This is a genomic window from Arachidicoccus rhizosphaerae, assembly GCF_900107765.1.
In the GTDB taxonomy this organism is placed as follows: domain Bacteria; phylum Bacteroidota; class Bacteroidia; order Chitinophagales; family Chitinophagaceae; genus Arachidicoccus; species Arachidicoccus rhizosphaerae.
The window spans coordinates 1-57,671 of record NZ_FNQY01000008.1 but is presented as its reverse complement, the minus strand read 5'-3'; the positions used below and the strand labels follow the sequence as shown (position 1 = coordinate 57,671).

Below are 57,671 nucleotides of genomic sequence, written 5' to 3'. Positions count from 1 at the left end.
CTGCATGTCCGGGCCCTAAGGGACAGTCAACAGCCTAAGGGATACAGCAGTGTTCGTATGGTACAGAAAAAAGGGTTTTTATATGGGAGGCTGGAGGTCCGGGCAAAACTGCCGCCAGGACGAGGCCTCTGGCCAGCCATCTGGCTACTACCCGACCAATTTAAATACGGCGGCTGGCCAGCCAGCGGAGAAATTGATTTAATGGAAAACGTAGGTTACAATCCGGACTCCGTATTTTTCACCATCCATACCGAAAAATACAACCATGTGAAACACACCCAGAAATCTATGGGCATATACAGCAGCAGTCTTTATGATCAGTTCCATACGTATAGTCTGGAATGGTCACCGGACAAACTGCTCTTTTTTATGGATGACCGTAAAGTATTTGAGTTTAAAAATGAAAAAATCACGGGTAAGGACGGCTTTAAAAGCTGGCCCTATGACCAGCCCTTTCACCTGCTCCTAAATATTGCCGTAGGTGGCGACTGGGGCGGCGCCAAGGGTATTGACAACAGCGTTTTTCCAGCTACGATGTTAATAGATTATGTCAGGATTTTCCAGTAGAAAAATATCCAGGCAGGTCCATGTCGCAAAATCTGGTGGAAGCAGGCGGCAAACGGCCATCCGGCAAGCGGTTCTTTTTGGTGCCAAATTTGCAGTAATAATCCTGTTATATACGGGTATTCTACCGGTATAATAACCTTAAGAATGCAATTTCTTCACTAATAAATGCCGGCATATGTCAATCGTATTCAAGAAAATGTTGATCGCAGTGGATGGCAGCCCTTGTTCAGAAAATGCGGCGAAAAAAGGGCTTGAGCTGGCCGTTGCCTTGCAGATCCCGGTGGCTTTATTTTCCGTCATTGACCGCAGCCAGGAAATCATACCCACCGACCTGGAAGTAAAACCAATCCAGACAGGCGCGTTTTTACAGGAGCAGGCGCGTAAAAATATCCGGCAGATCATGGAAAAATATATCCCTAAATCCATGGAAGGGCATGTCCATGAAGTGTTCACCGAAGGACTGCCCAGAGAGGAGATCCTGCTCAAACTAAAAGAATGGGACGCGGAAGTACTGGTGGTCGGAACACACGGCAGAAAAGGGCTCGCACATCTGCTGTTAGGCAGTACTGCCGAATACCTGGTGCGCCATGCAAAAGTGCCTGTGCTGGTCGTGCCCTATGAAGGCAAAGATCTGTAAAGAGCTGAGTTGCTTGTAAAGGTAAACGGCCTTTTGCGTTTAATCTTTAATCCGTTATACCCAAAAACGACGCTAACTATCCCAGTAATTCATCAATGGCTGTGGCCAGGGCTCTATCCTTATCCGTGACGATATCACCGGCGTCATGGGTATTCAGGCTGATTTCTACCGTATTCCAAACATTACGCCAATTGGGGTGGTGATTCATTTTTTCGGCGGCCAGTGCCACCCGGGTCATAAAGGCAAAAGCTGCTGAAAAATCCTTGAATACAAACTTTCTATATAATTGATTGTCTTTTTGTTCCCACATAATCTCTGCTTTTTAATGTATTACTATGACTACTTTATCATGGAACAGGCACAATATATATGCCATTTGCCTCCAAAATAAGTATACCTGTTAATCGTAAACGGGCCAGCAGTAATTGCTGACCCGTTACCTTGTTATCTAATCCCCGTTTTTTAAATTTTAGATGGGTATGGCAGGCTGGTAAGGCTTAAAATCCACCTCTTCCACCGCCGCCGCCGAAGCCGCCGCCACGGCCACCGCCGAATCCACCACCCGGAGGACCTCCGAAATCACCTCTTGGCGGACGACCGCCATCCGGGCCCTGCCGCATCTTTTTACCCCCGAATTTGCGCAGATTGTAGGTAAATGTCAACATAAAATAACGTTTCAACACATTGCTTTGTGACCAACCAATAATATTATCAGTTCTGGTAAAATCAATTCCTTTATTCTGGTTCAGGATATCATTGACAGAGAGTTTTAACTCACCGGCCTGATCTTTAAACAGGTGCTTGGTAATGCCCGCATTCCAGATGGGAATGGCGGTGTTTTGTCCGGCAGGCAGCCCTGCATAGAAAGTATAGTTAAAGTCCGAACCGATTTCCCAGCCGGATTTGGAATACCAGGTACCGTCAAAACTGATGGATTGAGAATAGTAATTACCATCCTGGTTGCTGCTCACAGAATAGTTCGCAAAATTATAGGCCGGATTGGTCGCAAAATTAATATCAAACAACTCTGCCAGGTTCGTCGTCCAGCTGATTCGCTGGCTCAGGGTCGTTGTATACGTATAACTGTGCACATCATTGATCAGACTAGCCTTGCGCTGATTGGAAATACGGGTGGACAAGTCCAGATTGGACTTTGGTTTATTCAGCGGGAATCCCCAGTTCAGGTAACCGCTGACATTATAAAAGCCGTTCATATTGATGGGCACCGTAGAGTCTCCCCCGTTGGAAAGCCTGTAAATGGCATTGACAATATTGTTTTGTGTTACATCGGCACTGATGGTTGCAAAGAAAGTCTTGTTGTTCTCCCTGTCAAAATTGGTGTAACGCAACATAAAATTATGTCCGAACTCCTGCTTCAGATCAGGGTTACCACTGGTGATGTGCAACTGATTGGAATTGTCCACAACCGGCTGTAACTGTGTTACGCTGGGCTGACTGGTTCTTCCGCGGTAATTAAAGCGCAGACGCCTGGTCTTAGAGAACTTATAGGACAACGAAGCGGTCGGATACATATTGACATAATTCTGGCTCAGGTGAATATCCTTGGACAGATTATCGCTTTTCATGTGTCCGAGCTGCACACCCGTTCCGGCACTAAAATTCAGATCACCGTTGTTATACATGTAACTCAGGGTTGCCCGGTTGGACTGATAAGTATTTTCGTAGATATTGGTCAGATTCTCGTTGGCATCCGAATAACTGCCTGTCGTACTATCGTAATTATAGGTCTTTCTGTCAGAATTCGTTTTACTATAAGCGTTATTAATTTCCAGTTGCAACATCTGATGCGTGGCTATAGGCTCCGTATAGGAAAGCGTGGTACTAATGGATTTATTATCATTGACAGAAGAATAATGCTGATTGGTAATACTATCCAGATCATTCTGATAGGTATAGATATCCGCATAATTGGTCCCCTCGTTTTCATTACGACTGGATGATAATTGTACATCCAAAGAGATCGAGCGGCCTGCTTTTTTAAAGGCATGGCTATAAGTCGTTCCCAGTGATGCATTATAGCTATTGGAATTACTGGTATTTTTAGAATTGGAGGTGCTGACATTGGCCGTATCCCCATCAATTAACTGGTCAATATCATTGGTGGCCGTCGTATTGCTGGAGCCTCTGGTAATGTTCAGATTGGGTCGAACCCTTAACCTGTTACTGGAATCAAAATTCGTTTCAATATTCAGGTCAAAACGGTGGTTCTGGTTATTGGTAATTCCCAGACTGTTTTTATTCGTGAGCTGAGAGGTATCTTCACTGAATAAATTCTGATTAAAGGATTTACTGTCTTTTACCTGATGGATATTGTTGTAAAAATAACTACCTGAGAAGTCTGTTTTCTTACTGATCTGGTTTCTGTAATTAATACCTGCAGAGATGGTTTTATTCAGTCCGTTATTATCTCCTCCATCCCCTCTGGTAAACATTTGCTGATTCACATTATTGAAATTACCCAAAAAGCCAATACGCTTATCCCCATCCATACGAAACAGACGGGCATTAATATTATATAACCCGTTTTTAAATTCAGCGTCGTCATTACCGATGCCGGCAGAAGATCTGCCAAAACTTCCTTTTCGTTTATCTTTCTTGGTGACAATATTGATGGTTTTGATCGTATTGCCATCATCAAAACCTGTAAATTCCGCCTGATCGCTCTTACCGTCAAAAACCTGTATTTTATCCACTACATCTTTAGGCAGGTTCTGCGTGGCCAGTTTAGGGTCATTGCCAAAAAATCTTTTCCCATCCACAAATACCCTGGAAACGGCTTCACCCTGACTTTGTATGGAACCATCTTTGGAGACCTCTACGCCGGGGAGTTTCTTCAGTAAATCCTCTACCGTTGCATTGGGTTTGGTGCCAAAAGCATCTGCATTAAATTCGGTCGTATCACCATTGAGCACCACCGGTACAATTGCCGTCACCACAACGGTTCCTAATTCATTGAGCGTCTGCTGCAAAGTTATTTCTCCAACATTCAGTTCCGGATCCTGCTGGCTGATAGTGACATAGCGATTGACCACGTCGTATCCCTGGAAGGAAATACGCATAATATAAGTAGTCAGGTCCAGATTCTTAAAGTTGAAATGGCCGGTACTATCTGATAAAGTCCTGTTTACACTCGCCGTATCGGCTGCTTTAAGCAAGGAAATCGTGGCTCTATTGACGTTATTGGAGATCGTATCCACAATCTGACCATAAATTCTGCCACTTTTAGCTCCGGACTGTGCCTTTAGCTGGCCTATAAGCAAAAATCCAATTATGATACTGACGACAATTCTGAGACGCATAATAAATTTGGGATATATTTTAAATATTTTTCGACTTAAGCAGTTGACTTAAGTTTAAGCAAAGTTCAATGTAAATAGGCTAAAACAAGGCTCTTTCGGTAGAAACAATAAAAGATTAGGTCAAATCAAATGGGCTCCCTGTTTTAAGCAGCCAGCAGCCGGGTCGAGGCCTGTTGGAGTCCTGTAAAAGCTGCTGTTTATACCAGGTGGATACCAGAGAGTTAAGCTTTTGGGTAGTCATAAGACACCCGGCATAAAAATGCCTCCATTCGGAGGCCTGAAAAATTACTAAAAAGGATTTTTCCACATCATGCTTTCTACCGGTTTATTGGGTTGGCCACTGTATTTGGCATTTTTTTTCTGATTGTATTTAACCTCAATCTCCCCCTCTACCGGAAAATAGATCAATTGGCCGATGGGCATGAACTTATAAACGCGGACAGGCTGCTTGCAGGAGATCTCCAGGGTCCAGTTACCGCAAAATCCGACATCGCCTTTTCCCGCTGTTGCATGAATATCAATCCCTAAACGTCCGGTGGAGGATTTGCCTTCCAAAAAAGGGACATGCACATGGGTCTCTGTATATTCCTGGGTTACGCCCAGATAAAACTGATCAGGCTGCAGCACAAACCCTTCTTCCGGAATTTCAAAAAACTCAATTTCATTGTGTTTTTTGGCATCCAGCACCCGCTGTTTATATACGGCCAGGGTACTGCCTAAATGGACGTCATAGCTATTACTGCCAAGCTGTTCTCTTACAAAGGGAGTAATCTTGATGGTTCCTTTATCCATTTCCTCCAAAATCCGTTTATCCGATAATATCATGAATGCCTTGTTGTTTAAGATTATATTTGCAAATATATAGTTTATCCTACATTTTAAAGAAACACGCAGCTCAATATGCCTTTGTTTTATCAAGACCGTCCAATAGAAGATATCAGCCTCGCTATCTGGCATATCCAGGAAGAAGAAGCATTTTTTCTAAAAAAGGTGCCCTTAAGTAAAGAAATCCAGCACCCTCACAAACGCAAACAACATCTGGCAGGCAGATATTTACTGAGCTTTCTGGCACCGGATTTTCCACTCTCTGAGATTGCGATCGCCGACAGCAGAAAACCGTACCTTACCGGTGACAAGTATCATTTTTCCATCTCCCACTGCGGAGATTACGCTGCGGCCATTATCAGTACATCCAAAAGAGTCGGCATCGACATTGAAATCTTTGACAAAAAAGTCATCCGGATTCAGCATAAGTTTTTAAATAATGAAGAGCTGGAATTTACCCTGCAAAACTATCCGGGAAATTTATCCTTGTATACAACGCTTTGGTGTGCTAAAGAAGCTATCTATAAATGGTTCAGTTTCGGAAAGGTTAATTTTAAAGAAAACATCCGTCTGAGCACGTTTTCCTTGAAAAATAAAGGAAGTTTTCCTGCGCGTTTTTTAAACGAGCAATTGGCGGCAAAACTTCTTGTCAGATATCAGCTCTTCCAGGACCTAAGTATGACGTGGGTTTCAGCGTAAAAAAATATCCCGCACTGGGCGGGATATAGATAAAAATGTGTTAGTAAGCACGGAAAAATAATTTCCGTACACAATATTAAAACTAGTTTTGACCAATGCAAAATAATTTCCCTACTTTTTTATGCACAATTATATTTTAAATTGTGCATTACTTTGATTTGCGGCTAAATTTCAGCCTTACTTCCGAGCATTTTTTTCAATGCGTCTGCCCTTATATTCACCCTTATTTTTAGCCCCGTTTCTGTTCCTATAAACAATTCTTCCCCCAGTCGAAAAACGCAGTCTGTCCTGCTTGCAGCCTTATACAAGAAATAACAAACTAAAAGGCGATTAATAACCCATCTGTCGTAATTTTGAGACCAAATTATTTATAGCACTTAATCTAAATACCATCATGGAATTTCCGCAACCTGTAACAGCCAAATGGATTGCCGAACTAATAGAGGCAGACATTATTGGTGATTCTGCCCGTGAAGCCACCGGCATTAATGAATTACATAAAGTTAAATCAGGAGATATCGTTTTTGTCGACCATCCCAAATATTATGATAACTGCCTCAAAAGCGCAGCAACTTTTGTCATCATCAATGACAATACCGTTACAAAACCTGAGGACAAAGTGTTATTGTATTGCGACAAACCCTTTGACGCCTACCTGAAGATTGTTCAGCATTTCAGGCCGTTTACGGCAGCGAGTTCCATGATTGACCCCAGTGCAGTTATCGGCAAGGACACCATTATCAGCCCGGGGGTGTTTATCGGTAAAGACGTGGTGATCGGCGAGGGATGCATCATTTACCCGAATACCACCATCAGCGATTATACCAGGATTGGCAATCATGTCATTATCCAATCAGGCACTGTTATCGGCAGCGATGCTTTTTATTATAATACCCGTAAGACCGAGCCTGTCTGGTACCGCAAAATGCAAAGTTGCGGAGCGGTGATTATTGAAGACTACGTAGAGATTGGTGCCAATTGTACCATTGACCGGGGAGTAACGGACGCCACCAGAATCGGACAGGGAACGAAAATGGACAACCTGGTCCATGTCGGTCATGATACAGAGATTGGTAAGAATTGCTTATTTGCCGCACAGGTCGGCATTGCAGGGGCGACCAAAATTGAAGACGGCGTCACCCTTTGGGGCCAGGTAGGCGTCAGCAAAACGCTGACGATCGGTGAAAATGCCACTGTTCTGGCGCAAAGCGGCGTACCCTCTTCGTTGAAAGGCGGCAAGACTTATTTCGGTTATCCTGCAGAGGAAGCCGGTTATAAAAGAAGAGAACTGGTCTGGGTAAAGCGTATTCCTGAACTATGGAAAAAGGTGTTCCAGGAAGATTAGCATAAAAAAAACGTTGATGATTTAAAATTAAACCGCAGATTACGGATTGATTTTGGCCTGATTTTAGTCCGGTTATACGGTAATTATTCATAATCAGATTAAAAAATTACGGATACTTATAACGGCATATCCTGAAATAAAGCAGAAGGCTCCATTATAAGTATCCTATTGAACCATTAAAAACATTGATTTTGAGCCAACAAGCACCCGCCCTCAAAAAGCCCGGTCTGGTACAGTTTATTCCATTTATTATCTGGCTGATATTAATTTTCATACTGCTTACCCTTCCGGGAAAAGATTTTGAAAAGGTAGATATGCTGATCCCCTATGAAGATAAAATGGTACATATGGGCCTGTTCGGAGGCCTGGTTTTCTTTTTTGGTCTAGCCTACCGGAAAATCCCTTTTGCCTTTTCCAAAAGCAAATTGATTTTTATGGTTCTTTTTGCGACCGCCTATGGCATCCTCATGGAATTTATTCAAAAATATTGCACAAACCACTCCCGTTCATTTTCTTATGATGATATGCTGGCTGATGGCGTGGGCGCCGTTATCGGTTATTTTTTCATCCGTTATATCATCATAAAAACCAACATAAAACGCTTAAAATAAATCAATAACCTCTTTAGATGCATACGCGTCCCGGGTCCCAGTCCCGCCACAGGGGGCGAACTTTTCAGATAATCGACCTGCCTTTGTTAAGCGCAGGTCGATGCAATAGGTATTTTTTAACGTCTGGGGGTTGATTTTTTTGTAAATTCACACTGAAAACTGTGGCTAAGCCTAATCACCAGAAGGACTTATACAAAAACAAAGGCCCTCAGGGCTGCTACATCTGAATTTATTTTAACTTTGCAGCAATTTAAGCGCATCTAAAAAGATTAACATTGAAATCGTCTACCATAAAGGGAAAACATATTGCAGGGCTTATTATATTGTTACTACTTATTGACCAGGCCTTTAAGATATATATAAAGACCAATTATTACCTGGGGGAAGAGCATAAAATCCTGGGGGATTGGTTCAGACTCCATTTTGTGGAAAATGAAGGCATGGCCTGGGGACTGCAGTTTGGCGGCTCCTTTGGGAAAATAGCGCTGACGCTTTTCAGACTGGTGGCTGTTATCTGGGGAACCTTCTATATCCGCAATCTGATCCGCAAAAAAGCCCATAAGGGCTTTATTATCTGTGTCAGCCTGATTTATGCCGGTGCGGCCGGCAATCTGATTGACAGCATGTTCTATGGACTGATATTCAACGCCAGCCACCTGGGCAGCCATCATGTAGCGCATCTGTTTCCGGCCCACGGAGGTTATGCGGCCTTCCTGCACGGCAGAGTCGTTGATATGCTGTATTTTCCGATGATTGATACCGTGCTTCCCAATTGGGTGCCTTTCTGGGGCGGCAAGGAGTTTACTTTCTTTGATCCGGTATTTAATCTGGCGGATTTCTACATTTCATTCAGCTTTTTCATGTTACTGATCTTTCAACGCAGATTCTTTCCGGACAGTTCCAAAAAAGACAAAACGGCTGAACAAAAGGAAGCGCCCGTTGCGCACGATTCTGAACCCCTTCAACCTTCATTAAATATGGAACAGGAACAGGATAATCCCTCAGAAAATCCTGGTGCTATAAAAATAAACTCTCTGGGTTAAGGAACCGGCCGCTCTATGACCGGAGCGTCTCCCCAAAAAAAGCGTGCAATAAAATTATTGCACGCTTTTTTTAAGGGAAATGCTTTTTGCAGCCTTCCCTATTTTAAATCAAGGTCTCCGCACATATTAACAGGCACCACCCACTGATCAAACTCTTCCGGGGTTAAATACCCTAAGGCGACAGCGGTTTCTTTAAGCGTTGATCCGTTTTTATGGGCTGTCTGGGCGATTTCAGCCGCTTTATAATAGCCGATTTTTGTATTTAAGGCGGTTACCAGCATCAGGGAATTATCTACATGCTTCTTAATATTGGCTTCTATAGGTTCTATACCGGTCGCACATTTATCATTAAAGCTCTTACAGCCATCCCCTATCAGTCGTGCACTGTGCAGGAAGTTATAAATCATCATCGGCTTGAAAACATTCAGCTCAAAATGACCGGTGGCGCCGCCCACATTAATAGCCACATCATTACCCAGTACCTGGGCAGCAATCATCGTAATCGCTTCACACTGTGTCGGATTCACTTTACCCGGCATAATGGAAGAACCGGGTTCATTATCCGGAATATGGATTTCTCCGATACCACTTCTGGGTCCGCTGGATAACATGCGGATATCGTTCCCTATTTTCATCAGGGAAACAGCCACTGTTTTTAAAGCACCATGCGCCTCCACAATTGCGTCATGCGCTGCCAGTGCCTCAAATTTATTATTAGCCGTTACAAAAGGCAGCCCTGTCAGTTCGGCGATCTTCTCGGCTACCAGACTGGCATAACCTTTTGGCGTATTGATACCGGTACCCACCGCGGTACCTCCCAGTGCCAGTTCTGAAAGATGTGACAGCGAATTTTGAATAGCTTTAAGCCCGTGGGTCAGCTGTGCAGCATAACCGCTGAATTCCTGTCCCAGGGTCAAGGGCGTGGCATCCATAAAATGGGTCCTTCCGATTTTCACCACTGTTTTAAAATCCTCGGCTTTTTTCCTAAGCGTATCTCTAAGCGATGTAATATGCGGGATGGTATTTTCTACCAGAATCTTATAAGCCGCAATATGCATCGCTGTCGGAAAGGTATCATTGGAGGATTGACTTTTATTGACGTCATCATTCGGATGCAGAAATTTGTCCTTATCCGACAGGCTGCCTCCGTTAAGAACATGTGCCCTATAAGCAATTACCTCATTGGCGTTCATATTACTCTGTGTACCGCTTCCTGTCTGCCAGACTACCAGTGGAAATTGATCTAAAAGCTCACCGGCCAGAATTTCATCGGCTACTTTACCGATCAGCTCCGACTTTTCTTTTGGCAATACGCCCAACTGTTCATTGGCCAGTGCAGCCGCCTTTTTTAGATAAGCAAAGGCCGTGATAATTTCTTTGGGCATTTTATTGATGTCCTGCGCAATTTTGAAATTTTCTATGCTGCGCTGTGTCTGAGCACCCCAGTATGCCTGAGCAGGCACTTCGACCTCTCCCATCGTGTCTTTCTCAATCCTGTAATCCATATTATACTATAATTTTAAATGTTGAAATTAGTTGTGCAAATATACTGGGTAATTTGCAACCGGCCCCGATAATCTACCGGTCGTTAGCTATTAAAAACCTAAAAATACGGGTACACGGCTGATTATACCGTAAAGGCCTTAACGGTGGATATCACGATGAGTGAATCTCCATCATTAAGGCCCCCTCCCGGTAAAGCCGGTTAAAAAAGCAACAACATTTACTGTTAGAGATTTTCCTCCAGCGCCAGCAGGCTGTCAAATATGATCTGTGCCCCCAGTTTAGCTGTTCTGTTGTCCAGATCATAGACAGGATTAAGTTCAGCGATATCCATGGAAACCACCTTACCGCTGGCAAAGCAGGCCTCCAGCATACGCCGGAAATTTCCATCATAGAAAATACCGGTAGCGCTGGGCGCACTTACGCCAGGCGCAATAGCGCTGAAAAACACATCCAGATCAAAACTCAGGTAAAGCGCATCTACGCTGCCGGCAAAATCACGTATTGTCTGCTGAACGGAAGCGATGTCCAGGGAGTTTATTTTTTCTACGGGAATAAACTGTGAACCGGTATTTTTAGCTGCTTCAAATAGTCCTTTGCTATTAGCGGAACGCTGAATGCCGACCGCTAAATAATGAAAATCCTCCCCTGCCTCTTTGCACTGCTGAGCGATTTCATAAAAAGAAGTCCCTGAGTTCGGGCCACGTTCATTGGGCTTACGCAAATCAAAATGGGCATCAAAATTAATGATACCGATCTTTTTATCCTTTAATACGGCTTTGAGCCCCGCATAATGTCCGGCGGCAATGGCATGACCACCTCCCAGCAAAATCGGAAACCCTTCATTTTCAATGATCAGAGAAACTGCCTGGGAGAGATATTTACGGGCTTCTTCCAATCTGCCGTTAATGGTAGCAATATTACCGGTATCCAGTAAATGTAGTTCATCACTGTAATGTACCGGCAGGTTGCTACAGGCTTTCCTGAGTAAATAAGGTCCCGTGGCGGCTCCTGGCCGGCCCTGGTTTCTGATCACACCTTCATCTGAAGCAAAGCCCAGAAAAATCACCTTGCGGACGCCGGGTGAAGGCTTAAGCGCATTAATTTCAATAATCTGTACGTTCTGATGCATGCGGATCAGACTGGGGTCTTCCCCGTCGATACGCCCCTGCCACCAGCTTTTCTGGGGCAGTTCATAAAAGATATTACTGATCATAAGGTTTCGATTTTTTCCAGATAATAGCGGGTCTTAACTGACCCTGATGATATAATATTTCTCTATAGTCTTTTACGTTATAGGCCTGCATGTCCGCAAAAAGGCCTGCTTTAAGCCGCCCGCGGTCCGTGAGCCCCAGTGCCGCCGCCGCCCTGAATGTTATTGCGGCCAGGGTCTCCGCCATATTTAACTGCTGATAAGCCCCCATCAGGCTTGCCTGGGTCAGTAAATCACCCATGGGCGCACTGCCCGGGTTCCAGTCGCTGGCAAGGGCCAGTATGCAACCGGCATCCAGCAGCTTTCTTGCTGGTGCCATGGGTATACCCAGTCCGAGGCTTGCGCCTGGAAGAACCGTAGCGACCGTCTTGCTATCTGCCAGGGCTTCTATACCCTTTTGGGTCACCGCTTCCAGGTGATCAGCAGAAACCGCTTTCATTTCTACGGCCAGTTGGGCTGCTCCTGGTGTAAACTGGTCCGCATGCACCGTTAAATCAAAACCAAGTGCCTTTGCGCATCCAAGATAAGTCCTTGCTTCCCGGAGGGTGAAAGCCGTATCCTCAACAAAGATATCAACTCTTTTAGCAAGTCCCTCCGCTTTTATCTGTGGCAATAAATCCAGCGATAACTCCTTCAGATAATCGCTGTTTTTTACAAGGCCGCTGTCAGGCGGGTTGATATGAGCTGCCAGACAGGTTGGTACGACCTCCATAAAATCCAGTTCCGGCATATGTGATAAGGTCTTCAATAATCGCAGCATGCGTAACTCCTGGCTGACACTTAACCCATAACCGGATTTCACTTCAACGGTTGTCACCCCTGCCCCTTGCAATTTAATCAGCCGTTGTTGCAACGCATTCAGCAGTGCTGTATCAGCAGCCTGCCTGGTGGCCCTTACCGTCTCCATAATTCCGCCACCCGACTGCGCTATTTGCAGATAAGATTTTCCGGCTAACCGCAGACTATAATCTCTGGCCCTGGAGCCGGCAAACAAAATATGGGTATGCGCATCAATAAAACCGGGTAGTAATACCTGATCTGCGGTTGTTGGACAATATTTACAGTCACTGCGCCCCTTATACATCTCCTGTAAGGCGGTAAATAAGCCTGTTGCTACTATAACCCCACTACTATCCACAACAATGCCCCCTTCTTTGATGATTCCCAAATCGTTTTCCGACAGCGGGCCTGCAAGCGGCGCCTCCTTAAAAGTCACTACTTCTCTAAAAGGGCCGATCAGCAGAAGGGCCTGGGATAAAGCGGACGCAGAGAGGTGCCCTGATGCGTCTTTTTTATGATTGAGTTGATCCATAATGGCTGATTACAACGGGTGATCAATTCTTGCTACTTTATCTTTAAATTTTAATGCCAAAGTTTTCTGCCACTTCTGTCGCGGTAGTGTAACCTGCGTCATGATGGCGGAATATGCCGAGTGCCGGATCATTAAAGAGTACCCTTTGAATACAGCTGGCAGCACGCTTGGTGCCATCAGCTACAATGACCATGCCTGCATGTTGGGAATACCCCATACCAACCCCGCCCCCATGATGAAAGGATACCCAGGTAGCACCACCGGCTGTATTACTCATTAAGTTCAAAAGCGGCCAATCAGAAACAGCATCACTGCCATCCAGCATGGCCTCAGTCTCCCTGTTGGGAGAAGCCACGGATCCGCAATCCAAATGGTCTCTACCAATTACAATAGGTGCTTTTACTTTTCCTGATTTCACCAGATCATTAAATATCAGTCCGGCCTTTTCTCTCTCTCCCAGACCCAGCCAGCAGATTCTGGCCGGTAGTCCCTGAAAAGCTACTTTCTCCCGGGCCATTTTAAGCCAGTCTATTAAATGTTTATTGTCCGGGAATGCTTCTATTAATGCCTGGTCAGTCGTATAGATGTCTTCAGGATCGCCAGAGAGTGCCACCCATCTGAAAGGCCCTTTACCTTCACAAAAAAGCGGTCGGATAAATGCTGGTGTAAATCCGGGGAAATCAAAGGCATGGCTTTCTCCTCCCATTTGGGCAAAGGCGCGCAGATTATTACCGTAATCAAAAGTTACCGCGCCGTTATGCATATGCTCCAGCATAAAATGTACATGTCGGGCCATGCTTTTTATTGCCTTTTGCTGGTAGCTTACCGGGTCTTTCTGTCTGAGGGCTGCTGCCTGCTCAAGGGTTAGCTCGTTAGGAATATAGCCGTTAACAGGATCATGGGCCGAGGTCTGATCCGTTAAGATATCCGGGGTAATGCCGCTCTCCAATAACTTTTTCAATAAATCACCGGCGTCCATTACAATACCGATGGAGACGGCTTTTTTCTCCTGCCGCGCTTCTTTTACCCATTCAATCGCCTGGTCAAAGTCACCTGTCATTTTATCGATATAACGCGTTTCCAGTCTTTTAGCAATCCTTGACGCATCCACGTCGGCCCCTAAAAAGACAGCCCCCGCCATGGTAGCAGCCAGTGGCTGAGCTCCGCCCATACCGCCTAGTCCGGCAGATACGACTAACTTACCGGATAAATCACCATTAAAATATTTTTTACCGCAGGCCACAAAAGTTTCATAGGTTCCCTGTAAAATACCCTGAGTACCAATATAAATCCAACTGCCGGCCGTCATCTGGCCAAACATCATAAGCCCCTTGCTTCTGAGCAGATTAAAATGATCCCAGGTAGCCCAGTGAGGCACAAGATTACTATTAGCCAGTAATACCCTGGGAGCCTGAGCATGCGACCGTATAACACCTACAGGCTTACCGGATTGAATCAATAAAGAATGATCTTCATCCAGCTCCAACAATAAGGTAATTATTTTTTGAAGGGCCTCAACATTTCTGGCCGCCTGTCCTGTCCCCCCATACACCACCAGTTCATCCGGATTCTCGGCAACAGCTGCATTTAAATTATTAAGCAGCATCCTTAAAGGGGCTTCCGTCTGCCAGCTTTTTGCATGCAGATTACTACCTGTCGGAGCCTGATAATGGGGATGGCTGGCATACTTACTGATAAATTCCGAAACTTGCATCATCGTGATTTTTTATAGGATTTTCAAATGAGGTGACAGCACCAGACAACTGATTCAGACCCGGGGCTATTTCCCCCACACAGCTCAAAAGACTGCGGTTGTCGATTAAATGATAAAGGGTCTGGATGTCTTTGCCAAAGACCCTGTCTTTGTCTGCAAAAGGCACCTTTTCTCTGACCAGATCATGCACGGCTTCCAGTGCAGCCGAACTTTTAAGCGGTCTTCTGCAATCAATGGCCTGAGCCGCATATAATAATTCTACTGATAAAATATTTTTAAGATTTCCTAATACCGTGTTTAATTTTCTGGAACCGATAGATCCCATGGAAACGTGATCCTCCTGCCCCAAGGAAGTAGGAATACTGTCTGCACTGGCAGGGAAACAAAGGGATTTGTTTTCAGATACCAGGGCGGCTGCCGTATATTGAGGTATCATAAAACCGGAGTTTAAACCGGCGTCCTGAATCAAAAGTTTAGGCAACCCGTACCTGCCTTCTATGATTAAATAACTTCTTCTTTCAGAAATACTTCCCAGTTCATGGGCAGCAACCGTTGCGTAATCCAAAGCGATGGCCAGCGGTTCCCCATGGAAATTTCCGCCACTGATCGTGTCTAGGGCACCCAAGATGATCGGATTATCAGTAACTGAATTTATTTCAATATGCGTAAGTTCTTTAAGGTGCCTAAAAGCTGTTCTGCTGGCTCCATGTACCTGTGGCATACATCTGAGAGAATAAGGATCCTGCACCCGGTTACAGTTTAAATGCGCACTGTGAATGGCAGAATCCTGCAGTAAGATTTGTAAACGTGCAGCCACTAACTGATTACCCGCAAAAGGCCGGATGGCATGCAGCCTGGCATCAAAAGGTTTAACAGAGCCCATCAGGCCATCCAGAGAAAGGGCACCGATAATATCGGCGCTCTCCAAAAGATTATACCATTCGTATAAAGCCCATACACTGTGAGCCGCTATAAACTGCGTCCCGTTGATCAGGGCCAAGCCCTCTTTGGCGCTTAGTGTCAGCGGCTCCAGCCCGCATTGCTTTAATGCGGCTGTAGCCGGCCACCACCGACCTTCAAAAAAAAGTTCACCTTCTCCTATTAATGGTAAGAATAAATGTGCAAGGGGAGCCAGATCTCCTGAAGCCCCGACAGATCCCTGCTCCGGGACTTGAGGAATTAAATCTTTATCAATCATAAGCGCAATGCGCTCTACCGTCTTAGTTTGAATACCTGAATACCCCTGACAAAGTGCATGGAGTTTTAAAATCAGCATCAGCTTGGCAATGACATTTTTTATCGGCTGACCCACACCCACACTGTGACTTTTCAGCAAATTATGCTGCAAGGTCCTGGTTTGATCCGCAGAGATTAAAGTATCACATAAGGGTCCGAATCCGGTATTGATCCCATAGACCACATTTTTCTCATCCACAATCTGCTGCACCCAACCGGAACTCTGATCTACTTTTTGTAAAACCTCTGCCGTCAGTTTTCCTCTCACCTGGCCCCGGGCAATACCAATGGCCAGTCCGACTGTCAGAAAATCTTTTCCGTAATTAAATGTTTGGTTCATAAATCGCTTACTGATTAAAATAGTATTTTTTAATTTTCATTACCCACGAGCCTGTTTTTTTACTTTCGGTTTAGCCACTTTTTCCAGGATAATCTCCGAGAGTGGTTGCGCTTCAAAATGCGCTTCCAGGTTCGCGACAGCAGGTAAAAAATGGGCGACATCCGGATAGGATTTTTCCATTAAGGCCATACTCTCAGAAATCCCGTCCCATACAGGCAATAACTTTTTTTTCAGCGCCTGCCCCTTTTTGGTCAGCCCGATTACCTGTACTCTTTTATCCTGCGCTAAAGCATCCGTTGTAATGAGATTTTTTTCCTTTAGCTTAGTGACCAGCTGGCTGACGGCCGAATGTGAGGTCATCAGTTCATCGGCCACCTGGCGGATACTTACCTGCTTTTGGTTGGAAAGCATATAAAACAAGGGAAACCAGCTGGCTTCAAAAGGAATCCCCAAATCCTGATAGACTTTATTTACTTCAGAAAGAAAATATTCACTCATCCTGCGCAGCCTGCTACCCAGTATTAAAAATCCTAAATCCTGATAAATTGTTGCCATAAATTATATAAGTACTTATACAATATTATAACGACTAAAACTAACACCAAAATTTTAAGGGATATTTAAACAATATTTTCAACTGCGCGTAAAGCATCCAGGGCAGACTATCCAGCTTACTTTTGAGTAAAAAGTAAGCTCCGTTAGCGCATTCGCCCATGTCCGGAGTCATAAAAATTAAAGGATTCTTTTTACATTCGTACAACATCTTAGCAAATAACAACCTGATCATGCAGACAGAAAAATTAGGATTTATAGGGCTCGGCAATATGGGACTGCCCATGGCCAAGCATTTGGAAAAAGCAGCATACCCGTTGAGTGTCTATAACAGAACAAAAGAAAAAGCAGAAGAATTTAAAGGAAAAGCGGTTATAGCAGATTCCATAAAGGAGCTTGTAGGGACCGCAGACGTGATCTTTACCATGCTCACCAATGACCAGGCAGTAAGGGCCGTATACGACGAAATAGCCGCAGAAAATATTCAAGGAAAACTCTTTGTGGATATGAGTACGATTTCTAGGGCGATTTCCTTAGAGGTCAACCAGGCGCTGAAGGCAAAAGGCGGAGCCTTTCTGGATGCACCGGTTGCCGGAAGTACCGGCCCCGCCAGGGACGGTACTTTAATTATCATGGTTGGCGGTGAAGACAAAGACCTTCAAAGAGCCTTGCCTTATCTGGAAAAAATGGGAAAAAGCATTCAGCATCTGGGAGAAAATGGCAAAGGGCTTGCCGCCAAAATAGCCGTCAATTATTTTTTATCGACACTTTACGCGTCTCTGGCTGAAACTATTTTGCTAGCGGACCAACTTGGCGTCAACAGAAAAGAAATGCTGGAAATCATTAATATGAGCGCCAGCGGCAGTGGGGCTACAAAGGCAAAAACACCGCTGCTCATCGATGATCATTATCCGCCTGCCTTTGCCCTGGACCTGATGTTAAAGGATATCCTGCTGGCCAAAGAAGCCGGCGCCGGCTTTCCCATAGGAAAAGCAACACTTGAAACATACAACAAAGCCCAGCAGGCAGGTCTGGGTAAGGAAGATGTCATTGGAGTGATCCAATATCTGAGGAAGTTAAAAAAATAGTCTGGTTATTGGCCCTACTGATTTAACCGGTCACTTCCAGGATGTTGCCAACCCCGATGGTACTGTCATCCATGTGAATAGAAAATCTTATCCCTCGTGCTAACTGTACATTTAGTTGCGCAGCATCAAAATGTACAGTTAGCACCTTTTGTTCTCCGGGTTCCAATTTTTCAAGACCTGCAGGCAGGATTATTTCTCCTGACACCAGTGTTTCCTGGTGTTCTAATTTAAAGGTCGTTTTTTGCCGGGTATAAACGGGGGCAGACTCCCCGCCTGACTTATTAAACAGCTTTACATCTGCAAGTACGGATGTACACTCCATAATTTATTTCTAAGCGTTGTTGATGATTATTCCATAACCTATCAGAACTTCCGCGTTGGTATTACCAGAAAAGACCTGCTTTGAGCAGCGGTATGATGAACCCTCCTTACTGTAAATAATCACAAATTCTAATAGTTTCTCCAGAAAACTAACCTTTCTTAGTTAACACCCCTATAGCAGATAAGTGTTAGTTCTGATGCTGATGAGCGTCCAATCGCAGCATCAGGCGGCAAAGATAATCATTTTTATGCAACGCCTAGACTGTTAACATTTTACATAAAATGCAATAAAAACATAAGAGACAGGGACCCGATAAAACACCATAAAAGCACGCCAAGCACAAGGGGCCTGACCCCTACTTTTTTTATGGCAGCCCCGGTAAACCCGGTACCGATAAAAAACAGCGTTAAGGACAGTAATTTCTGAGATACAGGCAGTATGAAATGCCCCATCTTACGCATAACGGGCAGGTATGAACTCAATACCATTACCAATAAGAATAAAAATATAAACCAGGGAATCCGGATTTTAGCCCCCTGTGCCTGTTTTTTAGATTCCTGTACAAATTCTGTGACCGGAAGACGGCTGTTTTTACCCGCAGTTTTTGTATCCCCCTTTTGATCTTCCCTTTTTAAAAAAAGCAGACAGATTAGAGATACCGGAATAATCCATAAGGCTCTTTCCAGTTTTACGGTCGTCGCTATTTTCAGGGCGGTACTACCATAAGTCTCCGCCGCGGCCACGACGGAACTGGTATCCTGAATGGCGATGGCAGACCAGAGGCCGAACTGATGCTGGCTCAGATGTAAAAGACCGCCCATCCAGGGAAAAATAAAAAGCGCCAGCGCATTCAGCAGAAATATGATACCTAAAGAAACAGAAATATCTTCCTTTTTAGCGGACAGCAGTGGCGCCAGTGCTGCTATGGCACTCCCGCCACAAATGGCGGTCCCTGCCGCAATCAAAAGCGTCGTATGGGTAGAGAGTTTAAATTTTCTTCCCAAAAATATGCCCAGGCTAAGGGTAATAAAAATAGAGCATAGGGTTAAAAGGAATCCTTCTTTGCCGGCCTTTACCGCCTGCTGCAGATCCATACCAAATCCGAGGCCCACAACGGCCACCTGTAAACTATATCTTATAATGGTGCCACTATATTTTTCCAGCGGTGAAATGCCAAGGGCAGCCATTATAATTCCTAAAAATAAAGCGACAGCTGCACTGACCCAGGGGGTCACACAAAGAAGCATCGCTACCAGGAACAACACAAAATTCAGATAATTGGGGGCATTTTCTTTGGGGTTATATTCCTTCATCATTGTACTTTTTAGGGCACAAAGATGTAGCGCAATGCCGGTTATTGTGTATGACAATTAGGGATGCGCTATAACCTTTGGTTATAGGAGTGCTTTGCAAAATGCATAAACGAGGCACTTAATCCAGCAGGTACGCCGGCAGCGTGCACAAAATAAAAGGAGCGTAGAATCTCCATTTCCGGAATCTCTATGATCTTAAAGTCTCCTCTGCTGACCGGACCGGAGACCGCCGTAATGGAAACAAAACCGATACAGTCATAATTTTCCAGAAAGCTTTTAATGGCTTCCGTACTTCCCAGCATCATTTCTACCTGCAGACCGGACAGCTCCAGGTCATGTTCCCCAAGCGCTGCTTCCAGTACCTCCAGACTACCTGATCCTTTTTCCCTGCAAACAATCGGGATCTTGACCAGTTCCTCCAGGGATATTTGTCCGAGTTTGCCATACTTACTGTCCTTATGCGTAATGGCTACGATCTCATCCTGAATAAAAGCAGTATAGCTAAGCAACGGGTGATGCTTTTTACCTTCTACCACACCCAGCATAATTTCTTGTTGTAATATGGCCTGTTCAATTGTTTCCGTATTGGCATTTTGCATGGTCAGCTGCACACCAGGGAAAGCCCGGTGAAAACGGGCTAAAATCTCAGGCAGTACATACTGACCGGCCGTTGTGCTGGCGCCCAGTTTTAACTGACCGCCAAACTGATTTTTCAAAACGTTCAGATCAAACTCTAATTGATTATACAGCAGCTGAATCCGGTCTGCTGTCTGGAGCACGGTCTGACCCGCTTCCGTTAACACGACTTTACCTGCTTTTCTGTCAAATAGCCGGATTCCCAGCTGGGATTCCAGTTCTTTGATGTTTTTGGTAACTGCAGGCTGGCTAATGGATAATCTTTCTGCGGCCTTGGTAAAATTCAGCAGGTGCGCCACCACATGAAACACGTGTAGTCTAAAATCCAGCATAATCAACTCCTCTATTTTGAAAGGGTGCCCTTTTGACTATCCATCAGGGCACCCTTTGCATGTATGGGTAAATCTTAAGCCTTGGCAGGCTGTTAGAAAATCTTCCAGCGGCTTTTTTGCTTGCTGGGCGGTGTAGCCGCCACTTCAGGCACCGGTGCTTTTAATAAATCCGGATGCTCTCTGTACATCTTCCAGACAAATTCTCCAAAAAGCGTATTTGACCAGGCAAACCATTTTCTGGTAAATTTAATCGGCGCACTCGGATCAAAAGACTCGTGCATAAACCCGGTACCTGCATGTGTGGATCTGAGCATTTCCAGGCATTCTGCCATTTCTTTGACATCCGTTGAGGTTAATCCGCGCATGGAAATACCAATATGCCAGATCATATCCAGTCCTGTGTGCGGGCTACCAACACCTTCGGCTACCGTCCCTTTAAAGAAAAACGGATTATCTTCTGAAAGGACAAATCTGCGGGTATTTAAATAAGTAGCATCACTAGGGAAAACCGCCTCTAAATAAGGCAGTGCTAACAACGAAGGAACATTGGCATCATCCATTAAATTGATGCTGCCATATCCATTGGTTTCAAATGGATAGATCTTGCCATATTTAGGATGCATGACCGTCACCTGTTGCAGCGCCACAAAAACTTCCTTGGCCAGATCCCTGGCTTCTTTGGCTTTCTCGGCGTCTTTCCCGATGGTTTCCCACATTTCTGCCAGCTGCCCTAAGGCTTTCACGGCAAAAAAGTTACTGGGAATCAAATAAGGGAAAATCGTAGCATCATCACTTGGACGGAACATGGAACAAATCAGGCCATTGGGTTTACCCGGGTAACCGTACCCGCCCAACGGAAGACTATCGGTCGCAAAAGAGGTTTCTCTGGTAAAGCTATAAGGACCTTTACCATTCACACGCTGTTGCTCTTTAAATGTTTTTACCACCAGTGCCATGGCCTCTTTCCAGTGTTCATCAAAGGGAGCGGTGTCTCCGGTTTCTTTCCAGAAATGATAGGCCAGACGAATAGGATAACAAAGACTGTCTATTTCCCATTTTCTTTCATGCACCCCCGGCTTCATGTCCGTACGGTCTGTCTTTATCCATTCGCTCTTCTTGGAACCATCCTTATAAAAAGCATTGGCATAGGGATCAATAATAATACATTTATTTTGTCTACGGATGACCCCTTCGATCATCTGTTGTAATTTCTTATCTTTTTTACAAAGTGGTAAATAAGGCGTTACCTGGGCAGTACTATCACGCAGCCACATGGCATCAATATCACCTGTTATCACAAAGGTATCCGGCTTACCTGCAATCAGGGAGTAATCTACCGTTGTATCTAAAGTATTTGGGAAACAATTATTGAACAACCAGGCAATTTCTTTATTGCCTATTTTTTGATTGACTTCGGTAATGAGTGCCTCAACGGCATCACTTTTAAATTTCCGTTGACCAACCGGAATCCGCACAACTGGAAAATCGTCAAATTTAGTCAGTCGGGAAAATCCAGATTTGGCGACCATCACTCCAGCTCCCGCCATAGCAGTTTGTTGCAAAAATTTCCTACGATGCATTGCATGAAAAATTTAATGAAAAAATAGTTGGCTAAAAATAAGTCAATTCTTTTGAAGCTCGACGGGATTTAACCAAAACTAAAATCTAATAACAGTTTTTACAAATCATTTAAGATTAAAGGAAAAAACAAAAAGAGTCCAATTTACATATTTATTATTTTACTATTTATATAATAAAATAATATGATAAACAAAGAGCAGGCAAGCGCGATAAATTAATAATTTTAATAATTTTTAAATTTAGTAAATACTTAAATGAAACTAACCATATTTAATATAGTAACTATAATAATTATTATTCTAATGATTCAAATCATTTAATTCGTTCAATCATTAAATTTAAATAATATTACATATCGTATTATTATACAAATATTTATCTCATTTACTTAATAAATGTTTAGCTTCCGGTCCCTCCATAAAAAGTAAGTCCATAATACTAAGATTTGGGTTAAATCCGAATCTGTCGCTAAACATCTGGTGATAGGTAACGGGATGCGGATCCTGTTGAAACAGTTTGGGGGTTAAAAAGTGGTCTGTCGCATCCAGGTGCGGATATTTATGCTCATCATCCATTATAACTTCCTTATTTACATCCAAATATTTAAAACAAAGTAAAACTAATTCCAGATTGAGATCCACCAATAGTTCATGCTTTTTGAATAAAATTTTCTCAAAATCGTCCTTATAATACTCGAAAAAGGGTGCCCTGTTGTAGCAAGAAATTATGGTTCTCCAAAATTTTAATTGCCAGTTATCCAAATAAGATATTTTAATACCCCGCAATAAGGCTTTTTGATCCCTTCCTTTTTCTATGGGAACGGAGAGATTTACCAGGCCATTTCCCCCGAGGAGGGTACAGCGATTGCCAAAACTCATTTTTTTCCACTTCTCAAATGAATTAAATATTATATATTTACCTTTAATTGAAATTTTAAACCAATTAACAGGCGGAATAAATTGTAAATCAATCGAATATAATTCATTTTCATTCATTTCATTGATCATATTTATCAGGTCTTTTTAAAGGTGTTTTTTAACAGTTTTTGCTATCAATATAATTAATATTTTAATTAAACTAGTCATTATAAAATAGTAATAATCAATAAATTATTAAAAATATAATTAACTAAATAAATTAGATAATAATCCATTACTATACACAAATCAAAATGCTAATATCTATAGTTATCAAAGATACAACAAAAAAATTAATATATGTTCGATTACGGGCTTATTTTGTATTTTGCAGGATAACTCTTCAAACATGAAAAAAACAGCCTCTATCCTACTCTTTGGCCTCCTTTTGTGGGGGTGTAAAAAACCGGCTAGCATAGAATTTCGGGGGATAAAAAACATAAAAATGGTAGATATGTCTGGCGACTCCGCCACCGTTTTTGGCACCCTGAGTTTCTTCAATCCAAATAATTATTCCATTCAACTAAGGAAAATCGATGCCGATGTTTTTGCGAATAGCCAGCTGGTAACACATTATAATTTAGATACATTTATAACGATTCCCGCTGATACCACATTTTTGTTCAGCACCTATTTAAAATTCAATCGTAGTGTAATATTTAATAATGTGTTGGATGCCTTTATCAAAAAAGAGGTTTTATTACAGATTAAGGGTAAAACCAGGATCGGGCGTTCCGGCATATTCGTTCAGGTCCCTTTTGATGTTTCTACAAAGCAGGCCATTAAACTTTAAAATTTCGGATCATTCCGGATTTTCTCCCCTGCAGTTTACTCATTTTTAAATCGCCTCCATTTTGCTATTGAGGCGATTTTTGGCACTCCTTAATGGATTAAGGTGGTCCCGCCTGGTCATTTTTTTGCAAACCGCTCCTCTTTTTACCGCTCAAAAACATCGGCAGCTTTGTATAATTTCTTCCAATTTGGTGGCGGAGCGGCTTGTAGTTTTCTCCTGTTTGTCATAGAAAAACGGATAGTTTTGCCCGAAGCAAAGATTCTATTAAGGTTTTCCAGTTGGGGACTTGGCGGCATTTTGCCAAATTTTTTGGTCTGATTTTACCAATTGGCAACTCCTTTTTACTGCTTTTCAGGATCGTTTTACCGTATTTAAGCATAGCGCTGTTTGAAACATTTGCCACCACGTATCTGGCTTAACAGCCTTATTTGTATCCTTTTTAAGGCGGCCTTTGTAATTTTGCGGCCGTCTTTTTTATTTTTTTATAGAGAACAGGTGCAAGATTTCTCGGCTGTTTCCGACTGCACGCTTCATCCTCTGCTGCTTTAACGGGTTGGATTCAAGGGCATATTCATCCACTTTTTTTAATCTCCTGGCAGCATTTAATCCGGCAATTATTCCAGGTTAAAACGAGTGTTCAATGGCCCAGTAATTTCACTCAACATGCTTGCTTAATATATAAGCCTTACTTATTTTATCCCAAAACAGCATCTGTCTGAAGTAACCGTACAGGTATCTTTTAGTCATTATCTTATTTAAACCCGTTACAATAATATAAAGCGACAGATTTGGGGGGAATTTAGCAGTTGATTACTCAAAATCAGCTAACTTAGACTTGGGTTTAACAAAAACAAGAGACTCTTAAAACGAAAAGCAGCTTTACGCATGGATATTTTACATATCAGGACCTTAGGGCAGCTTAAAAAAGCTGGCTACCAATCAATTACAATCAAAGAAGAAATCAGGAAAAACCTGATTTACCGGATAGAAAATGGGCTTCCCCGTTTTGAAGGAATCCTGGGCTATGACACAACGGTATTAAAAGATATAGAAACGGCCATTTTAAGCCGTCACAATATATTATTACTGGGGCTCCGCGGTCAGGCTAAGACCAGAATCGCCCGGCAGATGGTAGATTTGCTGGACGATTATATACCTATTATTGAAGGCAGCGAAATCAATGACGACCCCTTCCATCCTGTCAGCAAATACGGAAGACAACTCATTGAAACACATGGAGATAACACTCCTATTGCCTGGCTCTCCAAAGCGGAACGTTTCGGGGAGAAACTGGCTACGCCTGATGTAAGCGTAGCTGATTTGATCGGCGATATAGACCCGATCAAGGCGGCCAATCTCCGACTCAGTTTCTCGGACGAGGAAGTAATCCATTACGGGATTATCCCAAGATGCAACCGTAGCATATTTGTAATCAATGAGTTACCTGATTTACAAGCGCGTATTCAGGTGGCATTATTTAATATTTTACAGGAAGGGGATATTCAGATCCGCGGCTTTAAACTGCGTTTAAATCTGGATATTTTATTTGTATTTACCGCCAACCCGGAAGATTATACCAGTAGAGGCAGTATTGTGACACCTCTGAAAGATAGAATTGAGAGTCAGATACTGACGCATTATCCTAAGGATTTAAATACCGCCTTATTAATTACGCAGCAGGAAGCCTCCGTTCTGGAGGAACAAAAGTCCAGGATTCATATACCCGATCTGGTCAAAAAGATAGTGGAACAGATCGCTTTTGAAGCCAGAAAAAGTGAATATGTAGACCGGAAAAGCGGCGTTAGTGCAAGGCTTACCATCGCAGCCCTGGAAAATCTGGTCAGTACAGCTGAAAGAAGGCTGCTGGTCAATCAGGAAGAACATACCAGTATCTGGATCAGTGATCTCATGGGTATCGTCCCTGCCATCACCGGTAAAATAGAACTGGTTTATGAAGGTGAACAGGAAGGGCCTTATCAGGTCGCGCTTCATTTACTGGAAAAAGCTATTCGCAGTCAGTTCGTATTATATTTTCCAGCCCCCGCCAAAAGAACGCCTACCGGCAAACCTTCCATGGAAGGCAGAGAGTTGAACCCCTACCGGCAAATCATCAGCTGGTTTGATCAGGGCGGCAACCTGGATATTATGGTGGACATGAAGGATAAAGACCGAAAAAAATTACTCGACAAAGTGACCGGTCTCTCCAAAATTGTGACTGAACATTATCCCGAGGTCCCCAAAAATGAGCATATGCTACTCATGGAATTTGTGCTTCACGGGCTGGCGGCCTACTCACTAATCAGTAAAAAAACAATTGAAGGGCAGATTCATTTTAACGATCTGATTGGCTCTATGATGGATTTTGACCAGGAAGATGAATAAAACGGTCCATCTCCCTTCTCAAGCGCCTAAGCAGCAGAAATAACCAAAAGTTATACAAAGGGCTGATTTTCTAAAATGCAAACGGCAGGCAGGCAGGTTGAATCCTTAATGAATTAGTGGGCAAATGCTGAAAACTGACTTTTGTTTCTCTGCTGGTCATTCGGCCATTTATCCATTCCAATTATCTGACTGCACCTTTTTTCTGAATAATAATTACCCTAAACAAACAACACTATATTGTTTATTTTTAATATATGAGTACCCGATTTAAATGTGTAGACTGGCTCAGTGGGGCCAGTATATATGAAGTCAATATCCGGCAATATACCCCTGAAGGCACTTTACAGGCCTTTGAAAAGCACCTGCCAAGGATCCGGAAAATGGGCATTGACATCCTTTGGTTTATGCCCCTTACGCCGATAAGCACCAAGGGCAGAAAAGGCACCTTAGGCAGCTACTATGCTTGTAGTAGCTATATGGATATTAATCCCGAATTTGGGAGCCTGGAGGACTTTAAGCACCTGGTGGATCAGGCCCATAGTCTCGGATTTAAAGTAATCATTGACTGGGTAGCCAATCATACGGGGCTTGATCACAACTGGACCCAGCACCCGGACTGGTATCTGAGAGACAATGATGGTAATTTTCTGGAAACCCATGGCTGGGACGATGTGATTGACCTGAATTACCAGAACCCGGATATGCAGACAGCCATGATCCATGCCATGAAATACTGGATTGGCATGTTTGACATCGATGGATTCAGGTGTGATATGGCCCACTTAGTCCCCTTGTCTTTCTGGCAAAAAGCCCGAACAGACTGCGAACAGCTAAAGCATTTGCTCTTTCTGGGCGAATGTGATGAAGATGCTTATAGCAGCGTCTTTGATATTACATATGCCTGGCGGTGGATGCATGACACTGAAAAACTAAGGGACAATGCAGGTATTTGGGCAGGCACCGGGCAGGTAAAAGCTACCCTGGAACATTACAGAAGCCTGCCTGAAGGGTCCAATAAATTGTTATTTACTGCTAATCATGACGAAAATAGCTGGAATGGAACTGAATTTGAAAAATACGGTACTTTGGCGCCTGTTTTAGCAGCCTTTATATTTTTATACCCTGCCGTTCCTTTAATATATAGCGGACAGGAAATCCCCAGTCATAAACGGCTCAAATTCTTCGATAAGGTTCAACTGGACTGGCCTACCCCTCCTAAAAGGCCTGAGCTGGAGTCTTTTTATCAGACTTTAATATCCTTGCACCGTTTGCCGGCCTTTGCAACGGCGTCCCATCTTCAATGGTTAAATGATGGTCCTAGTGGCCAGGAGACAGACGCTGGATTAGCCTATTTACTTACCAGCAGTCAAAAGCCAGCTCATACTGAGCCAAAAGACAAAGCAGGTACGATCGCCCTGGTTTTATTTAATTTTTCCGCCGAAAACAGCCAGGTATTTAATCTGAACGGGCAACTGCCGGCCGCGATCTTCCAAGGCAGTTTTATCCATCTGGACCAAAGAATGCAGCCTGAAACCGGCCATAATTTGTCTAATGATCATAGCTGGGTACTTCCTCCTGCCAGTTTTGCTGTTTATTACAATGAGGCGGGTCTACAGTTCTGGTAGCATAGCTTTATATTACGGGCTCCCCTTTTAAAGTATTCCATAAAAAACGGCTACCATTTGGTAGCCGTTTTTTATGGAATAAAGATAAGACCAGTCATTACTTGCCTGTATCCATTGTGTTTAAAGAATCACTTTTTTCCAGGTTTTTTAAAGGTGAACCCGGATGTGCATCCTTAGACAATTCATCCATCATAATCAGATACTGCGGATAGCTGGTCACTTCCCAATAGTAATTGCCCACCTTATCCTGACCAATGGAATTGAAATAAGTAATCTCCTGCTGGATATCTGTTCTGAGTGATTTGTCCACTTTCTGAGCCAGGGCATCATCCCCTGCCATATATGCAGCCATTAAGAATTTAAGGCTGGTCTGGTTATGCATACCCATTCTGGAAGGCATTCCATAAGGGAAATTCTGTTCCAGCATCATTTTATCAGCTCTTTCCAAGAGTTTTTTCGCTTCCTCCTGTTTACCGTCTTTCACCATGGCGATGGCTGCATCGGCAAAGGCTTCTCTGATGGTGATCAGATGACGTCTGTTTTCTTCATCAAAGTATACGCCCGGCAGATCTGCATTGCCAAAGACAAACTTTTTCATGAGTTTCTCATACATCCAGTCTGCATTGACATTTTCTTTGAGCATGCCCATTACAGAACCATATTTAGCGCTGTAACGGTTATAGGTAGAATCTGTACTCGTATTATTAGGCGCTACCGGCACCAGGCGGTAGCTTAAGCCGTCTTTTCTTAAATACTGATCAAATCCTAAACCGACACCCTGATTCATGGTAAAATAGATCGGACGTTTCCATTTATTAGAAGCGATGATATTCAAGATAGCCAGATCATTTTTAAACAGATTGTCTTTCGGAATGGTAAACTGAAGGGTGCTGAGCACGCTGTCTGTCGGATTCGCCGTACCATTTTTCTCTACAACAGCCTTATCAACCGGAACAAAGACATTTTTCACCGGGAAAGTACTGTAGAAATTACCGTCATTCATCTGAACCTTTTTAGAACGGTCCTCACTACCCACGTAGTTTTTCATCATGTCATACAGGTCATAATAACGGTCCTGCGGGAAATTCTTAGGTACAAAGATGACCCGATCGCGGTTATCTCCCTCAATTTGATTTTTGGTCAGAATGACATCGACCGAATCACTCTGGTTGACTTTAACACGCAGGTCATTGATATACCAGTCAATTCCCAGAAGGCTGGTATTGACCACTCTTACATCCGGCCGTATGCCCTCCACCTCCTGGGCGAACCAGAGCGGGTAGGTATCATTATCCCCGAATGTAAATAAAATGGCATTGGGCGCGCAGCTTTCCAGATAATCCTTAGCCAGGTCAGGAGCCAGCGCTTTATTGCTTCTGTCATGATCATCCCATTCCTGTTGAGCCATCAGGGCAGGAACGGCCAGCAGACATACGACACCTGCCAGTGTGGTGGCTACCTTTTGGTTGGATATTTTCTGGAACCAGTCCCTCACCTTAAAGACGCCGATACCGATCCAGATCGCGAAGGCATAAGTAGACCCTGCATAGGCATAGTCACGTTCTCTGGGTTCATTACCTGCCTGATTGAGGTACATGACAATAGCGAAACCGGTCATGAAGAACAAAAGGAAGGTAATCAGTCCGTCATCCCCCTTACGTTTGAACTGATAGAACATCCCGATCAGTCCTAGAATCAGCGGTAAAGCGAACATCACATTATGAGCCTTATTGTCTTTCAGGGTCTGTGGCATTAGCGACTGATCCCCATACATGAAATTATCAATAAAGGAAATACCAGTTATCCAGTTCCCGTCTCTTACGTCAGAGACAGAATTGCCCTGCATATCGTTTTGACGGCCGCTATAGTTCCACAGGAAATAACGCAGGTACATATAATAGACCTGATACCCCAGGAAGAACTTAATATTATCTATAAAATTCGGATCTCTCTCGTAATGCCCCTGCTGATCTTTACCGATTCCAAGGAAGGCCGCATAATAATCAGTCTGCCTTCTGTCCTGTCCGGTATTCCATACACGGGGGAAGATCATCTCATCATCCGGGCTATAAATAAAGGAGAATTTCTTGCCGGTCGGGATATATTTGACTTTACCGTCAGAATCGATTCCTTTTTGATACTGCTGGGCTCCATAGTATGGCGCAATAGGGGAAGCGGTAAACTTCTGGCCATATAATAATGGAAAATCACCGTACTGGTCACGGCCTAAATAGCCTTCCAGACTCATGGGATTGTCTACATTATACATATCAATGGATGGATTGGCAGTGCTTCTGATCATGGTCGTCAGATAGGAACTGAAGCCAATCAGTAAGAAAACAACACTCCAGACCGCCAGTTTAAGAAACTGCCAGCCTTTTTTCGTTGCAATTCTAAGGGCAAAAAACAAAATAACGGCAACAATGACAAAGAAGCCGATAAATCCGGAGAAAATAGGCAGGTTTAAGGAGTTCACAAAGAAGATATCCATATGCCCTGCTAACTTAATAGAGGCCTGAATAACCCCGATCTGGACAAAGCCTAGGATAGCGACACTAATGACAAAGAACATATAAGCCCCGCCATACAACTCTTTTTTGTCCTGATTGAGCTTTTCTATACCGGGAACCAGTAAGGCAGCGATAATAGCCCCAAAAAGCAGTACCATGGCGACCGTAGGATCCATGGACACATTTGCTGAGCTGGCTACGGAACTGGCACTGATAAGTGCTGCAATAAATCCAAGGCCACCGCCTATCAGTATAATGCGGATAAAGTATTTTCTAAGTAATTTATAATTGAACAGGTGTCTTTTTCTGAAATAGAACACCATTACCACCGCCGGGATGGTCAGTAAGTTCAACAGGTGAACACCTACGGCAAGCCCCATCATAAAGAAGATAAAAATAATCCATTTATCTGCCCCTGGTTCATCAGCCTTATGTTCCCATTTAAGCATGGCCCAGAACACCAGCGCCGTAAAGAAGGCAGACAAGGCATATACCTCCCCTTCTACCGCGCTGTACCAGTATGAATCCGTGAACGTATAACCCAGCGCTCCGACAGCACCGGCCAGCATAATCATAATGATTTCATTTTGGGTCAGCTCAGCCACCTGCCGGGTACCCTGAACGATCCTGCGGGCAAAATGGGTAATCGTCCAGAATAAAAATAAGATGGCAAAACCACTGGCCAGCGCACTCATTACATTGACCGCCTTGGCTGCATTTTCCGGATGGTCTCCAAATAATACAATAAAGAAACGACCAATCAGCACGAACAAAGGTGCTCCCGGCGGGTGGGGAATCTGTACTTTATAGCAACTGCTGACAAACTCACCGCAGTCCCAGAAGCTACCGCCTAATTCCGTGGTCAAAATATAGGTTGCACAGGCAATCAGGCACACTGCCCAACCCACAATGTTGTTCCATTTCTTAAAATTCATCTGAAATTAATTATACTGCTAATAATAAATTATAAATGTTATAAAAATAACTGATTTTGGATTGACAGCAAACCTAAGGGAAAGTATTGATATTACAAGATAGCCCGATTAATATTTTTGTTAGAATTTCAGCGGAAAATCGCTGATTTTCTGCTAAGTGGAATCCATATTCTATAAAATAACAGGGTTTTGACTTCCACATTTTACAGCCCCCGTATGGAACTATTCCTTTTCCCGACTATCGACGGTTGTCAATTTCTCCCGGTACCTGTCCGGTTCCTCGCCACCGCTAAAAACTGGCATCTACACCAAAACTGACATCTGATTACAACTGAATTTCAATTCAAAAAAAATAACACATTCATTTTCAATAAAATAAAATACCCGATTCATATAAAACCAACCTTTATTCTAACATATAGTCCGATGCATTCCCCCAGAATTATTGTAACCCTGCCATACAACCCATTGCAGGCCATTGAGCTTTTAGCCAGTCAGGGCTGCCAAAAAATAATTTTGGAGAATATTTTTAAAATGATTTATCTTTAATATCATTTTAATATCAAATTAAAAAAATATGGAAAAACTAATCAAACCCATGTCCGGCTTTCTGGCGCTTTTTCTGGCCCTTGTTTGCTTTGCCGCCGGTATTATATTTTTCGTTTATGGTACTGACCAGGTACTGTTGATTCTCTGTGGCTTCATCTGTATGATTGCTTTCATCTTTCTGACCAAGGGTCTGATGGTCATCAGTCCCAACCACAGCAGGGTGCTGAACTTCTTTGGCAAGTACGTGGCCTCTGTCAAGGACAATGGTCTTTTCTTTGTCAATCCGCTGTATTCTACCCAAAAGATCAGCCTCAGGCTTAATAACCTGCAGGGACAGATTTTAAAAGTCAACGACAAAATGGGCAATCCCATTGAAATCGGAGCGGTCATTGTCTGGCAGGTAGGTGACACCTATAAAGCCGCCTATGAGGTTCAGGATTATGAAGGATATGTAAAGATTCAAAGTGAGGCGGCTGTAAGAATGCTTACCGGTAGCTTTGCTTATGATAATTTAGAGGACGAACATGCCAGTATCACCCTCAGAGAGGGCGGCCATCAGGTCAATGAGATTCTGGAAAAAGAGCTCTCCGAACGGTTGGCCCCTGCAGGCATCAAGATCATAGAGGCAAGGATCAGCCATCTGGCCTACGCCTCAGAAATAGCAGGAGCCATGCTGCAACGCCAGCAGGCCACGGCCATCGTAGCCGCCAGAGCCAAAATCGTGGAGGGTGCCGTAGGCATGGTTGAAATGGCCCTGCAGCGCCTCTCCGAAAGAAACGTAGTGGAACTCGATGATGAGAGAAAGGCGGCCATGGTCAGCAACCTGATGGTCGTTCTTTGCGGGGAAAAAGCAGCCTCGCCTGTAGTCAATGCCGGAACCCTATATCAATAATTACCAAAAGACCTGAAGACAGTTCTCCTGTTAAACAACAGTCAGGTCCCCGGTCATTAAAAATATTTAACTCCTAAAAACATCATTGTGCCCGAAAAGAAGAATTTTGTATTAAGGCTGGACCAGGGCGCCTATAAGGCCCTTGAAAAATGGGCAGCGGATGAATTTCGTAGTGTCAATGGGCAAATAGAGTATATCTTAAACCAGGCCTTAAAAGAGCAGTTTGGCCCTCATTTTCAGGAAAAATTTACCAAAAACAGTAAGGATGCGGTCCGGCCACGCTCACCCGGGGATACGGATCCTCCCGCTAATCAGTAGACTTGCTACCGGCGTAATGCAGGGATAGTAGCTAAGCGGACAGACCAGCCCTTCATAAAGAGCTGGTCTTTTTTTTTAAGAGGTACCCGATTATACGCCATCCAAAGTATGGGAATACTAATCAGGATTTGCCTTCACGGCTTTTTTTTGGCCGCCTGGCAATAGCCATTGCATGACATAAGCCAAAATCATGGTTAACAGACAACCAATGGCATTTAACCATAAAAAGGAAACGACATCCAGATTATAAATAAGGATGATAATCAATTCTGTCAGGACCGCCGACCAGAAAGCAGCCGCCCCGCGAATGCTTTTTTGAAAAAAGGCCACCATAAATATCCCTAAGATCGTCCCATAAAACAAGGAACCCAGCACATTGACTGCTTCAATCAGGCTCCCTAGTTTCCCGGCAAACTGAGCCACTGCAATACAAAAGACACCCCAAAAAAGCGTAAACCATCTGGAGACATTTAAATAGTGGCGTTCGGGGGCCTCCGGCCTGATCGACCTTTTGTATATATCTATTACGGTAGTAGAGGCCAAAGAGTTCAAGGCGGCGGCTATGGAGCCCCAGGCTGCCAGAAAAATGATGGCAAATAACAGCCCTATTAATCCTTTTGGCAAATAGTGAATAACAAAATTTAAAAAGATATAATTGGTATCATTGGTATCGGCTGCGGGATCTGCGGTCTTTATAATTTCTTTGGCTTCCCCTCTTAAAAGATCTGCTTGATTCTGTAACTGGCTGAGTTTTTCTCTTGAAGCAGCTATATTTTGCACCCCTTTCCCTTTTGACGCTTCCTTTTGATGTAAGGCGTCCACCAGATGCATAGTAAGGGCCTGTTTTTGGGCACTCACCTGATTAAAGCGCTCCTGGACTCCTTCAAGCCGGCCGGCTAAAACCGGATCCGTCACTTTTTGCAGTTGCATTTCATTAAAGGACAACGGTGCCGGCTGAAACTGATAAAAAGCAAACAGCAGTGCACCGATCAACAGTATTAAAAACTGCATCGGGACCTTTACCAGCCCGTTGAGCAGTAGCCCCATCCTGCTCTCCTTTATAGATTTTGCGGTTAGATACCGTCCCACCTGGCTCTGATCTGTTCCAAAATAGGAGAGCGCCAGAAAAAAGCCCCCAATCAGACCGCTCCATAGTGTATACTTATCCTGCCAGAAGCTGTGCTCCGTTATATTAGTGGGCGTGGTAATCACATTTAGTTTGCCTGATTTACCGGCAATATGCAATGCATCGGAAAAACTCACCCCTTCCGGCAGCAGATGAACAACCATATAACCCGCCAGAAACATACCGGCAATAATGATAAATAGTTGTAATTTTTGTGTATGTGCGACCGCTTTGGTTCCGCCAAGAACGGTATAGATTATTAAAAAACCGCCCATAAAGATATTGGTCCAGTAGATATTCCAGCCCAGGATGGAAGAAACGATAATCGCTGGAGCATAGATGCTGATTCCGGTGGACATCCCTCTTTGCAGTAAAAATAAAAAAGCGGTTAGAGACCGGGTCTTCAAATCAAAGCGGTCTTCCAAAAACTGATAAGCCGTATACACTTTTAAGCGGTGAAACAAAGGAACGAACGCAATACAAATAACAATCATAGCAATCGGCAGCCCGAAATAATATTGCACAAAACGCATTCCATCCGTATATGCCTGGCCAGGTGCGGATAAAAAAGTAACCGCACTGGCCTGCGTTCCGATGATAGAAAAAAGAATCAGATACCAGGGCATAGACTTGTTATCCAAAAAATAACTGTCCACATCACGCTGGCCCCTGCTCTTATACACGCCATATAAGATGATGACCAAAAAGGTCAGACACATCACCCACCAGTCCAGACTACCCATTAATCGTAATGCTTTGTGAATAAATAAAACAACACTATCAGAACAGCCAGTATAACCAGAACAAATTGATACCAGCCGCGCCACCTGTTAAAAAATGGCGGACGTTCATTATTACCACACGGCTCCTGCTCCGGCAAGGGAGAGATACGGGAAGTATTTTCCTGATTTAGGTCCTCCGCTGTCCTACTTTTATTTTCTGCCATATTACATTGTTCTTCTTTTAAAAAAGGGCAGTATTAATCAGTCAGCTACATCCGCTGCCACCTGCTTACTGATCCGCAGCGGGCTTAGCCAACAGATTTACAAATAACCTGAAGGCGCCGGGAACACCCGCCGGCAGTTCCCTGAAAAAGTCCAGCGCCGTGTATACATATTTTCCTTTGCCATAGTTGCAAAGTATAGTTGATCCATCCAGTTCAGGGCTCCCTGTATCGTGCATTTCAAAGAGTTTACGGTATTTTTCATCCACATTACCCGTAAAATAAAGACCTCTTTCCTGTATCCAGCCATCAAAATCTGCTTTTTCCAGCTGATTGGGATATTGCATGGCGGGATCCTGAGGTAATAAAAATTTAACGGAGGCATCTTCCTCTGTCACCCGGTCACCGGTAACAGTAAAGGGATAAGGTCCCAGCTGATCGGTTACCATCTTTGCATTTTTATTATATTGTACAACCAGCACACCCCCTTCCTTTACATAGTTCAGCAATTTGGGTTGCAGGCTATGCAGTAAGGGATTGATATTATAGGCCCGGATCCCGGTAATAATGGCATCAAATTTAGCCAGTTCAGCTTCCGAGCTGCCGGCAGTAATAGGGGAAACCTGATAACCTAATTGTGCCAGCGACGCCGGCACCATATCTCCCGCCCCTTCAATATACCCAATTTGTTTACCCGTCGTTTTAATATCCAATCCGACCAGGTGCGTAATGGCCAGTGGAAATAAGGTAATGGTCGGAATATGGCTATGTTCTATCACCTGAATACCTCTGTCATAACTTTGATTACCGGAAATGGCAGAGACGCTGGCATCCGCATTTACCGAATTTTTAAATCCGGGCTTTAGCGTTAGCGTAAAAACCATATCCTTGCTATCTCCCTTTTTTTCCAGGTTAAAAGGAAGATCATTTTGAGCTACCTCAAATCCATCAGGAAGTTCAATGTGCAGTTTCCCGGATTGCCCCTCCTTAAATGCCTTTAGCGCTACCTTTAAGTTTTTTGAGGACAACTGACTACTTAACACAATAACAGGATCACTGATATTGACCGTTACCGGCGGCGTAATCACCAGTGGCTGATACAGTTCGCCTTTTACCTCATCCGTATGTCTGTATAATACAGGGATATTCAGCGTCATTTCATTTCCCGCTACCAGCAGTTGCAGGTTCACCTCATAAGCGGGCGGATTCAGGGGCCTGCCTATGAGCTGCAGGCTATCTGGACGGTCGACATTATAATACCCGGTGGGATGGGGCTGCTTTAACCAATAAGGTTCCGTAATGGGTTGACTTTCCGATATATCTAAAGCAATAGTGTGGCTGAAATCCTCATCTTCGTTCAGGGGCTGCTGAAGGCGCTGCTGCTGCCCGTTTAAAGAAAGACCGGTTATTGTCACAGCAACGGGGCTATGATTAACCGCTCTTAGCAAAGCAGAAGTTGAAGTGCCTTTAACCAAAACAGGTTCACTGGTCGTCACATCCACAAACAAGCCCAGGCAGGCCACGATCAACGCTTTTGTTTCCTTTAGTTTTTCCTGCTGAATAACGCTTTCTGGAAGGCCTTTAATCTGTTTATAAATATGTAATAACAAAGAAATACTGCCTGCAGGATCCGATGGATTAAATTGTTGATTTAGCTGGCTGATGAGTTCACTCGTGGTATGACCACCAGCGATACGGTCCCAGGATGTTAGCACGCCATCCATTAAAGACTTCTTAGGTGCCTCCCCTTCAATCGTCTTAAAATACTCCGTACGTTTACCCATATAAGGAGCGACGCCGAACCCCTGGCTTTTATGCATGCTTCTGCTGGCAGCCGCAATGGCGCCATAGCTCTTACCCAGCAATGCATTATAGCCTCCCGTCTGAATATGAAACTGATCAGCAGCCGTAGTATTACTATGGCCGAAATTAAAGGTATTCCACAGCAGGCGTTTGGCCTGCCAGGGTTTAACATATTTTAATTGTTGTGGGAAACGGCCCGGATCTGCTGCGGCTTTATATGCTTCTCTGGCTAAAATCGCTGACGTCCAGTGATGACCGTGGCCGGCTCTGGCGTCCGCCGGAAAGCGGGTAATAATGATATCCGGCTGAAATTTACGGATGACCCATACGGCGTTAGCGAGAATTCGGTCATGACCCCAAAAATCCAAGGTCTCCGACGCACTTTTTGAAAAGCCGAAATCATTGGCTGTCGTAAAAAACTGCCTGCCCCCGTCAATACTTCTGGCACCTAAAAGTTCTTCCGTCCGGATAAGTCCCAGTTCACTCCCCTGCTCACTGCCAATCAGGTTCTGTCCTCCATCCCCTCTGGTACAGGAGAGATAGGCCGTCTCATACATCTTCCCTTTAGACAGATAGGCAATAAGCGTGGTATTTTCATCATCAGGATGGGCAGCCAAATATAACACGCGGCCCAGCACGCCCAGCTTCTCCATCTGAAATTTTATCTGCGCCGCATCCGGTTGCTGCGGGCCATACACCTGTGCCTTAGCCTCGAACTGACAGGCAAAGCCTATCATCAATAATAAAAGGACAATACGTCTCATAAATCTTTTGCTACTTATCAATATTAATAGAAAATAATGGCCGGGTTTTACTACTTCAGGCCTGCGCTGTGAGCGCGGAGCAGAAGCGATCATTTCACCAGCCCCTCCAAATTAATCAAAAAATAGTTTTAAGGGCTGATTTTAGCACTTATATAACCTATTGATTATGCGCTAAAATGCATCAATTAATATTAATTAATGGATGCACCTCTGTTTGAATTCAACCCTAAAAGAACCCACACCCTTTAAAACACAGTACTTTACTTAATCCATCCTTTAAACCGAAGCCAGTCGGCGGCGTAACCAAACCAGTGACTTTTAGCAGGTTCCAAAGGGAACCCGTGTCCTCCCTTATCAAAAATATGCATGGCGGCAGAAACATGGTGTTTCAGGAGCGCCTGGTAAAATAGCAAACTGTTCTGAACAGGGACCAGGCCGTCATCCGTTGCCTGCAATAATAAGGTAGGCGGGGTATTATCCGTCACCCTTTGATCATTTGAAAAATAGTCAACCATCTGCGAGGTAGGCGCTTTTCCAAGCAGCGCATTACGGGAACCCATATGTGTAACCCCTTTTTGCATACTGATGACCGGATATACCAGGATCATAAAATCAGGCCGCAGATTGGTGTGCCCTGGATTTACGATAACGGCTGAATCAAAATGGGTACCCAGTGAAGACGCTAAATGGCCGCCTGCTGAAAAGCCGATTATTCCGATTTTATCGGGTTTTATTTTCCATTTTTCAGCATTTTGCCGAACCAACTCAATAGCACGCTGCGCGTCAGCAAGTGGCCCGAAACTTTTGTTCACCATGGTTCTGTCATCCGGCATTCTGTATTTAAGGATAAAGGCAGTAATACCCAGCGCATTTAAACGCTCTGCCACCGAACTGCCTTCATGCACCATCCAGAGGCCTTCATATCCGCCACCGGGACAAATGATCACCCCTGTTCCGTTAGCCTTATCTGCCGGCGCGGGGTAAACAATCAGTTTGGGTTCACTTACCTTATGATGGACCTCATTATTTTCCACATATTCCAGGTTTTCCGCCTGTTTGCTGCCCGGAACCCTGCCCTCGTATAGGGCAAGGGAATCCTGTCCATAGACAACACAGGCTCCCAGGAGCATGCCTATAAAAACCAAAAAGTAGTTTTTCATATAATAAATTATTGCCCGCCAAAGCGCCGGATTCAATATCGAAGATACAATTTGAAAGGCAAATAATCAGCCTCCTGATCGCATTCAATAGCAAAAGGGCCCGCAAGCTCCAATCAGACTTGCAGGCCCCGTGCTCCATTATTGCAAAACACCAAAATCAAAAACGATTTATTTTATATGATTCTTTTTAAATATTATCATCAGATGCCTGGCTATCAGATTATTGAATCTTACTGCCTTTTAAAGCCTGTACACTTAAATCTGACCCTACTATCATTAAATGCTCCGTACTTAAATTCAGCTTCACCGCACGCTTTGCTTTTAACCGGATGGTAAACAACGTTTCACTACCGTTTAAGGTCGGCTTTTCTCCTACATTAATAAAGGTCGGATACAGTACTTTGCTGCCATCCGTATGCAGGCGGTCATAGGTCAGATTTTCCATGGACGCCATATGCAAAGGTTGAACACCAATATAGTCAAAATCCTCTGCATTATACGGAATGGCAAAACTCAGTGCATTCACATTTTTCAGATCAACACCTTTAACCTGAATATTAACCACGTCGCCTTTTTGCAGGCTTTGCTTATCTGCCGTGATGGCAAGAGTGCCGTTTAAATCCTTAGGCTGATCAGAAGCCTTTATACCTCCTTCCAGCTGCGTTGCCACCACCGAGATATCATAAGCATCAATTAAATCATTTTTATTGATATCTCCTTTACTGATATAGCCTTCAAAATCCCCATCCCCTTTTCTTAAGCCCGTGTAATTCATATAGGATGTCAGGTCATTATGATCAATTTTATGATCATTATTGATGTCACCTGGCAGATAACTTTCTGAACCCGGCACTTTAAAGATATATAGCTCACGTCCGGAACCGAAATCACCCACGGCAGCCTCTACTGATAATTTGATATAACGGGCGGCAGGATGACTGCCAAAGCTATATTCCTTGGTCTTGTTATCTCTGTTCCAGCTCACTTCACCCGCTTCAGTCCAGTTATTTTTATCCTGACTGTAATAAATCCTGACTTTGGTAATAATCCCGTTCCTGCCGGAAATCCTGGGCAGGTATTGCAGTTTATCCAGTTCATTTACGCTGTTTAAATCGATGATCACATCAAAAGGAACGGCTTTCGCTTCATAATCCGTATGCCAGTCATCCCCCTCAGCAAAGTCAAACATTTTATCCACGCCCATACCTTCCTGCGGTGCAGCTGAAGCAACCGCACTGATGTTATGAATGGCAAACTCCAATGGATTCTTACCTGTTTTTTCGGTAAGGCTGGCCCAGCTGGACGCACCTGTTTTATTGACGCCTCTTACTTTAAAGTTGTAATTCGTTTCAGGGATCAACTGATCAAACAGAAACTGAGTGGTCTTTATATGCGTATACAACATCTGATTAAACTCGATTTCATAATAATCCGCATTACTCAAAGCGTCCCAGCTCAGCCCCAGACTGTAGGCCGTTTTATTACTATCCAGCACTTTCAGGCCAGTTGGCGGCTCAAGGCTACCCGTTTTTTGCAAGGCTTTATTGACACTTTCAAATTGATACCCGGTAATTTCCAGCAAAAGGGTCGTAGTCGTAATATCCGATTTGGCCGTTTTGACCAGCAGCTCAGGGTTTTTAATCATTTTCACCTGTTCAAAACTACTACCCTTGGTTGCAAACTGATTTAAATCGGGAGCGCTATTATAAAAATAAACATTGCTTCCTTTATTGAAATCAGACAAAGTCTTGACTTCAGTGAGTTTAACTTTTGATTTACCTTCTTTTAGCACCACTGATTTCGGTGCCCGGGTCAGGTTCACCCTAAACAGTGTGGCTTTATCCTTTACAAATCCATCGAAATCACCCCGGGTCGGAAGTACGCTGATCATAGCCCGATCTGCTGACTGTTCGGATTTGATAACAGTCGTTGCTCCCTGGCCTGCTTTATAGGCCTCTGTCGTACCATCGTCTTCATAGGCGGTGAATGAACTATTGCCATACGGATACACATCAAATATTCTGAGCGCTGTATTGATCTCATGCACGTTATTATTAGGATTAGCCATGGGGATAATAGCCCCTCTTTTTACAAATACAGGCAGTTTCCAGATCGGTGCATCAAAGCTGTTTAAAACAACATCTCCCGTATAAATGTCCCCGGTAAAATAATCCACCCACTGCCCTTTGGGCAAATAAATGTTATTGCGAATATCATTACCTAAGGCATCTGATTTGGTATCCTGGTAAATGGGCGCTACCAGAAAATTAGGCCCATACATAAACTGATACTGCGTTCTGCTGCCTTTTGTATAATCATTTGGATATTCCAGGAACATGGCTCTGACCATAGGCAGTTCTGATACCGCCTGATGAGCGATCGAGTAGGTATAAGGGATTAACTCAGATTTCAGTTTCAGGTAGGTACGATTAATGGAAGTTGTCGGCTCTCCCATGGCCTGCGGGTACTTTTCATTGGAACCCCAGCCATCCATATTCAGTTGCATGGGAGTAAAAGTCTTCCATTCAAAACCTCTGGCATTGACCACCGGGTTTTTACCCCCGAAAATACCATCCATATCGGAGGTTATATTAGGTTGCCCGGAAAGACCGGCACCTATAAAAGTAGGGATATGAAAACGAATATATTCCCAGTTGCCACCGGTCTGATCACCGGACCAGACTCCTGCGTAACGCTGCGTTCCTGCCCAGCCATCCAGTGAAATAATAAAAGGCCTGGCATCATGACCATAATAAGGTACAATATGTCCTACGTCTGCCACACCGTGCAACCCAAAGGAATATCCGGCGCCCACCCAGGCGACATCGGTTTTTAACACCCGTACACCGGCATCTCTTACTTCTTTTACAATATCCCTTTGCAAAAGCGCACTGATGCCTGCTTTTGGATGCAGATCAGACTGTGTCCAAAGTCCAATCTCGACTCCTTTTTTCCTGGCATAATCACCCAGAGACTTCAAATTGGCTATATTGCTATCCAGCGTGCTGGTCTGTCCATAGCCGGCACCATAACCGTCATTAGGCAATAACCAGCCCAGTGGCAGATCATTTTTTTGGTAACGGTCAATGACCGCTCTGGCGGAGAACTGGTAGTTTCCTTTTTCTCCATTTAAAGATTCTTTAATGCCGCCATTATCCTTTTGACTTTCTTTATATCGTTTACCGTCTTCAAATAAAATCCCTTTAGGATCTTCTTTCCAAAAATCTCTGTTATACGCGTTCAGATGACCTTCATAAAAGGCAAATTTCGGTAACAACACAGGATTTCCAGTCAGCTGGTAAAAGTCCTGCAATAATTTTGTAGCACCGTCATCTATCATAAAAAAGGCATCAAAATAATCGCTGTTGTGACTTAAGTGGACAATGCCCGGCGTTTTGGCCCCAAAATCATACACCCCCTGTGCAAACGTATAGAATAGCACGCCATAACCTTCTGTTGACCAGTAAAAAGGTGTCGGAGAGGCGACGCCGCCATCCGTCCAGCTATTTTGATTCTCAATGGAGATGCGACGGCCTTTATGAGAAAAACGGCCATTTTGCACACCGCCTCCATAATAATATTCATCCGGATTTTCTTTGACATCCAGACTTACTTTTCCCTTTGTAAATTCAATAGGATGCAAGGTCTGCAATACCGTCTTACCGGTCTTTTTACTGGTCACGGTAAATATGCTATTGCTTTTATTAAAGGTGAGACTTATTAATTCGGTGCTTAACTCAATAGAACTCCCCAGGTCCTTTACCATCAGTTTACCCGGATCTTTTCTGGGTTGATCCACCAAAATCTGGGCAGCCGGCTTTGCCTCCGGGTCATGAATAATACCACCTTCCATATCTTCAAATACCCTGAAAATATTTTGTCCGTAAAAGTCAACGGTTAACCGGCGATTATCTGTAAAAATCAATTGCACAGTCGTTGGGTTGATCTGTTCTACGGTCTTTATCTGATTGGCAATGCTATCCGCCTTTTCATAGATGGAGGGAACGTTTACCGTTGCTGTTGCAATCTGCCAGCTTCCGCCAGTGATTAAACAGGATAATAATAGTTTAGACAAAAATAAATGCTGAGGTCGCCTCTTCATGAGTATGGAATATGATAAATGTTTAATTATTAAAATGCAGTTCCTCTTAATATACTGGTCATCCCTTTCATAAAAAACAAGGACCGCACCTTGGTAAAAATAAAAAAGACAAAACAAAAAATAACAGATATTAGCAAAATACTACACATTCGTTTGCGTAATAACATCTGATAATCAATTATTTAAGTATAAATACAATCTATTTTACCTGTCCTGGAAGCCTGAACCCCCCTTCAATCAAGCTCATTTGTTCACTTAAGATGGAGCTGCTTCATTTAATTTTCGCATTATTTGCAAAAAATAATATGTAAAATTTATTACAAAGCGAGTCAAAGCCGTAGGTCGCAACCAAATGTTTTCGGTATTTTTACGATAGCAGGGTTGAGGGGCGGCCAGGTAAAAGCAGGCGCTGGCCAACAGTAAAACAGCTATTTAGTACAGGTTGGTTTAAAAGTATCGGTTATGGCTGGCCTGAGGACGACTAAACCCTTCAGAATATCTATTAAAAACCTATCTATGCGCTATTTGGGCCACATATCAATAAAGAGAGTAATAGCCCTGCTGTTTGTTTGCGTCATATGGCCATTATTATCCATCCTGTCCCTGAACATCGATAACATACCAGGTATAACCTCAAAAGTTACCCTTTGCAGCCTGCAGGCCCAAAGCCAGCCAAAACAAATCTCCTTACGGCAATATCTGCTGACAAGTAACCATCAACTGCAGGAAGATTCACTGTATTATTTTCAGAACCCTGAGGATTCCTCATTATACGGAGTCAAAAACAGGCAAGGGGAAATAATTATTCCGGCTAAGTCCCGCTTGTTTTTAAACTCCAAACTTGATGCTGCGATTATGGAGGGGTATATTGAACTTCCTGTCAGAAAATCACTTAGAAATTATAACGCTGAGGCAATTGCCATACCTATTCGCGAGGTTTATAACAGACAGGGAGCATTCCTATATCTGGCACAGTTCTTTGATAATGGCAGTGATTATTTTGAGCAGGGACTTCGAAGGTACGTAGATCATCAAAAAATGGGATTTGTTGACCGCGCAGGAAATATACAAATTGTTGCCCAGTGGGATTTTGTCACCCCTTTTCATTATGGTTATGCCAAGGTTTACACGGGTGGATGGAAAAGAAAAGTAGTTGACAAATCGGACGAACATTGGACCGTTCAGCCAACCAGCCAAGCGTCCACCAGCTATATTATTAACAAGGAAGGCAAACGGGTGTTTCCTGTAAAAACAGCGAATGGGCAGACGCATAATGATGCGCCCACATCAATAGCATCTGATAAAAACTACAAAAAAAAGTTCAACACGCCCAGGCCGGGCTGCATCATTGACGGACAGTTATACCCCTACCCTTTTCATTATAGCGAAAAAGAGCAACGCATCTACCATCAGATAAATCAAAATAAACAACTTAAACGTTATGTCAGTAAACATCTCTATAGTCATCCGTCGGATATACATTTTGAAATAGTTGAATCGCCCAGCCGGTATTTTCCATTTTATATACTGCAACCCTATAATGAAAGTACGTTATATGGTGATATGACTATATATGTAAATGTAAAGGGAGATACATTTTATCATTACGAATCATTTGATGAGTTACTGACCCCTTTACAGCAATGGCTACAAAAACCTTCCGCTTTCTAAATTTATTATTTGGCTAGCCTGAATCCGATCAAAGCCGGATTACCATTCAATATTTACGGCTTGGTTCAAGCATCAGGGATAGTGTTCGACAAAAGAAATAGGAAAACAAATAAGGCTTTCAACAGCTTGCTGAAAATATGAAAATTAGTTATAACTTGGCTTTAACCTTTACTTCATCCATCAGCAACTAAAAAAAAATGACAATCATATCCGTCAAACACACGCTTCCCCTTTTATCCATTTTGTCCTATTTGTCATTTTTGACCCTTACGTTTACTGGCTGTAAAAATAAAAAACCACCTGAATTTAATTATCAGTTGAGCCTTCAGATGCAGGAATCCATCACCCGCAATAACCGAACCTTATCCTTTTATTTTTACTCAGATAGTTTTAAAGAAAAAGCAGGCTTTAAGCTGGAAGCAAAATTGGTAAAAAATAAAAAACGTATTTCCATAAAACTCTTTAACCTGCCTAAGTCCCCGCCTTCCATTACTCCACTAGAGACTACGGTCCGTCTGGATAACCTGACAAAAGGTTAATATCAGGTATGCATCCTGTTCCACCATGCGACCATAAAAGGAAATTTAGCAGTAAGTGACTCCAGCTATCAATTATTATTAGGCAAAAATCAGGCAATCACCGTTACCTACCCCCAATTAAATAAAATCCCTTTAAACTCCATTTTTGGCAATATCCACTACTATTCCACATCCGATATAAAATTAGTCAATGAATTTATAGCCGCTTTAAAAACAATAGGAGCTCAACCCCAATTATATAAGCCGGGATATTACAGGTTTTTTACAATTGCCGATAAAGGGACAATCGAACAAAAAAATGATCCCGGTTATTTTTATACAAAAAATTTCATTTATCAATATGCCGGCGACAAAGAGCGATTAAAAGAACTGATTAAAAGATATGCATTCAATTATACGACGAAGATGCTGATTACGCTCCGGACATTTGATGGTACCACCTATAATTTATGGAATTTTGAATAACAAATTCCTGTAAAATTAGTCATAACGCTTCAACAGACCAGCCATATATCCTTTATGAAAAAATTGGATTCCAATAAAACTTGAAATCCAATTCTATCCTATTACAGTCTATTTATCCGGGCAATAAGAAAGCCTATTGTCAACTAATCTATGCCTGCACCGTTTTAACCCATTTTTCAAAAGCCTCCACAAACGAAACAAGCGTATCTTTCAGGCTGTCTGAGGTTATCTCAGCCTGCTCATTAATGGATGAATTTATTTTAGCTAAATAGCTTTCCGGTTGCTGCATGGGAAACACATTTAAAAAAACCAGAGATTGACGCAGATGGTGGTTCGCTCCAAAGCCACCGTAAATACCCGGGGAATCACTGATGATCGCACCTGGCTTAGAGGACCATACGCTATGCCCGTAGGGCCTGCTTCCCACATCCAGCGCATTTTTCAGCACCGCAGGAACAGACCGGTTATATTCTGGTGTTATAAAAATAAAACCGTCCAAAAGCTTTACCGCATCCCGAAACCTGGTATAGGAATCCGGGACCGGACCATGATCATCAAAATCCTGGTTATAAAGGGGCAGGTCTCCGATTTCAATCATTTTATAACTAAATACTTCAGAGGATAACCCCTCTATAAAATGTGCCAACACTTTGGAATAAGAACCCTTTCTAAGACTTCCTACAAAAAGTCCGATCTTTTTTTCACTCATGGTCTTCAGTTTTTATTTGTTTTTACGAATGTCAATATCTTTTTAAGCCACCGTGCATTTACGGCAAGGGGAGTTTTACTCTGAATGCCGTGTAGGGATATTCAGTTTTGTCTATTCCTTTATTCCAGGCAGGCTGCCTTTGCAGCTGTGAACATGAAATATACAAATACCCATCTCCACCTATTCCCATGGAGTCCGGCCATAATAAGTTTTTATCTTTAACCAGCACCCTAATCTGTCCATCTGGCCTCAGGTATCTGATGGAATAAGTTTCAGAATTTGTCAGATAGATATTTCCATTATCATCAGCGATGAGCCCATGCGTAACCCCTACATCTCCCATATTTTCCACCTTAGCCGCTAGTGCGCTTTCTGACAATGTACTATCCGTTAAATACCTGGTTTCTATTCTGAAAAGCGCATTTTTATTAATCGGTTTAAAATAAAAATATTTCCCGTCACGGGTCAGTGCAATCCCATTTACGTCAGAGCTAAAAGGATGACCGTTTTGGTCCACCATGTCTTTTCCATCATATTTGAGCACGATATCACCTGCTACAGTAAAAGGAGATTTGGTAAGCACCGTTCTTAGATTACCGCTTCGGAGATCCAGTACAACAATGGCAGCCTGACCCGGATCCGATAAATAAGCCATTTGTTTTTTAGTATCCACCCGAACATCGTTGAGTGCGGAGTGGGCTTTATCCAGTCCTTGAAAATCATAGACCCGCTCTACCTGTTTTGTCTTTGTATTAATCTTAATCAGGGCAAAATGGCCGGTCTTGTCATGGCTGGATGCCGATTTAAAGATATCTCCGTCCGGAGCAGGTTTTGAGTCCAGCACCCATAAATTATCCTGATTATCGACATATAGATCCTGGATCCTTACGAAATGCCCCTTTTTATTACCTTGCAGCCCCTTCGTATTCCAGACTTTATCAGGATACGGTTTCCGTTTTCCGTTTTCAACCTCCAACAGAGCATTATCTCCCGCTCCGTCATAACCGGGAAAAGACACAAATATGCTGTTTTTGCTGTTAACGCTAAGACCGATGGCCATATGCTTTCCAAAGGAAGCAACCGGCTCCAGCACATTTTCGCTTTTACTTTGTGCCTGTAGTAAACTAACAGATAAAATAAACAGCCCGTACATGAAAACGACTTTGGCGACCTTTATTCTGACTGATTGATCTTTTATAAGATTGCGCATATCAAATCCTTTTTATAAGCCAATGAAAAAGCGAATACCGAGCCCCTTATAAAGATACTGGAAAAACACACAGCAAATCATTTGGCTAAAGTAAATTAGGGATTTATAAACAAGCCATTCCCTTGCATTTCATGCATCGGAAAAGGATAGCCCTGTAATTACAATAAAATACTGAATATTTCTTAATTTTAGCGTATTGTTCATTGCATAAGGATGCTTTACCTGGTTTCTTAAAAACATCTTTAGCTTATATTCAAATGGAATAAATGGATGCACAAAAAAGCAATCAACAGCAGCCAACCCCACAAATCACTAATAAAAAACCACCCGTTAGCGACCATCTGGCTAATGAACGCACCTTTCTTGCCTGGGTCAGAACAAGCATTGGGATTATGGGCTTTGGTTTTGTGGTTGTAAAATTTTCTTTATTTGTAAGGCAGATTTCCATTGCTTTAAATGCCACAAGCAATTTACCTCCCAGTAGCGGCTACTCCCAATTCATTGGCCTGTTTTTAGTAGCCATGGGAGGTATTGTACTAGGGGTTGCCTATCTGAGATATCAGAAGACCAAAAGGCAGATTCAGCAGGGAGACTATTATCATTCCGACCTGCTCATAAAACTAAGTACCGCTATGATTTTTGTAGCCTGTGTTTTTCTCATTGCCTACCTGTACTGGAACCTGAGCTTTTCAAAATAAACAGCCGTTGTCGCAACAAATAACTCTAAGAACTTAGAAATGTATATTATGTGTATTTTTAATCTCTGACATAACAAAAGTACTGTGTGTGCTGCCTATACTGGTTACTGACCCCAGTTTATTGAAGACAAAATCCTGATAATGCTTCATATCCCTGGCATATACCTTTAAGATAAAGTCGTAATCACCGGATATGTTATAACACTCCACCACTTCATCAATTTCCATGATATCGGCCACAAAATGGTGGCCAATATCCTTATTATGCTGTTTTAGTTTGATATTACAAAAAACCATAAAACCCTGATTGAATTTCTCCGCGTCCAGAATAGCAATATATTTCTTTATATAGCCTTGGTTCTCGAGTCTTTTTATTCTTTCGAAAACAGGTGAAGCGGATAAATTGACCATCTGAGCCAGTTCCTTATTGGTATATTTTGCATTGCTGGCCAGAATCCGTAAAAGCTGTAAATCGGTTGGATCTAAATCATTCATAGAAAAAAATTCTTTTATAGCCACAAAAATAAAGCTTTACCGGAATATTCATCCAACATAATTTAATTTATAAGAATAAATAACCAAATATTAAAAAAAGAGAAGTTTTTTTATCCAGCAAAGTACCTTTACACAGTTTTATAGCTTTGATTAAAATTACCGGTTGAATGAAGCCAAGCAGCAAGTCCGCTAACATCCGGTTACCTTTTTAATCCATTGATTCTCTATTAAATAACGATAAATAATGCTAACACAAATCCTAGGTTACCCAAGAATCGGTGGCCAAAGACAACTCAAAAAGGCCTCCGAAAAATTCTGGGCGGGCAAAATCACTTTGGCAGAGCTGAAGGATACAGCCGACAGTATCAGAGAAGAAAACTGGCAGACACAATTAACTGCAGGCATTGATCTGATTGCTTGCAATGATTTTAGTTTTTATGATCAGATGCTCGATGCGAGTTTGTTATTCGGAGCTGTTCCGGCCCGCTACAATGAACTACTGGCTGATCAGTCAGAAGAAGGAAAAATAGCCCTTTATTTTGCGATGGCCCGCGGTTACCAGAAAAACGGTCTGGATATCACAGCTATGGAAATGACTAAATGGCTGGATACCAACTATCATTATATCGTTCCTGAATTCACAAAGGATCAAAAATTTGCTTTGTCTAATGAAAATATATTCGAAGCATTTGAAAGCGCTAAAAAAACATTAGGCGAAAAGGCCAAACCTGTTTTAATTGGTCCCGCCAGCTATTTAATATTAGGTAAGGAAAAAGAGGCCGGTTTTGAAAGAATTGACCTCATTGAAAACCTAACAGATGTTTACATCCAGATTCTTAGTCGCCTTCAGCAAGCAGGAGCCACCTGGATCCAACTAGATGAGCCTAGCCTGGCCTTGGATCTTACCGCAAAAGAAAAGTCTGCTATCCAATATGCTTATCAGAAAATAGCGGAAAGCCTGCCGGAATTAAAAATTGTTATCGCTACTTATTTTGACGCCTTACTTGACAATACAGAACTGGCAGTTGCACTGCCCGTAACAGCCCTCCATATTGATTTAGTCCGTGCACCTCAGCAACTTGAAACAGTTCTTTCTCAAATCCCTGCAAGTTTGAGCTTATCACTGGGTGTGGTAGATGGGCGTAACGTCTGGAAAAATAATTATAAAGCATCGCTCGAACTCATTAACAAAGCAGTGGAGACAATTGGAGAAGAGCGCATTATTATTGCGCCATCCTGCTCATTATTACATAGTCCGATTGATTTGGATTTAGAAACATCCATCGATCCGGAAATTAAAAACTGGATGGCATTTGCCAAGCAAAAACTTTCGGAAGTAGCTGAATTAAAAGAAATTGTAAAAGGAAACACAGCCCTTTTAGACGTTAATACCGCTGCAATGAATGCCCGGAAATCTTCTAATAAGGTACACAAACAAGCCGTCAAAGACCGTCTCGCTGCCATTACGGATAAGGATGCGAACCGTAACAGTCCTTTTGCCGTCCGCCAGAAACTCCATCATGCCCGCTTTCAGTTTCCCAGCTTCCCGACAACCACGATTGGATCTTTCCCGCAGACCGATGATATCCGTCAATTACGTGCTCAGTTCAGAAAAGGAATTCTGACCGAGCAGCAATACGAAGCAGCCATTGAAGCGGCTACTACGGAAGTCATCAAATGGCAAGAGGAAATTGGACTGGACGTTCTGGTTCACGGCGAATTCGAACGTAACGATATGGTGGAATACTTTGGAGAACAACTCGATGGATTCTTATTTACAAAAAACGGTTGGGTTCAAAGCTATGGCAGCCGTTGCGTTAAACCGCCCGTCATTTACGGAGACGTCAGCCGTCCACATGACATGACTGTCCGTTGGATCAGCTACGCTGCCACCCAGACAGATAAGCCGATGAAAGGAATGTTGACAGGACCTGTAACCATCCTGCAATGGTCTTTTGTTCGGGACGACCAGCCTCGTGAGACGACTACCAACCAAATCGCGCTGGCGATCAGGGATGAAGTCCTGGCACTGGAAAAAGCAGGGATTGGCATCATCCAAATTGATGAGGCAGCTATCCGGGAAGGCTTACCGCTTAGAAAAGCAGCCCACGGTTCTTATTTAAACTGGGCAGTGAAAGCATTTCGCATTACGGCCAGTGGCGTACAGGATGCCACACAGATTCATACGCACATGTGTTATAGTGAATTCAATAATATCATTGAACATATTGCAGCCATGGATGCTGATGTCATTACCATAGAAACCTCCAGAAGCCAGATGGAACTTTTAGAAGCTTTTGCAAACTTTAAGTATCCAAATGAAATCGGACCAGGTGTGTATGACATTCATTCTCCCAGGGTCCCTACCACTGAGGAAATGACCGCATTACTGCGAAAAGCAACTAATTTGTTACCAGCACGTAATCTATGGGTAAACCCGGACTGCGGCCTGAAAACCAGAAAATGGCCTGAAACCAAAGCAGCCTTAATCAATATGGTGGCTGCCGCAGGTCAAATTAGAGAAGAAATAAGCGTCGAAGCTGTCTTATAATTTTATATATTTGGGCACCCAGAATTATATTTGAATTTTCCGGGTGCCCTTTTATCAGAATGATCCTGTTATTCCGGCAAAAGGGCTAAAAAAGAACAAGCATTAGTAAAAGGGTATATGTTTTTAGATAAAATCAAATCAGGCCAGTCAGGCATATTAACCTACGGCATTACACCGCCTAAAGAAGGCACAACTCCAGAAAAAGTCCAGGAAATCGCAGAAAAAACGATGGCCAGGATTATTCCACTGGATATCGATGCCCTGGTTGTATACGATGTACAGGATGAATCTGCCCGCACTGCGGCAGAGCGTCCCTTTCCTTTTATGAATGCGCTGGATCCTTTTCAATTCTCAAAGGATTACCTGCAGCGTATTACAGCACCCAAAATCATCTACAGGCCCGCTGGAAAATTCAGTGCGGCTGAATTAACCGATTGGCTGGCAGATATCCATAGCCACCAATTTCATCCGGTCTTTGTTGGTGTACCTGCTGCAGATTTTGAAGTTAAAATTACACTCGCAGAAGCCTATCAGCTATGGCAACAATATAAGGATAACTCAGTTTTAGGTGCGGTTACCATTCCGGAGAGACATGCAGTTCTTAAAGATGAGGATAAACGCATACTGGAGAAAGCTAAAGGCGGCGTTTCATTTTTTATCACTCAGTGTGTCTTTAATCTGGACTACGCAAAAAAAATGGTGGAAGACCTTTGCCAGACCTGTACCGAGCAAGGCATCCCTGCTCCTGCCCTGATTTTTACCCTGACAGCCTGTGGTTCCGTAAAAACACTTCGGTTCATGGAATGGTTAGGCATCCATATACCAGATGCACTTAAAGAACAATTGGTGGCATCGGATAATATGCTGGAGGACTCCCTTAAAGCCTGTCTGGACAATGCGGCGGAACTTATCGCCTTCTGTTCTGCCAAATGTGTTCCCTTTGGCTTTAATATAGAAAGTCTGGCTATCCGCAAAGATGAGATTCAGGCCTCTATTGACCTGGTAAGTAAAATAGGTGCCATGCTAAACAGGCCTAATAACAATGCCACGGCAGCGGTACTAACGACATCTAAAGAAAATTAGTAATAGATCAGGCGCTGGAGAGAATATGAAAACAGCCCGAATAAATCTTATTAAAAGCAGTAGCAGGTTCTATACAAAGCCTGCTATTTTTTTTGAGCTATAATAGCCACGGCTTCAATATCATTCGCATGCCTTCGGAACATTTCCCGGATATACAAAACACGCCGGCGTATCTTAGCATGGGTCAATACTTTTAAAATAATTTTTAAGGTCCTGCCTAGTCCTTCATCCTGAATCATTCTTTTCAGTTCTAACAATGCCATTGGGCTGGTGGCTGTTTTTATCACGTTAAACCCTACTGCTTCCAATAATTTCTTCCACTCAGTAAGTGTCAGCGGATGTGCATGTACCCGCATATTAGCGCCCAGATCTTTAAAAATCTTCTTCTTATCTATGTCGCTTATATCATCGGGTTGAACACAAAGTTCATGAATGCCATAATAGCCTCCCTGTTTTAATATTCTGGCGGCTTCCTGGATAATTTCCTGTTTGATAGCAATGGGATGCATGGTAAGCATAGCCTCCCCGTACACTTTACTGGCATAGTTATCAGGTAGTCCAGTCTTAGCAGCATCTCCAATCACCATGTTTGCTCTGTCAAAATGAATATGCTTTTTAGCGGCAGCCACCGCCTGTTCATTTCTATCCACCCCTGTATAGGTCCTTGGGTTTTGCAGACAGGCAATACTTGCGGTAAGGCCAAGGCCAGGAGCCAATTCCACCACGTCGTCCTCCGGTCCTATCTCCATAGATTCCATCAGCACTTTTGTTAGTTCAATGCCACCAGGACGAAGGACCCGTTTACCCAGTTTTGCCAGCATCCAATGACCCTGTTTCTCATTAAAAGTCTCCTCAGTATTCATTTTCGTTGATTTATAACTCTGTAGTCTAATGGAAGATCTTCAAGTTATGCCGCCTAAAGTTAGCACCCTTATTGCATTAAACCATCACCACTTCACTATCTTCCGGTCAAGTGTCTGCCCACCTCATTAGATATATATAAAAAATTATACATTCATATTATAATTATATAAGATTACCGCAAAGGCCTTTGATTCAACAGAGATATTTTATTGAAAATGGGCTAAATTTGATCATTATTGCATGATCACGGACTTTCAAAAATTTGCCTATGCGCAGTCTTTTATCCCCTATAAAATTCCACTTCCTTTCGCTACTACTGTTGTGTTTATTGCATTTTGCCGTCACGGGGCAGACATTGCGTGTGGCAGTTGCAGCCAATGCCCAATTTGTGGCAGACTCCTTAAAAGAAGTATACCAGAAGAACCATCCGGTTAAAATCGATTTAATTGTGGGCTCGTCCGGTAAGCTGACCGCTCAGATTACCAATGGAGCTCCTTATGATATATTTCTTTCAGCCGATATGACTTATCCCGAAAACATATATAAGGCGGGTGCGGCCCTCACCAAAAACAGAGAATACGCTGCAGGGAAACTCGTGGTTTGGACGCTCAAAAAAGATGGGATTAGCCATTTAAATGATTTACAATCCAGTAGCATTCAAACGATAGCTGTAGCCAATCCTAAACTGGCCCCCTATGGAATAGCTACTATCACAGCACTCAAAAAACTTGGGCTCTATGAGGCTGTAAAATCTAAGATCGTATATGCAGAAAGTATCTCCCAGGTAAATCAATATTTACTTACCGGGGCCGCAGATCTTGCCTTTACAGCCAAGTCTATTGTGAGAAGTCCTGAATACCTTCATAAAGGTTATTGGACAGAGGTTCCGGCAAATCTATACCAGCCTATTGAACAAGGCGTTATCCTACTTAAGCATGCAAAGCAAAGCAACCTTAAGGCAGCCCAGGAATTCTACCAGTTCTTGTTTAGCCCTGCAGCCAAAGCCATCTTTGAATATTTTGGTTATCAGGTACGGTAAAATAAAACACTACAATAATGGGATTTGATTTTCAGCCTTTATTATTAAGTCTAGAATTGTCGCTGATAACGACTGTTCTACTACTCATAATAGGAATACCTCTGGCCAACTTCCTCGCCTTTAGTTCATTTAAAGGCAAATCCGCGGTGGAGGCGCTCATTAGTCTGCCTTTGGTCTTACCACCATCTGTTTTAGGCTTCTATTTATTGGTCGCCTTTAGCCCCAATAATTATCTCGGTCATTTTTTGGAACAATATTTTAATCTACGTCTGGTGTTTTCATTTCCAGGCTTAGTGGTTGGTTCACTTATCTACAGCCTGCCTTTTATGATTCATCCGCTGCAGGCCGGCCTCCAGACCCTGCCTCCTAATTTAAAAGCGGCATCCTATACGCTGGGCAAGGGCAAAAGAGAAACCTTGTTTAAGGTGTTGTTACCCAATATCAGACCAGCACTTATTACAGGTATGGTACTCACCTTTGCCCATACTTTAGGCGAATTTGGAGTGGTACTCATGATAGGCGGCAATCTGAATGGCAGAACAAGAGTCGCTTCCATTGCGATTTACGATTCAGTAGAATCCCTGGATTTTCGTGCGGCACATATTTATTCCTTAATTCTCATTCTTATTTCATTTATCATCTTACTGGTTACATATAGTCTCAATAAAAAATTATTCAATAAAAGCATCCCCATATGATTGAGATCGCTATTGAAAAAAACTTACGTATTAGCGAGACAGTCCACAAGCTTTCCTCAGCGCTCAGCATTTTACCAGGAGAAAAGGTAATCCTCTACGGCAAATCCGGATCAGGAAAAACCAGCCTGCTTAAAATGATAGCTGGCTTAATTCGTCCGGATACTGGAAGTATTATGGTAGCGGGAGAACCTTGGTTCAATCATTCAGCTAAAATAAATATACCCATCCAGGAACGAAACATTGGTTTTGTCTTTCAGGATCTGGCATTGTTTCCGCATATGACAGTCATGCAACATCTAATATATGCTTCGGGGAAACAAAAAGATTATCGATATTTAGAGGACTTACTGAACTTAACTGACTTAAAAAGTTTTATCCTACAAAAACCAGGGCAACTATCCGGCGGACAGCAGCAGCGTCTGGCTATTATTAGGGCACTGGCCAGAAAACCAAAAATACTGATGCTAGATGAGCCTTTTGCGGCATTAGATTCAAATTTAAAAAGCGATCTCAGAAGAGAATTAAGCATATTACAGAAAAAACAAAATTTCACCTTATTTCTGGCCTCTCACGACAAAGAAGATATGGATGGATTTGCCCATAAATATATTGAAATCAGAGAGGGGAAAGCTATTCCAAAAGCTCATGGATTCGATCGCTACTCTGCGGCCCCTTCTGTATCCAACAAGGTTGATCTCACTATAGGCCGCAGTTCACATATTACTGAGGAAAGGATCAGTTATTTTGGAACCGTTGAGAAGATCCAGCGCATGGAAAACGGGGTTCTATTTTTCATTGAATTAGGCGATCAGTCTTTAAAAATACCGGTGGATACAACTACCGCTAAACAGTTCAAGCCCGGAGACCCAATAAATATTTCCTCGCAAAACGGGCAAATATTACTATTACCAGTCTTTTAAGCTAACACGCAGCCGCACTAGTTAAAACCAACACCAGAAAACTCCTTTTATAAGAACTATCCATTGCCAGGAAAAGGGATTATACAAATCTCGGCGTTTCTGATTCACCTTTATGTTCAAACAGGCATCACCTGGAAGTCAACTATCATTTCTTGCATAAAACCGCTAAACATAATTCTGAAATTACCTATCTATTTATAGATAAAATAAATTATTTTCATAGCCAAATTTAAACGGGGGGCTTTTATTTACTAAATATTTTTTATTATATGGAAGAAATCATCAAATCCCTAAACAACCTTTCAACGCTTGATGATAAGGCCAGAATTGATTTAAAAAATGCACTCCACCTTAAGGTATTTACAAAGGGCAGCTTTATCCTTAAAGAAGAAATGATTTGCAGGCACTTTTACTTTATTCAACAAGGTTTAATCAAGTTATATTCCTTTAAAGATGATAAAGAATTTGTGCAAAAATTCTTCGTTGAGAATATGATTTTTACAGAGCCTAACAGCTATCTGAAACAGCGTCCTACAATTTATATAGCGATAGCACTTGAGGATACCATTACCTATACGCTCACCAAAAACGACATTGATAATCTTAGCAAAAAACATCATTCAATAGAACGGTTATTTAGCAAAATATATCAGCAAGCCATGCTGGAGATGATGGACCGAATCAGCGAAATGATGGAAGAAGACGCGAGTGCCCGTTACCATAAATTTACAAGAGAACGACACTATCTTCTGCAAAGAATTACCCTGGGAGATCTTGCCGGATATATTGGGATTACGCAAGGATCTTTAAGCAGAATACGTGCACAGAAACTTTAACCATCTAAGTATTATCCAATTATTATCCATAAACACACAAAATTTTTAATATCCCTTTTCCTAAAACTACCTGACAGCCAATATTATCCTTATATCCATCACACGCCGGTGTTGTTTTAAAAAATAGCGATAATTCCAATCAATGAGCAGGTTGTCATTTTTTACCATTTGTGAAAAAAAATATTACCGCATCCGGATAGCTTTGCTCTATCATTTAAAAAAATAAACAGTATGGAAACAAGAATGAAAAATCCAGCCCTGATTTTGGGGGCAAACCCTGCTATCCAAACTTTAATGGGAACGATCTACCAAAGTGGAATATCACTGGAACTGTTAGAATATGTAGGGTTGCGGGTTGGGCAGTTAAATAACTGCGAACTCTGTATTGGCGAATCGCTGGTAAGGGCCAAAAATAATGTCGTCACCAGGAACCGCATTGAATATGTCCTGACCTGGCAGACATCAGATGCATTTGACGAGGCTGAAAAGACTGCGTTGGAACTCACTGAAGCAATTACAAAATTGGAACATAAATACGAATCCGTTTCTGAAGTGTTATGGAAACGAACGGAACAATTCTTCAATGAAAAAGAAAGAGCTGCCCTTGTAATGTTTATTTCCGTGATGAATATGTTTACCCGTATTAATGTTGCTACTTTGCAATTAACAGCAGAGTGGGCATAATCCCGGAAATGAGCAAACACTCCCATTCAATTAACGGAAGCCAATTATAGTATACCGCAACAAAACAAAAATGGGCCACTTTATTGGGTCACGGCCTTGGTCCGGTGAGACTGTCAAAAATATTGTGTAAACAGAAAATTTAAAGTCGGCATCTGTCCTCAAATATAGTCAAAAACTGGTGGAGTATGTACCCCCAATTTT

General features: G+C 42.9%; 46 protein-coding genes (1 of these 46 running past the window's edge). 22 read left to right on the top strand and 24 right to left on the bottom strand.

Translation table 11 applies throughout. From position 1 onward, the window contains the following. A protein-coding gene (locus BLU80_RS08360; RefSeq protein WP_091396857.1) for a glycerophosphodiester phosphodiesterase family protein crosses the window boundary here: on the top strand, positions 1 to 567 show its 3' end. The gene continues 966 nt to the left of window position 1, outside the view; 567 of the gene's 1,533 nt are visible here — the last part of the coding sequence; its start codon lies off the left edge, out of view; the stop codon is at positions 565 to 567. Positions 568 to 742: 175 nt separating this feature from the next. Further along, positions 743 to 1,204, top strand: a complete 462-nt coding sequence (locus BLU80_RS08355; protein WP_091396543.1) for a universal stress protein — start codon at positions 743 to 745, stop codon at positions 1,202 to 1,204. Positions 1,205 to 1,280: 76 nt separating this feature from the next. On the opposite strand, the gene BLU80_RS08350 is transcribed toward BLU80_RS08355, so the two are convergent. The 3 genes from BLU80_RS08350 to dcd form a co-directional block, all read right to left on the bottom strand. Beyond that, positions 1,281 to 1,514 (bottom strand): 4a-hydroxytetrahydrobiopterin dehydratase, encoded by a 234-nt coding sequence (locus BLU80_RS08350; protein ID WP_091396541.1) that lies wholly within the window; start codon positions 1,512 to 1,514, stop codon positions 1,281 to 1,283. A gap of 187 nt (positions 1,515 to 1,701) precedes the next feature. Then, positions 1,702 to 4,524 (bottom strand): outer membrane beta-barrel protein, encoded by a 2,823-nt coding sequence (locus BLU80_RS08345; protein WP_091396538.1) that lies wholly within the window; start codon positions 4,522 to 4,524, stop codon positions 1,702 to 1,704. A 288-nt stretch (positions 4,525 to 4,812) separates the two neighbouring features. Further along, entirely contained in the window at positions 4,813 to 5,349 is a 537-nt protein-coding gene (dcd, locus tag BLU80_RS08335; protein ID WP_091396533.1) for a dCTP deaminase, read from the bottom strand. Between the two features lie 75 nt (positions 5,350 to 5,424). Here dcd and BLU80_RS08330 point away from each other — a divergent pair, with 75 nt between their 5' ends. The 4 genes from BLU80_RS08330 (at position 5,425) to BLU80_RS08315 (ending at position 9,047) form a co-directional block, all read left to right on the top strand. Then, entirely contained in the window at positions 5,425 to 6,048 is a 624-nt protein-coding gene (locus BLU80_RS08330; protein WP_091396529.1) for a 4'-phosphopantetheinyl transferase family protein, read from the top strand. Between the two features lie 394 nt (positions 6,049 to 6,442). Then, complete coding sequence (locus tag BLU80_RS08325) at positions 6,443 to 7,393, top strand: UDP-3-O-(3-hydroxymyristoyl)glucosamine N-acyltransferase (RefSeq protein ID WP_091396526.1); 951 nt, start codon at positions 6,443 to 6,445, stop codon at positions 7,391 to 7,393. A 191-nt stretch (positions 7,394 to 7,584) separates the two neighbouring features. Further along, positions 7,585 to 8,004, top strand: coding sequence for a VanZ family protein (locus tag BLU80_RS08320; protein ID WP_170831183.1), 420 nt, complete (start codon positions 7,585 to 7,587; stop codon positions 8,002 to 8,004). A 275-nt stretch (positions 8,005 to 8,279) separates the two neighbouring features. Continuing rightward, the gene (locus tag BLU80_RS08315) at positions 8,280 to 9,047 is read left to right on the top strand and encodes a lipoprotein signal peptidase (protein ID WP_091396520.1); all 768 of its coding nucleotides are present in this window, start codon (positions 8,280 to 8,282) and stop codon (positions 9,045 to 9,047) included. Between the two features lie 98 nt (positions 9,048 to 9,145). Here the strand turns inward: BLU80_RS08315 and fumC are convergent, their stop codons facing one another. The 6 genes from fumC to BLU80_RS08285 form a co-directional block, all read right to left on the bottom strand. Continuing rightward, positions 9,146 to 10,552: a class II fumarate hydratase gene (gene fumC, locus BLU80_RS08310; RefSeq protein ID WP_091396516.1), complete on the bottom strand. Its 1,407-nt coding sequence runs from the start codon at positions 10,550 to 10,552 to the stop codon at positions 9,146 to 9,148. A 224-nt stretch (positions 10,553 to 10,776) separates the two neighbouring features. After that, positions 10,777 to 11,766, bottom strand: coding sequence for a formimidoylglutamase (gene hutG / locus BLU80_RS08305; protein WP_091396512.1), 990 nt, complete (start codon positions 11,764 to 11,766; stop codon positions 10,777 to 10,779). Then, complete coding sequence (gene hutI, locus BLU80_RS08300; protein ID WP_091396509.1) at positions 11,756 to 13,075, bottom strand: imidazolonepropionase; 1,320 nt, start codon at positions 13,073 to 13,075, stop codon at positions 11,756 to 11,758. The genes hutG and hutI overlap by 11 nt, the downstream gene beginning before the upstream one ends. Positions 13,076 to 13,118: 43 nt before the next feature. After that, on the bottom strand, positions 13,119 to 14,792 hold the full coding sequence (gene hutU, locus BLU80_RS08295) for a urocanate hydratase (RefSeq protein ID WP_244518821.1): 1,674 nt from the start codon (positions 14,790 to 14,792) through the stop codon (positions 13,119 to 13,121). Then, entirely contained in the window at positions 14,764 to 16,365 is a 1,602-nt protein-coding gene (gene hutH / locus BLU80_RS08290; RefSeq protein WP_091396502.1) for a histidine ammonia-lyase, read from the bottom strand. The genes hutU and hutH overlap by 29 nt, the downstream gene beginning before the upstream one ends. 39 nt (positions 16,366 to 16,404) lie before the next feature. Next, positions 16,405 to 16,920: a MarR family winged helix-turn-helix transcriptional regulator gene (locus tag BLU80_RS08285; protein WP_091396499.1), complete on the bottom strand. Its 516-nt coding sequence runs from the start codon at positions 16,918 to 16,920 to the stop codon at positions 16,405 to 16,407. A gap of 230 nt (positions 16,921 to 17,150) precedes the next feature. Between BLU80_RS08285 and BLU80_RS08275 the strand changes: the two genes are divergently transcribed. Next, positions 17,151 to 18,005, top strand: a complete 855-nt coding sequence (locus BLU80_RS08275) for an NAD(P)-dependent oxidoreductase (protein ID WP_091396494.1) — start codon at positions 17,151 to 17,153, stop codon at positions 18,003 to 18,005. 22 nt (positions 18,006 to 18,027) lie between these two features. On the opposite strand, the gene BLU80_RS08270 is transcribed toward BLU80_RS08275, so the two are convergent. The 5 genes from BLU80_RS08270 to BLU80_RS08250 all read right to left on the bottom strand — a co-directional run bounded on the left by BLU80_RS08270 (position 18,028) and on the right by BLU80_RS08250 (position 23,184). Then, entirely contained in the window at positions 18,028 to 18,327 is a 300-nt protein-coding gene (locus BLU80_RS08270; protein WP_091396492.1) for a hypothetical protein, read from the bottom strand. A 272-nt stretch (positions 18,328 to 18,599) separates the two neighbouring features. Further along, complete coding sequence (locus BLU80_RS08265; protein WP_211481797.1) at positions 18,600 to 19,643, bottom strand: YeiH family protein; 1,044 nt, start codon at positions 19,641 to 19,643, stop codon at positions 18,600 to 18,602. Positions 19,644 to 19,708: 65 nt separating this feature from the next. Beyond that, on the bottom strand, positions 19,709 to 20,608 hold the full coding sequence (locus BLU80_RS08260) for a LysR substrate-binding domain-containing protein (protein ID WP_091396487.1): 900 nt from the start codon (positions 20,606 to 20,608) through the stop codon (positions 19,709 to 19,711). Positions 20,609 to 20,700: 92 nt separating this feature from the next. Continuing rightward, the gene (locus BLU80_RS08255) at positions 20,701 to 22,188 is read right to left on the bottom strand and encodes a glycoside hydrolase family 125 protein (RefSeq protein WP_091396485.1); all 1,488 of its coding nucleotides are present in this window, start codon (positions 22,186 to 22,188) and stop codon (positions 20,701 to 20,703) included. 381 nt (positions 22,189 to 22,569) lie between these two features. Beyond that, a complete protein-coding gene (locus BLU80_RS08250) occupies positions 22,570 to 23,184 on the bottom strand; it encodes a WbqC family protein (RefSeq protein WP_244518835.1) in 615 nt (204 codons plus the stop codon). Between the two features lie 376 nt (positions 23,185 to 23,560). Between BLU80_RS08250 and BLU80_RS08245 the strand changes: the two genes are divergently transcribed. The 3 genes from BLU80_RS08245 to BLU80_RS08235 all read left to right on the top strand — a co-directional run bounded on the left by BLU80_RS08245 (position 23,561) and on the right by BLU80_RS08235 (position 27,906). Beyond that, positions 23,561 to 23,899, top strand: coding sequence for an LEA type 2 family protein (locus tag BLU80_RS08245; RefSeq protein WP_139188109.1), 339 nt, complete (start codon positions 23,561 to 23,563; stop codon positions 23,897 to 23,899). Between the two features lie 885 nt (positions 23,900 to 24,784). Further along, a complete protein-coding gene (locus tag BLU80_RS08240) occupies positions 24,785 to 26,281 on the top strand; it encodes a magnesium chelatase (RefSeq protein WP_091396477.1) in 1,497 nt (498 codons plus the stop codon). Between the two features lie 254 nt (positions 26,282 to 26,535). Next, on the top strand, positions 26,536 to 27,906 hold the full coding sequence (locus BLU80_RS08235) for an alpha-amylase family glycosyl hydrolase (RefSeq protein WP_091396474.1): 1,371 nt from the start codon (positions 26,536 to 26,538) through the stop codon (positions 27,904 to 27,906). Between the two features lie 97 nt (positions 27,907 to 28,003). Here the strand turns inward: BLU80_RS08235 and BLU80_RS19855 are convergent, their stop codons facing one another. Further along, positions 28,004 to 31,351, bottom strand: a complete 3,348-nt coding sequence (locus tag BLU80_RS19855; RefSeq protein ID WP_244518819.1) for a protein O-mannosyl-transferase family — start codon at positions 31,349 to 31,351, stop codon at positions 28,004 to 28,006. Positions 31,352 to 31,928: 577 nt separating this feature from the next. Here BLU80_RS19855 and BLU80_RS08225 point away from each other — a divergent pair. Continuing rightward, positions 31,929 to 32,792, top strand: a complete 864-nt coding sequence (locus tag BLU80_RS08225; protein ID WP_091396471.1) for an SPFH domain-containing protein — start codon at positions 31,929 to 31,931, stop codon at positions 32,790 to 32,792. Positions 32,793 to 32,879: 87 nt separating this feature from the next. Beyond that, on the top strand, positions 32,880 to 33,110 hold the full coding sequence (locus tag BLU80_RS19850; protein WP_091396469.1) for a type II toxin-antitoxin system antitoxin: 231 nt from the start codon (positions 32,880 to 32,882) through the stop codon (positions 33,108 to 33,110). Between the two features lie 117 nt (positions 33,111 to 33,227). On the opposite strand, the gene BLU80_RS08215 is transcribed toward BLU80_RS19850, so the two are convergent. From BLU80_RS08215 to BLU80_RS08195, 5 genes are all read right to left on the bottom strand, one after another. Continuing rightward, positions 33,228 to 34,979 (bottom strand): sodium:solute symporter family protein, encoded by a 1,752-nt coding sequence (locus BLU80_RS08215; RefSeq protein ID WP_091396466.1) that lies wholly within the window; start codon positions 34,977 to 34,979, stop codon positions 33,228 to 33,230. Next, positions 34,979 to 35,182 carry a hypothetical protein gene (locus tag BLU80_RS08210; RefSeq protein WP_091396463.1) on the bottom strand — a complete coding sequence of 68 codons (204 nt, stop codon included), beginning with the start codon at positions 35,180 to 35,182 and terminating at the stop codon, positions 34,979 to 34,981. The genes BLU80_RS08215 and BLU80_RS08210 overlap by 1 nt, the downstream gene beginning before the upstream one ends. Positions 35,183 to 35,247: 65 nt before the next feature. Continuing rightward, entirely contained in the window at positions 35,248 to 37,746 is a 2,499-nt protein-coding gene (locus tag BLU80_RS08205) for a PIG-L family deacetylase (protein WP_170831182.1), read from the bottom strand. Positions 37,747 to 38,006: 260 nt separating this feature from the next. After that, positions 38,007 to 38,906: an alpha/beta hydrolase gene (locus tag BLU80_RS08200; protein WP_211481796.1), complete on the bottom strand. Its 900-nt coding sequence runs from the start codon at positions 38,904 to 38,906 to the stop codon at positions 38,007 to 38,009. Between the two features lie 220 nt (positions 38,907 to 39,126). Further along, a complete protein-coding gene (locus BLU80_RS08195) occupies positions 39,127 to 43,008 on the bottom strand; it encodes a TIM-barrel domain-containing protein (RefSeq protein ID WP_091396457.1) in 3,882 nt (1,293 codons plus the stop codon). Positions 43,009 to 43,524: 516 nt separating this feature from the next. Here BLU80_RS08195 and BLU80_RS08190 point away from each other — a divergent pair. Beyond that, the gene (locus BLU80_RS08190) at positions 43,525 to 44,679 is read left to right on the top strand and encodes a WG repeat-containing protein (RefSeq protein ID WP_139188108.1); all 1,155 of its coding nucleotides are present in this window, start codon (positions 43,525 to 43,527) and stop codon (positions 44,677 to 44,679) included. Between the two features lie 197 nt (positions 44,680 to 44,876). Beyond that, positions 44,877 to 45,218: a hypothetical protein gene (locus tag BLU80_RS08185; protein WP_091396453.1), complete on the top strand. Its 342-nt coding sequence runs from the start codon at positions 44,877 to 44,879 to the stop codon at positions 45,216 to 45,218. 613 nt (positions 45,219 to 45,831) lie between these two features. Here BLU80_RS08185 and BLU80_RS08180 read toward each other — a convergent pair. Next, positions 45,832 to 46,392: an NADPH-dependent FMN reductase gene (locus BLU80_RS08180; protein ID WP_091396450.1), complete on the bottom strand. Its 561-nt coding sequence runs from the start codon at positions 46,390 to 46,392 to the stop codon at positions 45,832 to 45,834. A 58-nt stretch (positions 46,393 to 46,450) separates the two neighbouring features. Continuing rightward, entirely contained in the window at positions 46,451 to 47,602 is a 1,152-nt protein-coding gene (locus BLU80_RS08175; RefSeq protein ID WP_211481795.1) for an SMP-30/gluconolactonase/LRE family protein, read from the bottom strand. Between the two features lie 266 nt (positions 47,603 to 47,868). Between BLU80_RS08175 and BLU80_RS08170 the strand changes: the two genes are divergently transcribed. Then, the gene (locus tag BLU80_RS08170) at positions 47,869 to 48,300 is read left to right on the top strand and encodes a YidH family protein (protein ID WP_091396447.1); all 432 of its coding nucleotides are present in this window, start codon (positions 47,869 to 47,871) and stop codon (positions 48,298 to 48,300) included. A 33-nt stretch (positions 48,301 to 48,333) separates the two neighbouring features. On the opposite strand, the gene BLU80_RS08165 is transcribed toward BLU80_RS08170, so the two are convergent. Further along, positions 48,334 to 48,795: an Lrp/AsnC family transcriptional regulator gene (locus tag BLU80_RS08165; RefSeq protein ID WP_091396445.1), complete on the bottom strand. Its 462-nt coding sequence runs from the start codon at positions 48,793 to 48,795 to the stop codon at positions 48,334 to 48,336. A gap of 244 nt (positions 48,796 to 49,039) precedes the next feature. Between BLU80_RS08165 and metE the strand changes: the two genes are divergently transcribed. Then, complete coding sequence (gene metE, locus BLU80_RS08160) at positions 49,040 to 51,346, top strand: 5-methyltetrahydropteroyltriglutamate--homocysteine S-methyltransferase (protein WP_170831181.1); 2,307 nt, start codon at positions 49,040 to 49,042, stop codon at positions 51,344 to 51,346. A gap of 117 nt (positions 51,347 to 51,463) precedes the next feature. Next, a complete protein-coding gene (locus BLU80_RS08155; protein ID WP_091396440.1) occupies positions 51,464 to 52,429 on the top strand; it encodes a methylenetetrahydrofolate reductase in 966 nt (321 codons plus the stop codon). Between the two features lie 83 nt (positions 52,430 to 52,512). Here the strand turns inward: BLU80_RS08155 and BLU80_RS08150 are convergent, their stop codons facing one another. Continuing rightward, positions 52,513 to 53,292 carry a class I SAM-dependent methyltransferase gene (locus tag BLU80_RS08150; protein WP_091396439.1) on the bottom strand — a complete coding sequence of 260 codons (780 nt, stop codon included), beginning with the start codon at positions 53,290 to 53,292 and terminating at the stop codon, positions 52,513 to 52,515. 269 nt (positions 53,293 to 53,561) lie between these two features. Between BLU80_RS08150 and modA the strand changes: the two genes are divergently transcribed. The 5 genes from modA to BLU80_RS08125 all read left to right on the top strand — a co-directional run bounded on the left by modA (position 53,562) and on the right by BLU80_RS08125 (position 57,470). After that, on the top strand, positions 53,562 to 54,332 hold the full coding sequence (gene modA, locus BLU80_RS08145; protein WP_091396436.1) for a molybdate ABC transporter substrate-binding protein: 771 nt from the start codon (positions 53,562 to 53,564) through the stop codon (positions 54,330 to 54,332). Positions 54,333 to 54,349: 17 nt separating this feature from the next. Continuing rightward, positions 54,350 to 55,030: a molybdate ABC transporter permease subunit gene (gene modB, locus BLU80_RS08140; protein WP_091396433.1), complete on the top strand. Its 681-nt coding sequence runs from the start codon at positions 54,350 to 54,352 to the stop codon at positions 55,028 to 55,030. Then, the gene (locus BLU80_RS08135) at positions 55,027 to 55,950 is read left to right on the top strand and encodes a sulfate/molybdate ABC transporter ATP-binding protein (RefSeq protein WP_091396431.1); all 924 of its coding nucleotides are present in this window, start codon (positions 55,027 to 55,029) and stop codon (positions 55,948 to 55,950) included. Before modB ends, BLU80_RS08135 begins: the two co-directional genes overlap by 4 nt. Before the next feature lie 269 nt (positions 55,951 to 56,219). Then, positions 56,220 to 56,786, top strand: a complete 567-nt coding sequence (locus BLU80_RS08130) for a Crp/Fnr family transcriptional regulator (protein ID WP_091396428.1) — start codon at positions 56,220 to 56,222, stop codon at positions 56,784 to 56,786. A 231-nt stretch (positions 56,787 to 57,017) separates the two neighbouring features. Then, positions 57,018 to 57,470, top strand: coding sequence for a carboxymuconolactone decarboxylase family protein (locus tag BLU80_RS08125; protein ID WP_091396425.1), 453 nt, complete (start codon positions 57,018 to 57,020; stop codon positions 57,468 to 57,470). Positions 57,471 to 57,671 lie beyond the last annotated feature (201 nt).

Coding starts and splice junctions, on each gene's coding strand:
- BLU80_RS08205 (WP_170831182.1), bottom strand. CDS start 37,746: ATGAGACGTATTGTCCTTTTATTATTGATGATAGGCTTTGCCTGTCAG.
- modB (WP_091396433.1), top strand. CDS start 54,350: ATGGGATTTGATTTTCAGCCTTTATTATTAAGTCTAGAATTGTCGCTG.
- BLU80_RS08150 (WP_091396439.1), bottom strand. CDS start 53,292: ATGAATACTGAGGAGACTTTTAATGAGAAACAGGGTCATTGGATGCTG.
- BLU80_RS08240 (WP_091396477.1), top strand. CDS start 24,785: ATGGATATTTTACATATCAGGACCTTAGGGCAGCTTAAAAAAGCTGGC.
- hutU (WP_244518821.1), bottom strand. CDS start 14,792: ATGATGCAAGTTTCGGAATTTATCAGTAAGTATGCCAGCCATCCCCAT.
- BLU80_RS08255 (WP_091396485.1), bottom strand. CDS start 22,188: ATGCATCGTAGGAAATTTTTGCAACAAACTGCTATGGCGGGAGCTGGA.
- BLU80_RS08175 (WP_211481795.1), bottom strand. CDS start 47,602: ATGCGCAATCTTATAAAAGATCAATCAGTCAGAATAAAGGTCGCCAAA.
- BLU80_RS08275 (WP_091396494.1), top strand. CDS start 17,151: ATGCAGACAGAAAAATTAGGATTTATAGGGCTCGGCAATATGGGACTG.
- BLU80_RS08350 (WP_091396541.1), bottom strand. CDS start 1,514: ATGTGGGAACAAAAAGACAATCAATTATATAGAAAGTTTGTATTCAAG.
- BLU80_RS08130 (WP_091396428.1), top strand. CDS start 56,220: ATGGAAGAAATCATCAAATCCCTAAACAACCTTTCAACGCTTGATGAT.
- BLU80_RS08330 (WP_091396529.1), top strand. CDS start 5,425: ATGCCTTTGTTTTATCAAGACCGTCCAATAGAAGATATCAGCCTCGCT.
- dcd (WP_091396533.1), bottom strand. CDS start 5,349: ATGATATTATCGGATAAACGGATTTTGGAGGAAATGGATAAAGGAACC.
- BLU80_RS08155 (WP_091396440.1), top strand. CDS start 51,464: ATGTTTTTAGATAAAATCAAATCAGGCCAGTCAGGCATATTAACCTAC.
- BLU80_RS08345 (WP_091396538.1), bottom strand. CDS start 4,524: ATGCGTCTCAGAATTGTCGTCAGTATCATAATTGGATTTTTGCTTATA.
- fumC (WP_091396516.1), bottom strand. CDS start 10,552: ATGGATTACAGGATTGAGAAAGACACGATGGGAGAGGTCGAAGTGCCT.
- hutI (WP_091396509.1), bottom strand. CDS start 13,075: ATGGATCAACTCAATCATAAAAAAGACGCATCAGGGCACCTCTCTGCG.
- BLU80_RS08195 (WP_091396457.1), bottom strand. CDS start 43,008: ATGAAGAGGCGACCTCAGCATTTATTTTTGTCTAAACTATTATTATCC.
- BLU80_RS08180 (WP_091396450.1), bottom strand. CDS start 46,392: ATGAGTGAAAAAAAGATCGGACTTTTTGTAGGAAGTCTTAGAAAGGGT.
- BLU80_RS08135 (WP_091396431.1), top strand. CDS start 55,027: ATGATTGAGATCGCTATTGAAAAAAACTTACGTATTAGCGAGACAGTC.
- BLU80_RS08245 (WP_139188109.1), top strand. CDS start 23,561: ATGTCTGGCGACTCCGCCACCGTTTTTGGCACCCTGAGTTTCTTCAAT.
- BLU80_RS08260 (WP_091396487.1), bottom strand. CDS start 20,608: ATGCTGGATTTTAGACTACACGTGTTTCATGTGGTGGCGCACCTGCTG.
- BLU80_RS08190 (WP_139188108.1), top strand. CDS start 43,525: ATGCGCTATTTGGGCCACATATCAATAAAGAGAGTAATAGCCCTGCTG.
- BLU80_RS08225 (WP_091396471.1), top strand. CDS start 31,929: ATGGAAAAACTAATCAAACCCATGTCCGGCTTTCTGGCGCTTTTTCTG.
- hutH (WP_091396502.1), bottom strand. CDS start 16,365: ATGAACCAAACATTTAATTACGGAAAAGATTTTCTGACAGTCGGACTG.
- BLU80_RS08325 (WP_091396526.1), top strand. CDS start 6,443: ATGGAATTTCCGCAACCTGTAACAGCCAAATGGATTGCCGAACTAATA.
- BLU80_RS08170 (WP_091396447.1), top strand. CDS start 47,869: ATGGATGCACAAAAAAGCAATCAACAGCAGCCAACCCCACAAATCACT.
- modA (WP_091396436.1), top strand. CDS start 53,562: ATGCGCAGTCTTTTATCCCCTATAAAATTCCACTTCCTTTCGCTACTA.
- BLU80_RS08200 (WP_211481796.1), bottom strand. CDS start 38,906: ATGAAAAACTACTTTTTGGTTTTTATAGGCATGCTCCTGGGAGCCTGT.
- BLU80_RS08185 (WP_091396453.1), top strand. CDS start 44,877: ATGACAATCATATCCGTCAAACACACGCTTCCCCTTTTATCCATTTTG.
- BLU80_RS08165 (WP_091396445.1), bottom strand. CDS start 48,795: ATGAATGATTTAGATCCAACCGATTTACAGCTTTTACGGATTCTGGCC.
- BLU80_RS08285 (WP_091396499.1), bottom strand. CDS start 16,920: ATGGCAACAATTTATCAGGATTTAGGATTTTTAATACTGGGTAGCAGG.
- hutG (WP_091396512.1), bottom strand. CDS start 11,766: ATGATCAGTAATATCTTTTATGAACTGCCCCAGAAAAGCTGGTGGCAG.
- BLU80_RS19855 (WP_244518819.1), bottom strand. CDS start 31,351: ATGAATTTTAAGAAATGGAACAACATTGTGGGTTGGGCAGTGTGCCTG.
- BLU80_RS08215 (WP_091396466.1), bottom strand. CDS start 34,979: ATGGGTAGTCTGGACTGGTGGGTGATGTGTCTGACCTTTTTGGTCATC.
- BLU80_RS08125 (WP_091396425.1), top strand. CDS start 57,018: ATGGAAACAAGAATGAAAAATCCAGCCCTGATTTTGGGGGCAAACCCT.
- BLU80_RS08270 (WP_091396492.1), bottom strand. CDS start 18,327: ATGGAGTGTACATCCGTACTTGCAGATGTAAAGCTGTTTAATAAGTCA.
- BLU80_RS08355 (WP_091396543.1), top strand. CDS start 743: ATGTCAATCGTATTCAAGAAAATGTTGATCGCAGTGGATGGCAGCCCT.
- BLU80_RS08250 (WP_244518835.1), bottom strand. CDS start 23,184: ATGAATGAAAATGAATTATATTCGATTGATTTACAATTTATTCCGCCT.
- BLU80_RS08235 (WP_091396474.1), top strand. CDS start 26,536: ATGAGTACCCGATTTAAATGTGTAGACTGGCTCAGTGGGGCCAGTATA.
- BLU80_RS08210 (WP_091396463.1), bottom strand. CDS start 35,182: ATGGCAGAAAATAAAAGTAGGACAGCGGAGGACCTAAATCAGGAAAAT.
- BLU80_RS08265 (WP_211481797.1), bottom strand. CDS start 19,643: ATGATGAAGGAATATAACCCCAAAGAAAATGCCCCCAATTATCTGAAT.
- metE (WP_170831181.1), top strand. CDS start 49,040: ATGCTAACACAAATCCTAGGTTACCCAAGAATCGGTGGCCAAAGACAA.